The 44,802-nt window shown below is 49.1% G+C and carries 38 protein-coding genes, 1 tRNA gene and 1 pseudogene; 29 read left to right on the top strand and 11 right to left on the bottom strand.

Going from position 1 to position 44,802, the window contains the following annotated elements:
• The 10 genes and pseudogenes from QZN53_RS10210 to QZN53_RS10250 all read left to right on the top strand — a co-directional run.
• The coding region (locus tag QZN53_RS10210) for a hypothetical protein (protein ID WP_205428141.1) at nt 1–180 on the top strand (180 nt) is incomplete at its 5' end.
• Between the two features lie 81 nt (nt 181–261).
• Nucleotides 262–351 (top strand): annotated as a pseudogene (locus QZN53_RS12980) (type II toxin-antitoxin system RelE/ParE family toxin); the annotation flags it as partial.
• A gap of 9 nt (nt 352–360) precedes the next feature.
• Nucleotides 361–657 (top strand): HigA family addiction module antitoxin, encoded by a 297-nt coding sequence (locus tag QZN53_RS10215; RefSeq protein WP_163438862.1) that lies wholly within the window; start codon nt 361–363, stop codon nt 655–657.
• 35 nt (nt 658–692) lie between these two features.
• Nucleotides 693–1,421 (top strand): metallophosphoesterase family protein, encoded by a 729-nt coding sequence (locus QZN53_RS10220; RefSeq protein WP_088628395.1) that lies wholly within the window; start codon nt 693–695, stop codon nt 1,419–1,421.
• Nucleotides 1,422–1,425: 4 nt separating this feature from the next.
• Nucleotides 1,426–1,887, top strand: coding sequence for a 23S rRNA (pseudouridine(1915)-N(3))-methyltransferase RlmH (locus QZN53_RS10225; protein WP_163438863.1), 462 nt, complete (start codon nt 1,426–1,428; stop codon nt 1,885–1,887).
• A gap of 100 nt (nt 1,888–1,987) precedes the next feature.
• Nucleotides 1,988–2,060, top strand: a tRNA-Lys gene (locus tag QZN53_RS10230).
• 129 nt (nt 2,061–2,189) lie between these two features.
• Nucleotides 2,190–3,755: a peptide chain release factor 3 gene (locus tag QZN53_RS10235; RefSeq protein WP_163438864.1), complete on the top strand. Its 1,566-nt coding sequence runs from the start codon at nt 2,190–2,192 to the stop codon at nt 3,753–3,755.
• A gap of 54 nt (nt 3,756–3,809) precedes the next feature.
• Nucleotides 3,810–4,835, top strand: a complete 1,026-nt coding sequence (locus QZN53_RS10240) for a fibrobacter succinogenes major paralogous domain-containing protein (RefSeq protein WP_163438865.1) — start codon at nt 3,810–3,812, stop codon at nt 4,833–4,835.
• 304 nt (nt 4,836–5,139) lie between these two features.
• Complete coding sequence (locus tag QZN53_RS10245; protein ID WP_163438866.1) at nt 5,140–5,874, top strand: thioredoxin domain-containing protein; 735 nt, start codon at nt 5,140–5,142, stop codon at nt 5,872–5,874.
• 113 nt (nt 5,875–5,987) lie between these two features.
• Complete coding sequence (locus QZN53_RS10250; protein WP_163438867.1) at nt 5,988–9,176, top strand: carbohydrate binding domain-containing protein; 3,189 nt, start codon at nt 5,988–5,990, stop codon at nt 9,174–9,176.
• 205 nt (nt 9,177–9,381) lie between these two features.
• On the opposite strand, the gene glgB is transcribed toward QZN53_RS10250, so the two are convergent.
• A complete protein-coding gene (gene glgB, locus QZN53_RS10255; RefSeq protein WP_205428143.1) occupies nt 9,382–11,598 on the bottom strand; it encodes a 1,4-alpha-glucan branching protein GlgB in 2,217 nt (738 codons plus the stop codon).
• A gap of 87 nt (nt 11,599–11,685) precedes the next feature.
• On the opposite strand from glgB, the gene QZN53_RS10260 reads away from it, so the two are divergent.
• On the top strand, nt 11,686–12,519 hold the full coding sequence (locus tag QZN53_RS10260) for a pyridoxamine kinase (protein ID WP_163438868.1): 834 nt from the start codon (nt 11,686–11,688) through the stop codon (nt 12,517–12,519).
• 6 nt (nt 12,520–12,525) lie between these two features.
• Nucleotides 12,526–12,957 (top strand): thioesterase family protein, encoded by a 432-nt coding sequence (locus QZN53_RS10265; RefSeq protein ID WP_163438869.1) that lies wholly within the window; start codon nt 12,526–12,528, stop codon nt 12,955–12,957.
• Here QZN53_RS10265 and QZN53_RS10270 read toward each other — a convergent pair.
• A complete protein-coding gene (locus tag QZN53_RS10270; RefSeq protein WP_163438870.1) occupies nt 12,954–14,387 on the bottom strand; it encodes an aldehyde dehydrogenase family protein in 1,434 nt (477 codons plus the stop codon). The two genes, QZN53_RS10265 and QZN53_RS10270, sit on opposite strands and share 4 nt — an antisense overlap.
• Nucleotides 14,388–14,530: 143 nt before the next feature.
• On the opposite strand from QZN53_RS10270, the gene QZN53_RS10275 reads away from it, so the two are divergent.
• From QZN53_RS10275 to QZN53_RS10300, 6 genes are all read left to right on the top strand, one after another.
• Nucleotides 14,531–15,043 (top strand): gamma carbonic anhydrase family protein, encoded by a 513-nt coding sequence (locus QZN53_RS10275; RefSeq protein ID WP_163438871.1) that lies wholly within the window; start codon nt 14,531–14,533, stop codon nt 15,041–15,043.
• A gap of 65 nt (nt 15,044–15,108) precedes the next feature.
• Nucleotides 15,109–16,071, top strand: a complete 963-nt coding sequence (locus QZN53_RS10280) for a diacylglycerol kinase family protein (protein ID WP_163438872.1) — start codon at nt 15,109–15,111, stop codon at nt 16,069–16,071.
• On the top strand, nt 16,071–17,144 hold the full coding sequence (locus QZN53_RS10285; protein WP_163438873.1) for a UDP-3-O-(3-hydroxymyristoyl)glucosamine N-acyltransferase: 1,074 nt from the start codon (nt 16,071–16,073) through the stop codon (nt 17,142–17,144). Before QZN53_RS10280 ends, QZN53_RS10285 begins: the two co-directional genes overlap by 1 nt.
• Before the next feature lie 112 nt (nt 17,145–17,256).
• A complete protein-coding gene (locus tag QZN53_RS10290) occupies nt 17,257–18,144 on the top strand; it encodes a UDP-3-O-acyl-N-acetylglucosamine deacetylase (protein WP_163438874.1) in 888 nt (295 codons plus the stop codon).
• Nucleotides 18,113–18,604 carry a 3-hydroxyacyl-ACP dehydratase FabZ family protein gene (locus QZN53_RS10295; protein ID WP_233144358.1) on the top strand — a complete coding sequence of 164 codons (492 nt, stop codon included), beginning with the start codon at nt 18,113–18,115 and terminating at the stop codon, nt 18,602–18,604. Before QZN53_RS10290 ends, QZN53_RS10295 begins: the two co-directional genes overlap by 32 nt.
• A 157-nt stretch (nt 18,605–18,761) precedes the next feature.
• On the top strand, nt 18,762–19,952 hold the full coding sequence (locus QZN53_RS10300; protein WP_163438875.1) for an FISUMP domain-containing protein: 1,191 nt from the start codon (nt 18,762–18,764) through the stop codon (nt 19,950–19,952).
• A 498-nt stretch (nt 19,953–20,450) separates the two neighbouring features.
• Here the strand turns inward: QZN53_RS10300 and QZN53_RS10305 are convergent, their stop codons facing one another.
• Nucleotides 20,451–21,044 (bottom strand): L-threonylcarbamoyladenylate synthase, encoded by a 594-nt coding sequence (locus tag QZN53_RS10305; protein ID WP_072801076.1) that lies wholly within the window; start codon nt 21,042–21,044, stop codon nt 20,451–20,453.
• 125 nt (nt 21,045–21,169) lie between these two features.
• Between QZN53_RS10305 and gatB the strand changes: the two genes are divergently transcribed.
• The 5 genes from gatB to QZN53_RS10330 all read left to right on the top strand — a co-directional run bounded on the left by gatB (nt 21,170) and on the right by QZN53_RS10330 (nt 27,832).
• Nucleotides 21,170–22,624 carry an Asp-tRNA(Asn)/Glu-tRNA(Gln) amidotransferase subunit GatB gene (gene gatB / locus QZN53_RS10310; RefSeq protein ID WP_088628381.1) on the top strand — a complete coding sequence of 485 codons (1,455 nt, stop codon included), beginning with the start codon at nt 21,170–21,172 and terminating at the stop codon, nt 22,622–22,624.
• Nucleotides 22,624–22,938 carry a hypothetical protein gene (locus QZN53_RS10315; RefSeq protein ID WP_163438876.1) on the top strand — a complete coding sequence of 105 codons (315 nt, stop codon included), beginning with the start codon at nt 22,624–22,626 and terminating at the stop codon, nt 22,936–22,938. Before gatB ends, QZN53_RS10315 begins: the two co-directional genes overlap by 1 nt.
• A 226-nt stretch (nt 22,939–23,164) precedes the next feature.
• Nucleotides 23,165–24,124 (top strand): hypothetical protein, encoded by a 960-nt coding sequence (locus tag QZN53_RS10320; protein WP_163438877.1) that lies wholly within the window; start codon nt 23,165–23,167, stop codon nt 24,122–24,124.
• A 26-nt stretch (nt 24,125–24,150) separates the two neighbouring features.
• Nucleotides 24,151–24,885, top strand: a complete 735-nt coding sequence (locus QZN53_RS10325; protein WP_163438878.1) for an IMP cyclohydrolase — start codon at nt 24,151–24,153, stop codon at nt 24,883–24,885.
• 82 nt (nt 24,886–24,967) lie between these two features.
• Nucleotides 24,968–27,832: a TIGR02171 family protein gene (locus tag QZN53_RS10330; RefSeq protein WP_163438879.1), complete on the top strand. Its 2,865-nt coding sequence runs from the start codon at nt 24,968–24,970 to the stop codon at nt 27,830–27,832.
• Nucleotides 27,833–27,847: 15 nt separating this feature from the next.
• Here QZN53_RS10330 and QZN53_RS10335 read toward each other — a convergent pair whose 3' ends face one another.
• The 4 genes from QZN53_RS10335 to ruvA all read right to left on the bottom strand — a co-directional run bounded on the left by QZN53_RS10335 (nt 27,848) and on the right by ruvA (nt 32,322).
• Nucleotides 27,848–29,239, bottom strand: coding sequence for a GntR family transcriptional regulator (locus tag QZN53_RS10335; protein WP_163438880.1), 1,392 nt, complete (start codon nt 29,237–29,239; stop codon nt 27,848–27,850).
• A 124-nt stretch (nt 29,240–29,363) separates the two neighbouring features.
• Complete coding sequence (locus QZN53_RS10340; RefSeq protein ID WP_163438895.1) at nt 29,364–30,410, bottom strand: family 16 glycosylhydrolase; 1,047 nt, start codon at nt 30,408–30,410, stop codon at nt 29,364–29,366.
• Nucleotides 30,411–30,633: 223 nt separating this feature from the next.
• On the bottom strand, nt 30,634–31,677 hold the full coding sequence (gene ruvB, locus QZN53_RS10345; protein ID WP_163438881.1) for a Holliday junction branch migration DNA helicase RuvB: 1,044 nt from the start codon (nt 31,675–31,677) through the stop codon (nt 30,634–30,636).
• A 36-nt stretch (nt 31,678–31,713) separates the two neighbouring features.
• Nucleotides 31,714–32,322 carry a Holliday junction branch migration protein RuvA gene (ruvA, locus tag QZN53_RS10350; RefSeq protein WP_163438882.1) on the bottom strand — a complete coding sequence of 203 codons (609 nt, stop codon included), beginning with the start codon at nt 32,320–32,322 and terminating at the stop codon, nt 31,714–31,716.
• Between the two features lie 224 nt (nt 32,323–32,546).
• On the opposite strand from ruvA, the gene QZN53_RS10355 reads away from it, so the two are divergent.
• The 3 genes from QZN53_RS10355 (at nt 32,547) to QZN53_RS10365 (ending at nt 37,307) form a co-directional block, all read left to right on the top strand.
• Complete coding sequence (locus QZN53_RS10355) at nt 32,547–34,805, top strand: endo-1,4-beta-xylanase (RefSeq protein WP_163438883.1); 2,259 nt, start codon at nt 32,547–32,549, stop codon at nt 34,803–34,805.
• A gap of 150 nt (nt 34,806–34,955) precedes the next feature.
• Entirely contained in the window at nt 34,956–36,155 is a 1,200-nt protein-coding gene (locus QZN53_RS10360; protein ID WP_163438884.1) for an FISUMP domain-containing protein, read from the top strand.
• A gap of 18 nt (nt 36,156–36,173) precedes the next feature.
• The gene (locus QZN53_RS10365; protein WP_163438885.1) at nt 36,174–37,307 is read left to right on the top strand and encodes an FISUMP domain-containing protein; all 1,134 of its coding nucleotides are present in this window, start codon (nt 36,174–36,176) and stop codon (nt 37,305–37,307) included.
• 5 nt (nt 37,308–37,312) lie between these two features.
• Here QZN53_RS10365 and QZN53_RS10370 read toward each other — a convergent pair whose 3' ends face one another.
• The 4 genes from QZN53_RS10370 to QZN53_RS10385 are packed head-to-tail and all read right to left on the bottom strand — an operon-like array spanning nt 37,313 to nt 42,400.
• On the bottom strand, nt 37,313–38,692 hold the full coding sequence (locus tag QZN53_RS10370; protein WP_205428144.1) for an efflux RND transporter periplasmic adaptor subunit: 1,380 nt from the start codon (nt 38,690–38,692) through the stop codon (nt 37,313–37,315).
• A 52-nt stretch (nt 38,693–38,744) separates the two neighbouring features.
• Nucleotides 38,745–40,223: a TolC family protein gene (locus QZN53_RS10375; RefSeq protein WP_163438887.1), complete on the bottom strand. Its 1,479-nt coding sequence runs from the start codon at nt 40,221–40,223 to the stop codon at nt 38,745–38,747.
• A complete protein-coding gene (locus QZN53_RS10380) occupies nt 40,220–41,020 on the bottom strand; it encodes an efflux RND transporter periplasmic adaptor subunit (protein WP_163438888.1) in 801 nt (266 codons plus the stop codon). The genes QZN53_RS10375 and QZN53_RS10380 overlap by 4 nt, the downstream gene beginning before the upstream one ends.
• A gap of 6 nt (nt 41,021–41,026) precedes the next feature.
• Nucleotides 41,027–42,400, bottom strand: coding sequence for a carboxypeptidase-like regulatory domain-containing protein (locus QZN53_RS10385; RefSeq protein WP_163438889.1), 1,374 nt, complete (start codon nt 42,398–42,400; stop codon nt 41,027–41,029).
• Nucleotides 42,401–42,655: 255 nt separating this feature from the next.
• Here QZN53_RS10385 and QZN53_RS10390 point away from each other — a divergent pair, with 255 nt between their 5' ends.
• The 3 genes from QZN53_RS10390 to QZN53_RS10400 all read left to right on the top strand — a co-directional run.
• Complete coding sequence (locus QZN53_RS10390; RefSeq protein ID WP_163438890.1) at nt 42,656–42,976, top strand: DUF3467 domain-containing protein; 321 nt, start codon at nt 42,656–42,658, stop codon at nt 42,974–42,976.
• A 70-nt stretch (nt 42,977–43,046) separates the two neighbouring features.
• Nucleotides 43,047–44,249, top strand: coding sequence for an FISUMP domain-containing protein (locus QZN53_RS10395; protein ID WP_163438891.1), 1,203 nt, complete (start codon nt 43,047–43,049; stop codon nt 44,247–44,249).
• Between the two features lie 15 nt (nt 44,250–44,264).
• The coding region (locus QZN53_RS10400; protein ID WP_163438892.1) for a hypothetical protein at nt 44,265–44,802 on the top strand (538 nt) is incomplete at its 3' end.

Below are 44,802 nucleotides of genomic sequence, written 5' to 3' on the forward strand. Positions count from 1 at the left end.
AGGTGGCAGATTGATGTGCGTGCCCTTGCACGCCGCTGGTATTGTAGGGCTACGCCCGTATATGAAGAACCGCCGGCTTCGCCGGCGGGTCACTTTTTTGTCCCGTTAAAATCATTTTACCTGCAATATTGGCAAAAAACGCCTGAAAATAGCGTGTATAGGAATAGAGAACATTCATAAACGTATTCTACCTACTTGACATATACACACTAAATAGGTATATTGAATGATACAAAGTTTTGCAGACAGAGAAACAGAACTTACTCTATTCGCATAAATGACCAATGGCGTATTTGTTTTTCAATGAACGAAGGACACTTTTATAACGTTGAGATTGTTGACTATCACTAGGAGTAAACCATGAGCAAGCATATTGAAACGCCTACTATCGGAGAAATCCTGAACGAAGAGTTTTTTACGCCTATGGGTTTATCTGCCTACAAGGTCGCTCAGGCAATCAATGTTCCTGTTTCAAGAATCCAGGACATTCTTCACGACCGCAGACGAATTACGGTTGACACATCCTTGAGGCTCGCCAAGTTCTTTGGTGTTTCCGACGATTACTTCATCTCTTTGCAAGATGACATCGATATTCGCAATTTGAAAATTGAAATCGCCGAGGAACTCGAGAATATCAAGACCTTTGTGCCGGTGTAAGACATTCGTCCCTCATTTTTTACTACATTACGGCCATGCTATACGGTATTTGTTCTGATATCCATTCTAACGCGGTGGCTTTCGAGGCGGTTCTTGCCTCCATGAAGGACAACGGGGTAGAACGGAGGGTTTGTCTGGGTGATTTAGTGGGTTATGGTGCGGATCCTGACGAAAGCGTTCGTCTGGCTCGCGAAAATATGGACATTTGTATTATCGGTAACCACGACAGTGTGGCGATCAAGCACGAGTCCAGCGCCGGGTTCAACCCCTATGCCAAGCAGGCCATCGAATGGACGCAGAACCACTTGTCGGACGATTCGATTTCGTACCTGCGTTCGCTGCCGTATGTTTGCGAAGAAAACGACATTTGCTTTGTGCATGCCTCTCCGCTTTCGCCCGCGGACTGGGTGTACGTGACCGAGCTTGAAGATGCCCTCGACGCCTTTGAACATTTCAAGGGCCGCTACTGCTTTGTGGGCCATACACACAGCCCGGTGATTGTGGCGAGCCGCCCGAATGCAATCCCCAAGATTCTGGACGAATACGAATACAGGATTGAGGACACGGAACGCCTGTTGGTGAACGTGGGGAGCGTGGGCCAGCCGCGTGATCGCGATCCGCGCTCTTGCTGGTGTCTGCTGGATACCGAGACCATGTGTGTGCGTTTGATTCGTGTCGATTACGATGTGTTCGAAACGCAGGAACGCATGAAAAAGGCCGGCATGCCGAGTTTCTTGATTGACCGTCTGAGTGTAGGCCGCTAGTCCCATGAAATGGGTCTTGGCTGTTTTTGGTAAGGCAGGTTCGCCGTTCATTGCCGACGAGGTCGACAAGTATGTCAAGCGTTTACGTGGGGGAATGTTCCCGCTCGAAGTCGTGGAACTCAAAGAGTCCAAGATAGACGACCGCATGCAGGCATTGGCACAAGAAGCGACACTTTTTGACAAGAAATTCCCGAAGTCCGAATACAAGCGCGTCATTTTGTCCGAAGAGGGCAAGCTGATGGATACGGTCAAGCTTTCGGATACGCTCCGGGACCGTTTTCCGGGAAATATCGTGTTCTTGATCGGGTCGGCGTACGGCATCGACGAGAACCTGAAAAAGACTGCCGACTTGCTCCTTTCGCTTTCGCCGTTGACGTTTACCCACGACCATGCGCGTGTGCTTTTCGCCGAACAGCTTTACCGCGTTCAGATGGTGATGCAAAACCACCCCTATCATCATAGATGACCGCTCGCGCCCAAACCAAATTTTTTTTGAAAAATTGCGTTTTCACCCCTTGACAGCGGACCTTTTTAATTCTATTATTGTGCGCGTCCTAAGCGACTATGGATGATTAGCTCAGTTGGTAGAGCAGCTGACTCTTAATCAGCGGGTCGCAGGTTCGACCCCTGCATCATCCACGAAGACCTCTCCTCACGGAGAGGTTTTTCTTTTATACTGGCAAGTCAATCCTGTCTTATGCCAGAATCAGCATCTTTCGTTTGAGTAACAATATTTCTATATTTGCCGCCGTAAAAAACGGATAAATCATGAACGCAGAAATCGAAAAACGCCGCACTTTTGCTATTGTCAGCCACCCTGACGCGGGTAAGACCACCATCACCGAAAAGTTCCTGTGGTACGGAAACGTGATTCGCGAAGCGGGCCACGTGCGCGCCAAGGCAAACCGCAGCTACACGGTGAGTGACTGGATGAAGATCGAGCAGCAACGCGGTATTTCTGTTTCGAGTTCCGTGCTGAATTTCCCGTTCGAAGGTTGCATGTTCAACCTGGTCGATACCCCGGGGCACCAGGACTTCTGTGAAGATACTTACCGCGCCCTGACCGCCGTGGATGCGGCCCTCGTGCTTATCGACAGCGTGAACGGCGTGGAAAAGCAGACCATCAAGCTCATGGACGTGTGCCGCATGCGCCATACGCCGATCATCACGTTCATCAACAAGATGGACTTGGATGGCCGCCACGTGCTTGACCTGCTCGACGAAATTGAAAGCATCTTGAAAATCAAGGTCGCCCCCTTTACGCTCCCCATTGGCGTGGGTAAGCTTTTCAAGGGTGTGTATTCCATCGCTGAAAACACCTTCCACACCTTCAATAAAGAAGAAGGCCATCAGGAAATCATCCAGATGGAAGGCCCGGATGATCCGCGCCTTGTAGAAATGTGCGGCGAAAACTGGGTCGCCCAGTTCAAGGAAGAATACGAGATGGTGACCGGTGCCATGGACCCGTTCGACCACGAAAAGTTCCTGAAGGGCGAAATGTGCCCCGTGTTCTTCGGTTCTGCGGTGAATAACTTCGGCGTGCGTCAGCTGTTGAACGCTTTTGCAAAGCTTGCGCCGCCTCCGATGGTGCGCGAAACCGACAAGCGCCCGGTGAGCCCCGACGAAAACGACTTTAGCGCGTTTGTGTTCAAGATTCAAGCGAACATGGACCCCAAGCACCGTGACCGCACGGCATTCCTGCGCATTTGCTCGGGCAGCTTTACCCGTGGCGAAAAGGTTTACCACGTGCGCACAGGCCGTGAAATTCGTTTGGCTGCTCCGACGGCATTCCTCGCGAAAGACAAGGAAGTTATCGACCACGCCTGGGCGGGCGATATCGTGGGTATCAATGACCCGGGACTTTTCCGCATCGGCGATACCTTGACCGACGGCGAAAAAATCAACTTCACCGGCATTCCGGACTTTGCTCCGGAACACTTTGCCCGCGTAACGCTCCTGAACCCGCTTAAGAGCAAGCAGATGGCGAAGGGCCTTGCTGAACTTTCCGAAGAAGGTGCGACTCAGTTGTACGAACCGCTCAAATCCGCTATTCCTGTGATTGGTGTGGTGGGCGAGTTGCAGTTCGACGTGCTCAAGTTCCGCCTGCAGAGTGAATACGGCGCCGACGTGTCGCTGGACCGCGTGCCCGCTCACGGAATCCGCTGGGTTTCTGGCCCCGAAAAGGATGTCGCCAAGTTCGCCGAAGAATACGCGATGGACTGCATGATGGATAAGGAACGCAACCTGGTTTGCCTGTTCCCGAACGAATACCGTCTGAACCTCGCCATCAAGAACTACGAAAACCTGACCTTCGCCGCCACCTCGCAAGGGTAATTTTTTTAATAAATTCTAAATTAAGTAAAAGTTCCTTACAATGGGGGTTGTATTATGGCTTTGAAAAATTTTATGTCACCCTGGAGCTACGCTGTGGCGATAGGGTCCATGTTCCTTTTCGCAGCCTGCGGTGATGACAGCAGTTCCACTAAGGTTGCTGAGCCTGTCGATGATCCGTCAAGTTCGTCAATTGCGGTCGAGACTCCTGATGGAGAGGAATCTTCTTCCTCTGTCATCCAGAGCGATAATGAAGGGTCCAGCAGTAACATTGACTCGTTGAATTCATCCTCCAGCATTAGCGAAGAATCCAGCAGTTCCAAGGTCCCTGAGCCTGCCGAGGGGGCCACTAGCAGCTCGTCAGTTGAACAGAACTGCTCGGCAATTTTAAAGGGAAAGTCTGGCTGGAGTTGGGATGTTCCTAAAGAATGTCGATTTAACCCGGATATTACCTATGGCACGATGACTGACTCTCGTGACGGTCAAACCTACAAAATCATAAAGATTGGCAATCAGACATGGATGGCAGAAAATCTGAACTATGCTGATAGTACGAACACTCCGAGCTTGTTGGAACGCAGTTGGTGTTATAACAAGAAGCCCGAAAACTGTGCCGTGGGAGGACGCCTTTACACTTGGGCGGCAGCCATTGACTCGGTAAAACTTGCTACCGATGCCGATAATCCCCAGGATTGCGGTTACGGCAAGACATGCACGCTTCCGACAATAGTTCAGGGCATTTGCCCCGATGGCTGGCATCTGCCGACACAAGCAGAATGGGAAACTTTGTTTACTGAGGTGGGCGGACAATCGATGGCTAGCGATATTTTGAAATCGCTAACAGGTTGGTATTCTAATGGCAGCGGTACGGATGATGTGGGCTTTTCTGCAATCCCTGCTGGCTTCAGATACAATAATGGTCGCTTCATTGATAGTCAGTATGCCTATTTCTGGTGTGCCTCTGAGTATGATAGCCTCCAAGCCCACGACATGGACTTGGATTACTTTTACAAGAGTCCGAAACTGTTCAGTTTTGAAAAAAATTACGCCTTTTCAGTTCGTTGTCTAAAGGACGACCCATAGGCTCTACTCGCTTGCTTCCGTCGCACTAATTTGTAATAAAAAGTTTTCAAATTCATGAAGCTTCATGGCTCCTTCCATCGGGGTTTTAGGGGTGTCCCCCTAGGCGAGGGGGTGGGGAGCAACGAAGTGCGATACAGGGGGAGACTTCCCCCTTTATTGTTGTTCTAGGAAGATTCGTAATATTGAATCTTTCATCTCACATTGCACATTCGTCATTACGGCCTACTCCCTACTTTTTATATATTTCCCCTACACAGGTAAGCATAGCGCTTACCCAGGATTTTTTAACATCAAAAGGAAAAACATGAAACGTCTCCCCATTGTTGCTCTCGCAGTATGTTTCGCTGGTCTCGTTGCCTGCAATCAGGCTTCCGCCGGCGGTTCGTTCAACCAGCAGGCCAGGCTTGATAACCTTGAAAAGGATTTCAAGCAGGTCAAGGAAGAATTTGAAATCATCAAGTATGCCCTCGACAAGCGCGGCATCTCCTTGGAACAGGCCCGCGCCGAAATGGAAGCGGACAACAAGGTCTGGGACATTCCCGACGAAGACAGCCCGGTCTTTGGCAACACCAAGAACCCGAAGCTCACGATTGTTGAATTTACCGAATTCCAGTGCCCGTACTGCTCCCGCATCGCTCCGGTCATGAAGGAACTCAACGAAAAGTATCCGGACAAGATCAAGTTCGTGTACAAGCACTTCCCGCTCAGTTTCCACTCCAACGCTCGCGCTGCCGCTGCCTCTTCTATCGCTGCACACAAGCAGGGCAAGTTCTGGGAATACCGCTACGCTCTCGCTCCGCATAGCCGCGAACTCGGCGACTCCATCTATGTGGAAGTTGCAAAGCAGATCGGTTTGAACGTGGAACAGTTCAAGAAGGACATGGTGCTTGACTCTGCCATGAACGCCCGTATCGACAAGGACTTCCAGCTCGGTACCGAAGTCGGCGTGCAGGGTACTCCGAACTTCTACATCAACGGCAAGCGTCAGGACCGTTTCAGCCCCGAACTGGTTGAAAAGCTCCTCAAGGAAGCCAAGTAATCTTTTAAGCGGTTCAATCTGTAAACGCGACTTTAAGTCGCGTGCTCCCTTTTTGAACGCGAAAATTTTAATTTCAAAATCAAACTAAAACACAACCAAAAGGACACGATCATATGATGAAGCGTACATTGACTGCCGCTACCGTCGCCCTCCTCGGCTTCGGCGTAACGGCTACAATGGCTCAGCCGAAAGCACCGCGTGTAGTTCCTTACAAGTTCTTCGACGAACAGTATCGTCCGGGGGGCTTTGACTACGCATACGGCGGTAAGAGCAAAGGTATCACCATCACTAAAGACGGCGGCTACAAGTCTAAGGCTGCCTTGAACATCAAGCTTGACCCGAGCGAATATTCGGGTGCATCTGTTTGCTTGTACAACGAAACCTTCGACCTCAACAAGTTCATGCTCGACTCCAAGCTCGAATTCATGATCAAGGGTAAGAAGGGTGGCGAAGCCGTTAAGGTCGGCCTTTTGGATGAAGAAGTTTCTGACGGCAAGAAGACCCAGGTCGTTCTCCCGATGAACAAGTACATCCAGGGCGGTGCCGTGACGACGGATTGGAAGAAGGTTTCCATTCCTCTCGTGGACTTCCCGGACCGTGGTCTCTACTGGGACAACACCCGTAAGTCTGAATTCCCGGCTCGCATCGACTGGGACAAGATTGCTGAAATCCGCTTCTCTATCGACAAGAGCGGCGCATCTGATTTCGAAATCTGGGTCGACAACATCGAAATCGTGAAGGGCAACAAGAAGGCCGCTCCGAAGAAGAAGGTTGTCTACTGGGATGAAAACAACGACGTCATTGACGGCCCGAAGAACCCCGAAAAGCTCGACGGCAAGGCTAAGCCTGTCAAGAACGGTACGTTCTACGATAACCAGCTCAAGGGCTTCAGCTACAGCTACGGTGGTCTCTCTGCCCAGCGCGAAGCTGACTCCAAGACTCAGGGCAACCCGAACGTGCTCGCCCTGTACATCGATAACAACGACTGGTCTGGCGTGACCTACTCTCTTGGCGAAGGCAAGTACATTGACCTCTCCAAGGTTCGCAACAAGGGTGGTCTCTACTTCTGGATCAAGGGTAAGCTCGGTGGCGAAAAGGTCTACGTGGGTATCCTCGACAACCAGGGTAACGACATCAAGAGCCAGACCAAGATCAGCCTGAACGACTGGATCGAAGGCTCCAAGGTCAGCAAGGACTGGAAGCTCGTCAAGATTCCTCTGAAGAAGTTCGGCGACAAGGGTAAGGCTTGGGACGCTAACAAGCAGGCCGAAGTTGCTAAGGACGTGCAGTGGAACAAGATTCAGGAAGTCCGCTTCTCTGTGGGCAAGGGTGAAAACCAGGGTGAACCGGGCAAGCCGGCTCCTGTGACCATCTTCGTCGACCAGATTACCTTCACCGAAAATATCGACTGGGTTGACCCGGATATCAAGTGGGATAACTGGAAATCCAAGGCTCCGGATGTCGTGATTTCTGACTTCGAAGGCAAGTTTGGCAAGGACAAGTGGGAACCGTCTTTCGGTCCGAAGTCCAAGGCCGAAATCGAAATGCCGTACAAGACCTCCAAGCTCGACGGCAACAGCCTCTACATCAAGCACTTCGAAATGTCCGACTGGGTGGACTTCGTTCTTGACTTTACCAAGAATGGTGCCGCTCACGACGCTAAGCAGCGCGACTGGACGAACCACTGGGGTATCATGTTCGACGTTTACTCCGAACGTGCATGGCAGTCCATTACGGTTCAGATCGGTGACGCTGGCAACGAACTCTTCGTTTCCAACACCGGTGTACCTCGCGGTCGCACCACGGTGATCGTGCCGTTCCGCACGTTCTCCAAGTTCCCGTACTACCAGCCGCCTAACGCTAAGGAAAACGGCGTATTCGACCTCAAGAACGTCGTTTCTCTCGACTTCAAACCGGGTGGAGAAGGTTCTAACGGTAGCTTCGAAATCGACAACATTAAGCTCACCAACCAGAAGGAAGTCAAGGCTGCTGCTCGCCCGGCTCTCGTGAAGGTTGAAGTTAAGGGTACCGGCGACGTGATCAACCCGAACATCTCGGGCGGCCTCTTCGGTATCAACGCAGCACTTTGGGATGGCGACATGCTCGACAATCCGAAGTTCAAGGTTCAGACTGCTGAATACGCCAAGCGCATCAACCACGGCATCATCCGTTATCCGGGTGGTCTCCGTGCCGATGACGACCACTGGAAGGAAATCCTCGACAACCACGACTGGATGGTCGATACCGACGAATTCCTCGCCTGGTTGAAGAAGACCGGTTCTAACGCCATGTTCACCGTGAACTTCGGTTCCGGTACCGAACAGGAAGCCGCTGCTTGGGTGAAGCACACCAACATCGACAAGAAGGCCGGCATCGTTTACTGGGAAATCGGTAACGAAGTCTATGGTAACTGGCACCCGTACTATGAAAAGTATGGTAAGGACGGCGGTACCATTTATGGTAAGCGCGCCCGTAAGTTCATCGAAGCCATGAAGAAGGTTGACCCGACCATTAAGGTCGCAGTCCTCGGCGTGCTCGATGGCCAGTGGAACGACAACGTGCTCAAGGAAACCGGCGACATTGCCGACGGTCTCATTGTTCACCACTATCCGCAGCACTTCGGTGAAGAAAACGACTTCGCCCTCCTCTCTGCTCCGCAGGACCTCGTTCCTATCTACAGCCGTCTCCATAAGGTTGTAGACAAGTGGACCAGCCACTTCAAGAAGGACAAGAAGATCGAACTCTGGCTCACCGAATGGAACTCCGTGGACTTCAACCCGGGTCCGCAGACCATCTCTCTCGAAAACGGTCTGTTCGTTGCTGACTACCTCGCTATGCTCGCCACTGAAAATGTGGACAACGCACAGTACTGGGATATCCACAACGATATCACTCCGGAAGGCGGTGACTACGGTTACCTGACCCGTTCTGCAGAAGAATGCATGAACTGCCCGCGTCCGAGCTACTGGGCATTCCAGATGGCTTCTGACGCTCTCCGCGGCAAGCTCCTCAAGACCGAAATCTCCGGTGACAAGGAATCGCTCATCACGACCTACTACACCGAAAACGGCAAGAAGAAGAGCCTCCTCGTGATCAACAAGAGCCCGTACAGCGACTACGAACTCAAGTTGAACATCCCGGGCTTCAAGGGCAAGGCCACTGTCCAGACTCTCGACCGCAGCACCGAAAAGCTGAAGGAAGGCTGGGCAAACGATCCGTCCAAGAAGGCCAAGAAGGGTGTTGACATTAGCAAGCCGATCAAGGTCGGCAAGCGCACCGTCACCCTCATCACGGTGGAATAAGGAATATCATTCCGGCTTAACCGCCGGAATCATTCTTTGAAGAAACGCCTCGGCTCTGCCGGGGCGTTCTTTATATATCCGGCAAATATATCCGATTAATGAAGCCGGCTGTATAAACGAAAAGCCGCAGGCATTTGCCCGCGGCAATTTTTTTTTGAGATCCTTCGACTTCGCCTGCGGCTCAGCTCAGGATGACACGGTTGTGTTATCGTTCCAGGCGGAAGTACACAGCTGCAAGCGGCGGGAGTTGAATGTTGAGGCTCCACTGCCTGTTCTGCCACGGGATGTCCTGCGTCCAGACTTCGCCGAAGTTGCCCACATTGGAGCCGCCGAACATGCTAGCGTCAGTGTTGAAGATTTCCTTCCACTTGCCGCGAGTCGGAGCGCCGAGGCGGTAGTCGTTGCGGACCACCGGCGTGAAGTTGAATACGCAGAGGATTTGGTTCCCGTGATCGTCCTTACGCACGAAACTTACGATGGAATTGTCGGCATCGTCGCACCAGATCCATTCAAAGCCTGTGTAGTAGTGGTCGATTTCCCAGAACGGGGCGTTTTCCTTGTACAGGTGGTTCAGAACCTTCATCATCTGCAGGAGCTTGCCGTGGCTATCCCAGCTGATCAAGTGCCAGTCGAGGGAGCGCTTCTCGTTCCATTCGCGGAACTGGCCAAAATCGTTGCCCATGAAGTTGAGTTTTTTGCCCGGGTGCGCATACTGGAAAGCGTAGGTGAGGCGGAGGTTTGCAAACTTCTGCCAGTTGTCTCCCGGCATCTTGCCAAGCATAGAACCCTTTCCGTGAACCACTTCGTCGTGGCTGAACACCTGGATGAAGTTTTCGCTGTAGGCGTACACCATGCTGAAGGTCAGCTGGTTGTGGTGGTACTTACGGTGAATCGGTTCGTGCTGAATGTAGCTCAAGAAGTCGTTCATCCAGCCCATGTTCCACTTGTAGTGGAAGCCGAGGCCGCCCTGTTCAGGCGGACGCGTAATGCTGGGGAAGCTGGTAGATTCTTCGGCAATCAAGATTGCATGGGGCGTGAGGCGGCCCATGATGCTGTTCAAGTGCTTTAGGAATTCCAGCGTGTCATAGTTGATGTTACCGCCGTCCTTGTTCGGCACCCACTGGCCGGGTCCCTTGCCGTAGTCGAGGTAAAGCATCGATGCCACTGCGTCGACGCGGAGACCGTCGCAGTGGAATTCCTTGAGCCAGTACATGGCGTTTGCAATCAAGAAGTTCTTGACTTCGTTGCGGCCCAGGTTAAAGATGTAGGTGCCCCAGTGCGGGTGTTCGCCCTGGCGCGGGTCGGCGTGTTCGTAACAGGCGGTGCCGTCGAAACGTCCGAGGGCGTGGGCATCCTTCGGGAAGTGTGCCGGAACCCAGTCCACAATCACGCCGATTTCGTTCTGGTGGCAAAGGTCCACAAAGTGGCGGAACTGGTCTGGCGTGCCGTAGCGGCTCGTGGGGGAGTAGTATCCGGTCACCTGGTAGCCCCAAGATTCATCGAGCGGGTGTTCGGCAAGCGGCAAGAATTCCACGTGGGTGTAGCCCATTTCCTTGAGGTACGGAATCAGGGTTTCTGCAAGTTCGTCCCAGTTCAAGAATCGATCCGGATTAGCGGGGTCGCGACGCCAGGAGCCGGCGTGGACTTCGTAAATGTTCATCGGCGAACCGAAGACCTTGGTGGCCCAATGCGTGGACATGTACAGGTCGTCGCCCCATTCGTAGCCGTCGAGGTGCGTGGTGATGGAGGCGGTTGCCGGGCGGACTTCGCTGAGCTTTGCAAGTGGGTCCACCTTCACGTGCAGGTTGCCGTCGGCACCGTGAATTTCATAGCGGTAGAGTTCGCCTTCGCCAATGTTCGGAATAAAGATTTCCCAAATGCCGGTGGAGCCGAGCATGCGCATTTGGTGGCGGCGACCGTCCCAGCTGTTAAAGCTACCGACCACGGAAACGGCGTGGGCGTTCGGAGCCCAGACGGCAAAGTGTACGCCCTTAAAGCCCTGGTGTTCAACAAGGTTTGCGCCCAGCTTGCGATAAAGCTCGTAGTGCGTGCCGCTCGAAATCAAGTGGCGGTCAAAGTCGCTAAGTACGGGGAGGAATGCATACGGGTCGGTCAGCGTGTATTCGTTGCCGTCATCCTGCTTAATAATCAAGTTATAGAAGAACGGTTCGTATTCCTTGTCGAGAATGGCTTCGAAAAATCCTGTGTTGCCAAGCTTCATGAAGTCGAACTCGAACTCGCCGTCGCAAGATTCACCACGAATAAAACTTGCCTGCGGCTGGTAAGCGCGAATCACCGTCTTCACGCCGCGGTCCGTATTCAGCGGATGCAAACCCAAGATGGAAAAAGGATCCTTTGTATTAAAATCCCAAATGGCACGCATGTCTTCCGAAGTCAAGCTCGTGAAGTCATTCCATTCCATATCATACTCCTGTAAAACACCTAGTTGTAATGTCGTAAATATAACTTAATCAAAAAAAATGGGGCTTTGCAATTCTATATTTGGGGCATGTACAGGCGAGTCCTTACGATTCAAGATATTTCGTGCTTTGGACAGTGCTCCCTCACGGTGGCACTGCCGATTATTTCTGCGTGCGGTGTAGAGACGGCGGTGTTGCCGTCGGCGATTCTTTCGACCCATACGGGCGGCTTTACGGGCTGGACTTTCCAGGATCTGACTAAAGAAATGTTGCCGATTAGCGAGCATTGGCGCGTGGCTGATATTCGTTTCGATGCTTTCTATACCGGTTATCTGGGTTCTATTGAGCAAATCAACATGGTTCAGCACATTATGGACACCAACGGTGTCGATGGAGCGATTCGGGTAGTCGACCCAGCCATGGCCGACAACGGGGCGCTTTACCCCGGCTTTAACATGGAATTTGTCGCTGCCATGAAGGATTTGTGCGCCCATGCCGATGTTTTGCTCCCGAACATGACCGAAGCTTGCATGCTCACGGATACGGAGTACAGCGAAAATATTGACCGCGAAACGGTCGAACTGCTTTGCAAAAAACTCTGCGAACTGGGCACCAAGTCGGTAGTGCTGACCGGTGTCGGATTCCGTCCGGGTTACACGGGCGTGATGCTTTACGACGGTAAGGAATTCAACTACTACGAACACAAGAAGATTACCAAGGGCTTTAACGGCACCGGTGACTGCTATGCCTCGGCTTTTGTAGGAGCCATGCTCCGTGGCCGCTCCATGGTCGATGCGGCCCGAATTGCGGCCGACTTTGTGCTGGAATGCATCGAAAAGACTTATGAAGACAAGTCTCACTGGTATGGAGTCAAGTTTGAACTTGCGCTCCCGAGCTTGATTAAAAATTTAGCAGACGAGTAGGTTCTTATGGCAATTGCGATGGAAGAAACGGTTGACCCGATGCAGTTTACGCAGGTGTTCAAGGTAACGCCTGAAATGATTGACGACAACCACCATTTCAACAACGTGTGGTCGGTCAAGTGGATCCAGGATATCGCGATTGCCCATTCCGATTCCGTGGGCGGTACGGCCCTGATGCGTGACCTGGGTGCAGGTTGGATGATTCATGTGCAGCACGTGGAATACAAGAATCAGGCTTTCCTCGGTGACGAAATCCGCGGAACCACGTGGGTCGCTGCCTATGGTAAAGTCGCCAGCTTACGCAAATGCCGCTTTGAACGCGTTTCTGACGGCAAGGTGATTTTTGAATCGGAAACCCAGTGGGTGCTTGTCGACCTGAATCGTGGTCGCCCCATTGCCATTACCGACGAAATGAAGCGCCTGTACGTCGGGCACTAAAGAATCTTTTTCGCCAAATTCTGGATGAACGCGCGCCAGCCCTTGTCGCCTTTCTTGTGGTACGGCGGGTAAAGGAATGTCATGGTGTCGAGGGCACTCTGCCGCATCACGTTGCGTTCGTGGCTGAATGTCTTGAATCCGTAAATCCCGTGGTAATTGCCGGTACCGCTCATGCCGACACCGCCAAACGGAACCGACTGATTTGCAATCTGCAAAATGCAATGGTTCACGCATGTTGAGCCCGAGGTGGTGCGGGCGATGATTTCGTTGATTTTCACTTCGGACTTTCCGAAGATGTAGAGTGCCAGCGGCTTAGGACGCGCTTGAACGAAGGCAATTGCCTCTTCTAGCGAATCGTAGGCGATAATTGGGAGAATCGGTCCGAAAATTTCAGATTCCATGATGCGCATGTCGGGCGTGACGTCGGTCAGCACGGTCGCGGGCGTGTAACGGTTTTCAATGTCTTCGGGGCTGAAATGTGCGCCCAAGACAGCCTTTGCGCCCTTGGCGATAGCGTCTTGGATCAGCCCTTGATGGCGCTCCACAGTTCGACTTTCTACGATGTGCACGAAAATTTCGGAGTTGCGGCGTGCCTCATCGGTTTCGCCGTACATCTTCTTTATGTTGTCTGCAATGGCTTCGGCGAGTGGTTGCATTAAGCGGCGCGGGCAAAGCATGTAGTCGGGAGCGATGCAGGTTTGGCCTGCGTTCAGGCACTTGCCCCATGCGATTTTCTTTGCGGCATCCTTGATGTTCACGTCATCTAGAACGATTGCCGGCGATTTTCCGCCGAGTTCAAGCGTCACGCCAGCATGAATCTTGGCCGCTTCTTCTGCCACATGGGCACCCACGTTCGGGCTACCCGTAAAGAACACATGGTCGAAGGGGAGAGCGAGCAGCTGGTCGCCAATTTCGGCACCGGCGCCCTGCACGACAGCGACTTCGTTCTGCGGGAAAACTTCTTTAATAATCGATTCCAAAACTTCGGCAACATGCGGAGTCTTGTGGCTCGGCTTTGCAATCACCACATTGCCCGCGGCGATGGCCGCTACAACCGGCGAAATAAACAGCAAGAACGGGTAATTCCACGGTGCCATAATCAGCACGCGGCCCTTGGGTTCAAAATGGCTCACGCTTGAATTCAGCGGGAACAGAAAACTCCAGCTACCATCTTTGTCTTCGATCCAATCGGGCAGGTGATTCACGGTGTGGTCGATTTCTTGTAGGGCAGGGTAGACTTCGGTGAGCCAGGCTTCCGTTTTCGGCTTGTGGAAATCGGTCCATACGGCATCATAAAATTCCTGCTGTCGAGCCACAATGACCTTGCGGAGTTTAACCAACTTGGCGATTCGCTCCTTCACGCTTGATTGTGCAATTTTCCAGCGGTTTTCACCCTGCGCATCAAATATGTTTTGTAAGAAATCTGACATGTGGAACAATATAATTTTTACTCATACGTCTTAGGCCTAAAGTCGCTAGATTTATACCATTGTAGCGTACACCCTCCGCCCAAACCTCATACCCCATAGCCCATACCCCATACCACTGCCTACTTTTTTTATAAATTGTAATTATGTCTTCTTTAATTGAATTCAAGGGTAAAAAGCCCGTTCTCGGCGAACGCGTGTTTATCGCGGAAGGCGCCAAAGTCATTGGCGATGTAGAAATTGGCGACGATTCGTCTGTTTTTTACAATACGGTTATCCGTGCAGACCTCGCCGAAATTCGCATTGGCAAGCGTACCAATATTCAAGACAATGTAACCATACACCTTTCGACTGGAGTCGGCGTGCATGTGGGCGACGACGTGACCGTGGGCCATAATGCCATTTTGCATGCTTGCGATGTTGACGACCACGTGTTGATTGGCATGGGTGCAATCCTCATGGACGGCGTACACATCAAGTCGAACAGCGTGGTGGCTGCCGGTGCCGTGGTGACGCAAAACAAGGAATTCCCGGAACGCAGCTTGATTGTGGGTGCTCCGGCCCATGTGGTGCGTGAACTGACCGAAGACGAAATCCGCAAATTCCACGAAAATGCGGAACATTATTTGGTCATTAAAGAAGAGTTGAGAAACTCTTAACGCTTTTTTGCTACAAAAAACTTTGCTTTAGACTTGATTCTTTATATAATTATATTTTAGCTGTGATGTATAAGTTTGTCTTTCTCATTAATCCGATTAGTGGCGGCGGCCAGGGCAAGGTGATTCATCAGTATTTGCCCGAAATCATGTCTTCCTTGAATTATACGGAAGACCAATGGAAGGCCGAATTTACCAATATCGATGGGTTAGACAATCAGATCAGGGATGCTCTTGCCAATACAGAAAAACTGGTGGCCGTCGGTGGCGATGGCACCGTGTCTTCTGTCCTTTCGGTCATGGTCTCTTCGGAATACGCGAAGTCCGTGAAAATCGGCCTGATTCCGCTGGGTACTGGCAACGACCTTGCGCGCGTGCTGAACCTTTACAAGCCCTATGTAGACAAGGGACTCTTGTTCCTGGTGCGTCGCTTGCTGCAAGCCAAGGCGCGCCCCTTCGATATTTGGAAGGTGAACGGGAAACTTGCCTTTGCGAACTATTTTTCGGGCGGTATCGATGCCCGAATCGCTCACGATTTTAACCGCGCCCGCGCCAACGGCGAATTCAATTCGAATTCCGTGCTGGTGAACAAACTGCATTACGTGAAGAGTTTCTTTGCGGACCGCTCTTACCAGCTTAAAAAGGGTAAGCTTTCGTTTGTAGATGCCGAGGGCCGCAGCTGGCAAAAAATTCTGGACGGCCATCGCACCGTGATTGTGGGCAACATTCCGAGCTTTGCGAGCGGAGCTAATCCCTTCTACAAGTCCGACATGGCAGACGGCCTGCTCGAAATCGTATGCGTGCCGAACATGTTCAGGTTCTTGCTGGCCATTGCGGTCGGAAACTTGCCTGTAATCGGGAATTTAGTCAAGAAGTATTTTATCAAGACCCGCAAGGCCAAGTCCCTTAAGCTGGAATTTGCCGAAGACGAATTCTTGCAGCTCGACGGCGAAGACCTGAGCGGTAAACTCGGCGGCCATGTAGACATTGACTTTGCCTGCAAGGTGCAGATTATGGCGCTGGGGGAATAATGTTCTCCGTTCGCGCCTCAGACATTGTCGATTACCTGCAAAACATATCCCAAATTGAATGTCGCGTCTTGCGCGAGTCGTCAGAGGTTACTTTGACGGGCTTTGCAGCGCTTACGCAGGCTCGAGAAAACGATGTGAGTTTCTGGGTCGGCAGGGTCGAGAGCGTGACGCATGCGAACGGTCCTTCGAACGATGATTTGAAAAAGACGGCTGCCGGCCTCCTATTCGTGCCTTCTGCTGCGGCGCAATCGGGCGAGGTTTCGTTTGCCGAGATTTTCCCGAATGCCAAGAATATTGTCGCCGTCAAAGAACCTTACCATGCCATGGTCAAGTTCTCGGAGCATTTCGAGGGCAACGGATTCACCGACAACATGGAATCGGGCGTGCATTTTGACCGCGACTACATGGGCGTAGGCTATGGTGAAGCTGGCCCCTGGATTCACCCGTCGGCGGTTGTCGAAGGCTTTGTTGACGAAGGCTGCTTTGTCGGGCCCGGCTGCGTCGTAATGCGCGGTGCAAGCGTCGGGCGAGGCTGCCGTCTGGAATCGAACGTGACCATTTACCCGAATGTAATCGTGGGCGAGGGCTGCATTTTTCAAGCGGGCGTCGTAGTCGGTAGCCGCGGCTTCGGATTCTATGAGCACGAAGGTGAACGTCGCATGGTGCCGCATTTTGCGGGTGTCCGTATCGGAAACCGCTGTAGCTTTGGTGCAAACACAGTCGTGGCGGCCGGATTCATTTCTCCGACGACTATTGGCGACAATTGCCATCTGGATTCCATGGTGCAAATCGCGCACAACTGCGTTCTTGGAAATAACATTTACATGGCCTCGCAAACGGCTCTCGGCGGCACGACGATTCTCGAAGATGGCGTGCAGTTCGCGGGCGGCGCAAAGGCGGCGGGGCACTTGACCGTGGGCAAGAATGCGATTGTGACGGCGAAAGCGGGCGTGACCAAGAGCGTGCCTGCGGGCAAGACAGTCGCTGGATTCCCGGCGATTGATATCGACATCTGGCGTCGTCAAATGGTCGAGCTCCGCGTCATGGCGAAGAAGAGTAAAAATGTGAAATGAGAAATTTGGAATGTGAGATTATTCATTTCTCATTTGTCTTTACACATTTCACATTGCATCTGTGTCATCCTAATCGAAAGCTAGGGTCTCTTATTTTATATTTGTGGCCGTAATGAGTGGCATTTTGAATTTTACATCCCCCAGCTTAAGCTTTGGTTCGACTTCTGTTTCTGTCGAGCCGCTGGAAAAGGACCCGCAGAAGGTTCCCTTTGTGGCTTGGTATGTGGGCGAAAAGCTTTTTTACCGCAGCGATGCGTGTCATTGTTTTGAAGAACTTGAATTTTTTGCGAAGCGTACCGCTGGCTACAAGTTGAGTGAATCTGGCTTGGAACTTTTGTCGCCGGAGCATTTGGCACCCGTGTTCCTGATGTGGCCGCACCGGCGCTTTAACGTACGACTTTCTGATGCGGCCAAGCCCGAAGTCCCGATGATGGATGGTTCGTCGATTCCGTTCTTCTGCGAAATGCGAAAATTCTGCGGAGCGCCCGAAGAGCTGGTCTTTTTCGATGCTCCTGTGCATGCCGAGTGGGACTTGCCGTGTGGACACGTCCGTATCACTCCCGCGGAAACTTTCGAAGTCGAATACGTTCTCGATCGCAATACCGCCCGCGACGGTTACGACCTCAAGTCGGCGGCCTCCGTCTCCATTTATTCGCCCGAAAACTTGTACCAAATTTTCATGGCACGCACCTTCATTCATCAGGTGGAACTGGAGCGCGCCCGTGCGGCAGGGCTCCTTGCCGGTGTCGATGAATCTTGCGGACTCCTGCTCGCAGCGGGGGATTGCGCGGCTCAAAACAGCGCCTGTTCGCCAAAATTCCGCATCGCAAACGAACCTGCGATGCATAAAATACTAGATTTGATTGGAGACCTGAGTTTTATCTGTCCGGCCCTTCCGAGGGTCAGAATCGAAATCACCAACGGTGGGCATGTGTCCCACCACCAAATCATGGAGAAAATCATTCCTTATGTCAATGCTGGAATCTTTACCCAAGTCTAACGTCGATGGAATCCTCTACGATGCCGAAGTCGTCCACAGCGTGCTTCCGCAGAAGGCCCCGTTTGCCTTTGTCGATGAAATCCTCTCCCTCGATGCTGAAAACATGGAAATCGTTGCCAAGTGGCACTTGACCGGTGAAGAAGGTTTTCTCAAGGGACATTTCCCGGGCAATCCGGTGCTCCCCGGCGTGATTCAGATTGAATCCATGGCCCAGGCCGCCACGCTCCTCACCATGATCGGTCGCGAAGCCGAAACCACAGGCAAGCGCCCGGCATTCATGGGGGTCGAAAACTGCCGTTTCCGCGCTCCGGTGATCCCGAAGGCCGAAATCGTTCTGAAGGCCAAGCTCATCATGGCCCGCCACGGCATTTACAAGTACAGCGGCGAACTCCTGACCGTCGATGCCGAAGGCAAGGAAACGCTCTGCACCAAGGCCGACTTCAGCGCCGCCATGGTCTAAGTTTTTATGCCCGAGTCATGCTGACGAAGGTCAGCATCAGCTTTTCATACCAGAGAAAAATAGACTTTATTGTCACGTTGATTGGGAATCACTAACGTGATTCCTTTTTTATAATTTAAATTTGGCAAAAAACGATTGAGGTTCCTGGAGGTCTTCTGTGAAATATTTTGCTGCGTTGTTGCTTTCTGCTGTTTTGTTCGTTGCCTGCGGCGATGAATCTAGTAGCTCCGCTCCCGATCCTATCGGTGAAATCTCGTCGAGTAGCAATGAGGAGCTCGGTTCCAGTTCCTCGGTGGCGGAGAAGAATTCTTCTAGCTCTGTAAGTGGCAAGAATAGTAGTTCGAGTGTGGTTGAGTCGAGTAGTAGTGATTCTGTTAAAACTTGTACGCCTGATCAAGAAGGTTTGGAACAATGGTATTTTTTTACTAAGGAAACTTATGTTTGTCAGAATGGTGTATGGGTTCTCCAATCGTCAAGTGAAGAATTTTTTTCTGGAACTCCGTGTGAAAAAGATGAAGAAGGGTATACTGTGTTTATCTCACAGGAACAGGTAAAATATATTTGTCAAAATGAAATTTGGATACCGATGTCTTCTAGCTCTGTTGTGCAACAATCCAGTAGTAGCAAATATTATGATATGAGCAGACAGTTTAATGCCAAACTCAGCTATGGAGAATTTACTGATCCGCGAGATAATCATGTATACAAGACAATTCGGCTATATGACGATGTTACTGATACACTCACGTTCTTTGCGGAGAATCTGAATTTTGGTAAGATGATTTCTGGTGGAGATCAACAAGGTGATTCAACTAAATATTGTTACGATGATGATCCTTGGTATTGTGAAAATGGGTGGGGAGGGCTTTATACCTGGGCCACCGCTATGGCTTTCCAAGCGGCTTGTGATTCTTCTCAAACGGGAAGTGAAAAATGCCTGAATACGACGGATGAGTCTAGGAATACTCTTGTACCAAATAATTCGGAGTACGTTGTACATCAGGGAATTTGCCCAGATGGCTGGCACATTATGAATCAGGGGGAGTGGGTGGCTGCCATTAATGGACATGGGGCGATGAGTGGTAGTCAGTATCTTAGTTCGGAGGTCTGGAATGGAATTATGGAAAATCCGAGAGGCTTTTCTCTTTTGCCTGTAGGTTTGTATGATTCTGTGAATCGCAGGTTTAGTGGAATTATGGAGCTGGGATATTATTGGATTCCTAGAGAATATTACGACGAACCTGCTTTATTGGGAACTATGGTACATTTTATACATAATCATATGAACATGTCTGCAGGATCAGAAAAGAGTGATGCTCTTTCTATCCGTTGCGTAAAGGATTACTAATCCTTTTTTCCGGCAGGGAAAGGAGATCCCACCTTGGTGGCCATGCGCACTAAGCACTAAAAGTGCTAAGTGCTGTCCGCCCGGCCTTCGCCGGGAAGACAGAAGAAGAGTAACTGCTGAGGATAGCGGAGGCGAGTGCCTGACCGCAAAGCGAACATTCCGGAACGGCCATGTGAGCGTGTGGTGCAGGCAGAGACGAAGCGTTCCTTTTTCATGCATCAAAGGAGATCCCGCACCGAGTGCGGGAAGACATCTAGAGTGGCATGCCCAAAGGCGGAGGAAAGTAAGTCGGCGAGCGAACATTAGAGGCCGAAGGCCGAATCCATGTGAGCGAAGCGAGCTTATACTCATAGAGCATAACTCAACTAAGGCAACAAGTTGCCAAGTTTCGTTTACTTTCTGGAGCCGTGGGCTTTGCTGCTGGGGCGTTGCGGGGTGTCCCCGCTAGAGAGGGTGGAGAGCAACGAAGTGCGAACCAGGGGGAGGCTTCCCCCTTTTTTACGGATCTAGCAAATCGCCGCGGATGACTTCGACCTGATCCCCAATCAAACTGATGATGTTGGTCGGATTGATTTCGATGGGGCCGCAGTCGACCATCATGTCAACGGAATGCTCGAAAGTCTTCCAGATATCGTCCGGCTCGTACATGTCTTCTTCGGTGAGCTTGGCTGCCGTGCTCAGAATCGGCTTGTCAAAATGCTGGAAAAGTTCCTTGAAGAACGGGTGCGTCGGCATCCTCACGCCAATTTCGGGGCGCTTGACGTCCAGGCGGCGGGCGATGTGCGGGTCGGCGGGCAAAATAAACGTGTACGGCCCGGGCACGCGCGGCTTCATGATGTTGAATGCAAAGTTGTCTACACGGGCGTAATCGGTCGCCTTGCGAATATCCGGAATGATGAGCGCCATGAAGAATTTCTTCATCGGCTTCTTGAGGGCGTAAAGCTTGTGGATTGCCTTGGGCGATTCGGCGTTGCAGCCAATCGCGTAACCAGATTCAGTGGGGTAGAGAACAAGACCGTCGTCTTCGAGGGCGGCTGCGGCAAGCTTCACGATTCTCGCTTGCGGATTTACTGGGTGAACTTCAAAACGCATGGCGATAAAATAGTAAAAACATAGGAAATTGCAATAGCTGATTTTAAGGGCTAAAAACTCAAAATTCCTGCTGTTTAGCCTGTCTTTTTTCTATTTTGTATGCCGTAAAATAATACGGAGTTTTTATGTCCAATTATTGTCCTGTTATCGGTCTTGAAATCCATTGTCAGCTCGCGACTAAAACCAAGATGTTCTGCGGCTGCGAAATCGAAGTGAATACGACCCCGAACAAGCACGTTTGTCCCGTTTGCCTCGGTATGCCGGGTGCCATGCCCGTGCCGAACAAGAAGGCGGTGGAATACGCCATTCGCTTAGGCCTTGCGCTGAACTGCGAAATCGACCTGAACGCGATGTGGACCCGCAAGAACTACTTCTACCCGGACCTGCCGAAGGGCTACCAGATTACCCAGACGGGCGGACTTCCGGTGTACGACCACCCGATCTGCAAGAACGGCTGGCTCGAAATCGTCAAGGAAGACGGCACCAAGAAGCGCGTGGGCATTACCCGTATCCACATGGAAGAAGACGCCGGTAAGCTCATTCACGACATGAGTCCGACTGATTCCCATTTTGACGCGAACCGCTGCGGCACTCCGCTCTGCGAAATCGTGACCGAACCGGATATCCGTAGCCCGGAAGAAGCCGTGCTCGTTTTGAAGAAAATCAAGCAGACGCTGGAATACACCCGCGTTTCGAACGCCAACATGGAAAACGGCAACATGCGCTGCGACGGCAACATTTCTCTCCGCGCCAGCGAAGACGCTCCGTTCGGTATCCGCGCCGAAATCAAGAACTTGAACAGCTTTACGAACCTCGAAAAGGCTCTCTACTGCGAAATGAACCTGCAGGCCTCGACGCTCGATGCCGGCAAGGAAGTGGAACAGTGCACCAAGCGTTACGACCCCAACGCGGACAAGACCATCGTCATCCGCAGCAAGGAAGACGCCCACGACTACAAGTACTTCCCGGAACCGGACATGGTCCGCCTCGTGACCGACCCGGCCTTTGTGGAAGAAATCCGCCGCACGCTTCCGGAACTGCCGGATGCCCGCCGCAAGCGCTTCATGGACGACTTCGGTGTTTCCGAATACGACGCCATGGTGCTGACCGAAGACCGCGACGTGAGCGAATGGTACGACACCGCCGCGAAGAACTGCAAGAACGGCAAGGTGCTCGCCAACTGGGTGATTACCGAACTCCTCGCTAAGGTGAAGGAACTCGAAGGCGGCCTCTCTGCCCTCAAGATCAAGCCTGAAGACCTCTGCAAGCTCGTGAACCTGATTGCCGACAACACCATCAACGGAAAGATTGCTAAGACGGTCTTCGCCGAGATGTTTGAAACCGGCAAGGATCCCGAAGCTATCGTGAAGGAAAAGGGCCTGGTGCAGGTGACCGACACCGGTGCCATCGAAGAAGTGGTCCGCGCCGTCTGTGCCGAAAACGCAGCCCAGTTCGCCGAATTCAAGGCTGGCAAGGTTGCTCTGAAGGGCTTCCTCGTGGGTATGACCATGCGCAAGTCCGGTGGCAAGGCCAACCCGGGCCTCGTGAACCAGATCCTCGACAAGCTCGCGAAGGAATAATGACTAAGTTCGTTCTTGTTGTGGTTATAGCGCTCCTGTCCGCAGGGGCGTCTTTTGCCGCAGACAAGCTCGACAAGTATGACAGCGCCTACGTCAGTACGCTGAACATGACCGACGAAGAAATCGCGGAAACCTACGGCGTCGACTCGACCAAGTTGAACCAGGGGCCGACCCTCCAGGAACTCAACGAAGAGAATCCGAGTTATATCAAGCGCGAATACAACCACCGCCAGCAAGTGATCGTTGGCAGCGTGGTGATGCTCTGCGTCGCCGTCGCCATGGTGCTCATGAACAACTACAACCCGAAGCGTTAATTAGGTGTGCTTCTGCACCTAATTTCTTTGTATTATACAGTGTGTATAATATAGATATTAATATGTAATGATTTACTATTAAATCTTTGATTTTTACGTAAAAAGTGAATTTTTGTATAATAAAAACATTGATTTTTGAAAAAATCTAGCGTATATTATAGGTATAAAGTTACACCTCATTTGATCAAATTTTTTTGAAAAAATGAAAAACAGAAGGAGCTAGATTATGAATAAGATTTTCACTACTGCTGCATTCTCGCTTATGTTTATTGCTTGCTCGGATGATTCGTCTTTGACGGGATCGGTTCAATCTTCGATTCTTCAGAATCAGGTGAGGAATCTGAGTGCACAATGCGTTTACGGTCTTCATGCTCAGGAATCTGAAAATGATGCAGCCGATTTGAATGAGAATTTGTCTGTAGTCGAAGACGGAATTTCGGATTTGGATAAGAATATATCTATGATTTACCCCGCCAATAGCGAAGGATATGCTCTTGTTACCATTGAAAATATTGTCTTGGGTTGCAGTTCCTATATCGTGGATGTTGATGTGGTTGCAGAGGGGGACACTCTCTTTGTCGATCCGAAAATTGAGCACGACGAAATGCAGCTTGATTGTGTCTGTCCGAGAAAGGTGACGTTTGAGGTAAAATTTGATTCGACTTTTGAAAACGTGAAATACACGAAGTATGATGGTTATCGTGTCATTCCTTTGCAGAAGGTTGTGCCTGAAAATCCGTCTAACGAAGTTGAGCCGGATTCTGCTGAACAGCTTGTTTCTGAAGCCGATTCTACCGCAGAAGAACAGGGTTTATCTCGTGAAGTAAGGATGTTCTTCAAGGGCTGCTACGAAAACCTTTCCATGAAAACGATCTTGCTGAAAGAGAGTACGGAAGATTCACCGTTGGCCTATCTGTATAACGAGGACGGCAAATACCGGTTGATGATTCCGAAAATGGCTGGCTATTGCGGGTTTGACAAGGTGATGATGGACGTGGGGCGTTTTGGCGATACGCTACGAATCGATGTCACGGCGATGCTTCCAACTGCGTGCAAGTGCGTTAACGACATTTGGTTCGATATAGAGGCGAGGGACGCGGACATCAAGTACTTTGCGCACACTCCTTACCTACAAAAAGAGACTGTGTACGAGGTGGTTTCCGGCCCTGCTCCGCAATATGAATAACTAATTGTTTTTCTATATTTCGGGCCATGAAATACACAGACGAAGCAAAACTGAATTTTAAGGCCCTCTCCAATAACCCGTATCCTGGTCGTGGCATTGTGCTCGGCGAAAGCGCCGACGGCAAGTCCTACGTGCAGGTCTACTGGATTATGGGCCGCAGCGTGAACAGCCGTAACCGCGTTTTCGAAATGGAAGCCAAGACCGGCTTCATGAAGACGAAGGCCTTTGACGAATCCAAGCTCACTGACCCGCACCTGATTATCTACTACCCGGCCCGCCACACGGCCGACGTGCAGATCATCACCAACGGTGACCAGACCGATACGATTTATAACGCCATCAAGCTCGGCGGCACCTTCGAAAGCGCTCTCGCTACGCGCCAGTATGAAGATGACGCTCCGAACTTCACGCCGCGCATCTCGGGCATCCATTACAAGAACGCCCAGCCTGCTGTGTACAAGCTCTCCATTCTCAAGAGCCGCAACAACAGCGAAGAAGCCGGCTGCGAACGCATGACGTTTGAATACGAAAAGGCTCTGCCGGGTCTCGGCCACTTCATCAGCACCTACGAAACCGACGGCAGCCCGATTCCGTCTTTCAACGGCTTCCCGAAGCTGATGCCGATTTTCGACAATGCCGAAGACACGCTCAAGAAGTACTGGGCCGCCCTGAACAAGGACAACAAGGTCTCCTTGATGGTCAAGTGGATTGACAAGAAGACTTTCAAGGCAAAGACATTGATTGTCAATAAAAACAAGTAATTGATCTGTTTTAAAAGGCGGCTTCTTTATCGGAAGCCGTCCTTTTATATTTAAGGGGTGTATTTGTGGGGTATAGAGCTTTATGAGAAGGACGTTTTTCTTACTGCTGTTTTTACAGCTAGTCCTAATTGCTTGTACCAATTCAGAATCGGCGGCCTCGGATGAAGAGGTTCCTGAAGAAATTTACCCCGTTATCCCCGAACCCAGTGACAGCCTTTTGCAAGACAGTCTCTTGAGGGACAGTCTGATTAAAGACAGCCTGCTAAAAGATAGCCTTGCCCGCATAGACAGCCTCGCTCGAATTGATAGTCTGTTTAAGGCACGCGAATTGATCTTGATTCATGCGAACGATTTGACCGTCGAATTGGGCACGAATTTGCCCGATGTGCGCGTGAATGAACGCCCGGCCATGAAGGTGAAGTTCAATTACGATTTTTATGTGTCCAGGCATGAAATCACCTGTAGCGAATTTAACGCCCTCATGAAACCGGCGGCGGGCCTTGTGCTGGAATGCACCTCCGAGAAACTTCCGGCAGTGAATTTGACCTTCTACGATGCGGTTCTTTTTGCCAATGAACGCAGCAAAAAAGAAGGCCTTGATACCGCTTATACTTATTTGGCAAAGTCATTTGATTCCGAAAAGCACTGTGTCAATCTAGAGGGTTTTGCATACCATCCCGAGATTGAATCGTACCATTTGCCGACAGAAGCGGAATGGATGCTTGCCGCGAAATCGAACTGGAACGCCAAAAAAGCCTGGACCGCCGACAATTCCGAATACAAATTGCATCCGGTTTGCTCTATGGCAGGCGAAGACGAACTATGCGACATGATGGGCAATGCCCTCGAATGGGTGAACGACTGGTTTGGAAATTTCCGTGATACTTTGGTGATGAATTATGTCGGTTCGCCCGATGGGGGAGCGCTTGCGCAGCGAGTCGTTAAAGGCGGCAGTTTCCGCAATAAGGCAACATCAATTTCAATGCATTCCCGTGGCGATGTCTATTCGGTTACCTCTTCGACTCGTGGTGATTATGTCGGGTTCCGCCTTGTTTTCGGCAAGATTCCAGATGCCTTATGGATGGGGAGTTCAGGCCGCGCCGCTTCAAGCAGAATTACTCCGCTTGCAAATTCGTCGTCGGTATATGCCCATACCAATACTTATAAGGCTAAACTTGCTTTTAGAAACGATGTCTCCGGAAATATCGCCTTCATCGATTATTCTAACGGAACATTGTCGGTTGTCGAAATCATCGATTCAATCGATGCGTACCACCCCGATATTTCGCCTGACGGAAGCCATGTTGCCTTCTCGACGATGTATGAAGGGCTTGACGGCAAGTCTGCTGTTTATGTGCGCGATTTGAATGAAGAAGGGTCTAACTTGGTTAAGCTCGATGTCGAAAGTGCCGCCATTCCGCGCTGGCGTGTGCTTGAATCCGGCGACACTGCCATTGTGTATGTCACCAGTGCAGGGAACAATAAAGACGAAGCGGCTTTCCGCTCCACTTCGACTTGGCAGGTGGTTTTTGCAAACGGTAAATTCGGTACCCCGCAAAAATTGTTCGATGGAGCATTCCACGGGGGAATCAGTGCCGACGACCGTTTGGCGGTTTCTGGCGCGCGGCTTTTGCGTGCTCGCGTAAATGACCATGATACGGTGTGGTACAATGGCGAACAGGCTTGCAATGTTTCGCTTTCAAAAGATGGCTCCAACCGCACCTTGTTCCTGGATTTTGGCAGTTCTACGGGGCGCAAGTTTGCCGGCGGAAGGTATGCGACTCATGAACGGCTTTTCGTGACAGATTCTTTAGGGAATTTGATTCAGTCTTTCCGCGCTCCGGCTGGCCATACGTTTGACCATACGGAATGGGCGGGGAACATGAATCTGGCTGTTGCATCTCTAGTGAATGCGAATGGTTCTCACCGTAAAATCGTATTGCTTGATTTGCAAGACAGCAGCTTTACGGAGCTTGCCGAGGGCGATGAACTTTGGCATCCGAATATGTGGGCCTATTCGGAACCCCTTATTACAGGAGGTTCTTCAATCAAGGTTGATAGCGCAGGCGTCTATTTTACGCCGCAGGGGAGTACCGCATCCATTATTCTGCGCTATAAAATGGAACTCTTGTGGAAATTCAAGGATACGGCAAACGTTGCCATTTTCGGGTCTTCGAGACCGTTAGATGCGATTGCTCCACTCGGTCTAGATACCTCTTTCTTTGCGCTGAATCTAGCGAATGTCCCGAACATGATGGCGACATCCGATTATCTATTGACGAATTATGTGTTCCCGCATTTCAAGAAGTTGAAGTATATCGTTGTCGCCTTGGATATTGACTTGTGGTATCATTCCGAAGATGGACCGTATAATTTCTTCTCTCTGGAATATGCAAATTACCCCGGCTTTGTTTATGATAAAAACCATGATTTCTGGAAAGATAGCGTGCCCGAAGAATTGGCCCGCCTGACAGAAGAATCTTTGGGTCTAGAGGCTTATCAGGAACGCTTTATAGCGCCTCGCGGCTACAATTACGAACCACCCGGCAATTGGGAAACCGTTCCCTCTGTCGATAACGATAGCACGTGGATGAGGGAACTGTCGGAGAATTATTACGCCAGTTTTAAGCATTTGGTAAATATATTGAAAATGGCCGAAGAAAGGGATATCTTTGTCGTGGGCATTATTTTCCCGCAGAGTCCGGCTTTTAAAGAAACAGGCTCTTTTGGCCGCTATGGAATCCGTAGAAGCGAAGCCCCGGCTTTGATCGAAGAAATTAAAGACTTGGAGCAGAAATACCCTCATTTCCGTTTATGGGATGAAAATAAAATGGGGGATCATGACTATACCGACGAAATGGCGTTCAACGAGGACCATTTGAGTTATCTCGGGGCGATTCAACTGACGACGCGTCTTGACTCGCTGCTGAAGAAATTGGATAAATAAGAGAAAGTCGGCGCTTTATTTTTCCACCACGTTCCCAAGGATGTGGTGGATTTTTTTGATGCCGTCAAAAGCCGAGGGGCTACTGATGTAGTAGAACATTTGTTCTACAAGCGCGTCGGTGTTGAAGTCGTAAGACGGAATGCGCAACAGGTAGCTTTCCATGGAATTGTCGAAGGCGATGTAATTCGGTCCGATATTTGGCATGGGAATTTCCATGTTGTTTTCTTCGACCATTTCCATGAAGATGCCGGCGACTTCGTCGTTCACGCAAATCCAGGGCATGTTGTTGCCGTTTGCCGCCTGGAAGGCGAGCGCGCGTTCGGCAAGTGCCTTGAGTTTTTCTTTTTCAAGGGTGCGCGCCATGATTTCCACAGAGAGCTTTTCGACTTTCTTGCGGGCAATCTGCTTGTAATCCCAAGGGCTTGCGAATTCGGCGTCCACATAGGGGTGCACTACCAGGCCCGATTCTTCGAGACCGGTCAAGCGGTCCTTGGACCAAGAACTGTTGTGATACGGCGAGAAATAGCCGACTTCTGTGACGCCGAGGCCGAGCAGGTAGCGGCCGATTTCTTTACCGGGTTGCTTTCCGAAGGTGGAATTGAAGAATACCCAGTTGTCCTTGCGCATAAAGCTGCGCGGTACTGCGTCGATGGGATGTTCCCACCATACGGCAACGGGAAATTTGGCGTCGGCGAAGAATGTCAGAAGCGGCCTGAAGTTTTGCACCAGGAGTGTCGAAAGAATCGCGCCCACGGCGTTCGGGTGTTCCGAAAGCTTGCAAGGTTTGCCGCTTCGGTCAATGAGCTTGCCCGAGGCGTCGTTGATGCCGAACAGCGTGAGCTTGTAATGGTTTTTACCGGCAGTCTTGTAAATCAGTCGCAAGAAGTCCAGTTCGCGTTCACTTTCGGCAGTAAAGCCGCCCCAACTGTTGCATCGCGTCACGAAAATGAGCTCACTCAACGGTGCTTCGTCGCGCTTTTGCTGCTTGCGGTAAAACAGGTACTGGCGGCCTTCTTTTTTCAGGATTCCGCGGGCAACTTTTTCTTCAAGGAACTTGCGGAGAGTGCCCTGCGAAACGTTGTAGCGGGCTGAAAGTTCCTTCGAAAGGGGGAGCGGTTGCGACGGCTTGATAAATCCTTGCGCAAAGTCTCGCTCGAATGCCTTGGCGAGCTTTTCAGAGACCGTCTCGTGGACATAAGGAACCCTGTTCTTGAGTGGGGTTGTCCCCCAGAAACAGCCCTTGCCCTGGATTTTGCAAATCTTTCCAGCAGATTCCAACTCCGTAAGCGCCGCCTGCACCGTGCCAGACGAAGCCCCGAACCCCTTGATCATCGAACGTACGGAAGGCAGCCTGTCCCCGTCGTTCAAGTTCATATCGATCAAAGCTTTGATAATCCGCTGTTTCATGCTTTAAATATTAATAAAAATGTGAGCCACAAGCGACTCAAGGCTATTCATCTCTATAAACAAATAACCTGCGCAGGGGAGGTTCCTGCGCAGGTCGGGGTTGTTTGGGGTTGGATGAATGGCTTTAGAAATTGAAGTCAACCTGATAGTTGGCCTTGTTGTTCGGGTTCACGCGAGCACCCTTGGCGTTGACCGTACCGCGAACTTCCTTGTTCTGGAGCTTGACGCGGTTCTGGAGAATGCCGGTTTCCTGTTCGCTGCTGGAGCTGAACGGGTTGAACTGGCTGCTGGAACTCGGCGTAACGCTGGAGGAAGATGCTACGCTAGAAGACGATGCCACGCTCGAGGAACTCGGGGTAATGCTGCTCGAAGAAACGGGCTGCTGTTCGTCGTCTTTCGGAACCTGGCCGTTGAAGCTTTCCTGACCCTTGCGAGTGAGGGCGAGAATCAACATGCCGTCTCTGGAATAAATGTTCTTGTCGGTGAGGTCGACGCGGTTGCCGTCGAAGGTCCAGTCGCCCTTGCCCCAGCGGGAGCCGTCAAATGTGTCGAAATTGTCCGTCCAGTCGAGCGTAAAGTCGCTACCGCCCTGGCCCTGGCCCGGAGTGTACTTATAAACCTTGACCCAGTTGATGAACTGGAAAAGCGGGAGCTTGGATTCGTCGAACTGGCCGACCCATTCAGCGCTTTCAGAAGACCAGAGGTTGAAGCGGAGACCCTGAGTTCCCTTCAGGTCAGAAACCTGACCGCCTTCGGTTTTACGGACTTCTACGCCATCTACAGTCCAACGAACGTAGTTGGGTGTCCATTCGAGGCCGTAGGTATGGAATGCTTGGTCGGCAGCCGGATTCACGGCATGATGCTTTTCGCTGGTTTTCTGTGCGCCAGCCTTGCCGGTAATGATGTTAGATTGGAAACTGCCCGGGTTTTTACCCAAAACTTCGATATCAACTTCCACCCAGGGGCGTCCGTCTGCAATTTCAGAACCGTTCTGGTAAAGGAACATGGAACTGACGGTGCCGGATGCTGCAGCCATCTTCATACGGGCTTCAAACTTGCCATATTCAACTTCTTTCAGAGTGTAGAGTTCTGCGCCAGAATATGCTTTGTTTTGTGCCATGGTTGCTACCGCCGCGATTGCGAGAACGGAAAGAGTCGTTTTAAGATGCATCATGCCTCCAATTAACACATCCTCATCACCAATAATGAATTTATAAAGAAAATGCAGACGTTACAACGCCTGCAGATGTCAAAACATTACAAGTGTATCGACTGAACTATGTAAAAAGGGAGAAGTCTCTCCCTGATTACAACCCCTGCTGCGCAGGGTCTTCCATCACCCTCACGCCTAGGGACTCCGCCCCTAAAACCCCGGAATGCGAAAAAAAATTTGCTTAAAGATCCAGCGACTCTTGAGCGCTGGCTTCTGCAAGTGCTTTCGGAATGCTGCGATGAAGCATCTCGTAGGCGGTGCGCGTGGCTGTACGGCCACGCGGCGTTCTCGCGAGGAGCCCCTTGCGAATCAAGTACGGTTCATAGACTTCTTCGAGGGTGTCCGGCTCCTCGCCGAGCGCAGCCCCGATGGTGCCCAGCCCCACGGGGCCACCGCCGAACTTGTCCATGATCATCGACAGAATCTTCCTGTCCATGTGGTCCAGACCTTCGCCGTCGATTCCAAGCATTTCAAGCGTCTTTGAAGCCGACATCAAGTCGATGACGCCGGTGCCTCGCACCTGGGCGACATCGCGGCAGCGCCTCAGTACGCGGTTAGCGATACGCGGCGTACCGCGGCACCGACCGCTCAAGAGTTTGGCCGCATCTTCTTCGAGCCCCACGTTCAAAATCTTCGCGCTGCGCATCAAAATGCTCTTGATGTCGTCTTCGTCGTAAAGTTCCAGGCGGTACTGCAAGCCGAATCGATCGCGCAACGGGCTTGTAAGCAAACCGCTGCGAGTCGTTGCGCCCACCAGCGTAAAATGCTTGAGCGGCAAGTTCACGCTACGAGCCGCCGGCCCGGAATCCAGCATAATATCGAGTCTGAAATCTTCCATAGCGGGGTAGAGGTATTCCTCCACCACGCGGTTCAAACGGTGAATTTCATCGATAAACAGGATATCGTTCTCTTGCAGGCTCGTCAAAAGCCCCGCCAAGTCGCTAGCCTTTTCGAGTACAGGACCGCTCGTAATATGGATGTTCACGCCCATTTCTTTGGCGATGATTCCGGCCAAAGTCGTCTTGCCAAGACCCGGAGGACCGCAGAAAAGACAATGATCCAGCGAATCGCCGCGATGTCTCGCGGCTTCAATTGCAATCGAAAGGCTTTCTTTGATGTTCTTTTGGCCGGTAAATTCAGCAAGACTAGGCGGGCGGAGCGTGCGTTCTACATCGCTTTCGTCGCCCGTTCTGCGTTCCGGAGAAATAATACGCTGGTCGTCCATTTTCGATTGTCATGCCCGGCGAGGCCGGGCATCTCCTTAAAGATATTTGAGAGCCTCGGGGATAAGTGTTGCGGCATCTGCCGAATCACCCAAGATTTCAGCAGCCTTCATCACGGCCTTTTCTGCCGCCGGATCCTTCACGCCAAGCGTATGCAAGGCAAGAACCGCTTCCATCTTCGGACCCGTGAGAGCGCCCATTCCGGTAATTCCGGAGCCTTCCACGTCGCCCAAGGCCTGCAGCATTGCCCCTGCCTTATCCTTCAGCGAAAGCACCATCTGCTCGCAAGTCTTTTTGCCGAGTCCCTTGATCTTGCCCAAGGCGCTCTTGTTGTCGCTTGCGACCATGTTCAAGAGGTCAGCAGGGGAGCTGCCGCTCAGAATACGCTGGGCAAGTTTAGGACCCACACCGTTCACCTCGAGCAGCATGATAAAGGTGTCTTTCTCGGTTTTGTCGGCAAAACCGAACAGCGTCATGGAATCTTCGCGCACCACCAGGTTCGTGTAGAGTGTGACCTCGCTTTCTACCTCGGGCAGTTTGCCCGCCGTATAGGCCGAAATATTCACGCCGTAACCCACGCCGTTCACGTCTACAACCACAAAAGTGGGGGACTTTTCAATCAAAATTCCGCGAATTCGTTCAATCATTGTTTATAATGCCTCAAAACCGCTTTAAATCATAAACATCTGTTCACTGCACAAATATATACTATTTTAGCCGGTTTTGTCAAGTCTATCCTTATTTTTTTACAAATTTATGCAGTTGTTGATAGTTTGTCCATGAAACAATCTTTTAATTTGATGCTTTTCTCCGTATTATAGGTAGTTTTATTATTGAGTGCTGTAACCTAAAAAAAACGGGGTCGCAATGAGTGGAATATCAAAAATCTTTAAGACATTTTGCTGATGTAGGCCTTGCCGATGGAGCGGCCAAATTTTTAGGCAATACCACGACCTTTGGCGAAATCCCCGACGACTATGGAACCTACTGGAACCAGATTACTGCCGAGAACGGGTGCGTTTGGGGCTATGTCGAAAAAACACGTGGTGAATACGATTGGACCGGTTGCGACCTCGCCTATAATTGGGCAAAAAAGAATCATGCGCATTTTACGTTTCACACCCTGTTGTGGGGTTCGCAAAACCCGCAGTGGTTAAGGGAACTCGATGTTGACGAAACTAAAAAAGCTTGGACAGATTGGATCGACGCTGTTAAGGAACGTTACCCCGATCTCGAAATGATTGAAGTGGTCAACGAAGCCGTCAAAAGCGGCAACAACTATCATTCCAGTTTTTCCAGCAACAAACTGATTGAGGCGCTTGGCGGCGATAGCGGCAACTACGAATTTGTAGTGACCGCTTTCAAGATGGCACGAGAACGCTGGCCAGAAGCCATTCTGATTTATAACGATTACAATACTATCCAATGGCAAAAAGTAGAGGGTATCGACCTTCTCAAGAAAATAAAGGCCCAGGAGGCGCCAGTTGACGCTTACGGAATGCAGTTCCACGAAACAACCGCACAAGGGACAGGCTATTATTGCCTAAATACATCCTTACTCAAACGCTCCCTTTACGAAGCACATGAACAGACAGGACTCCCCATATATATTACTCAATACGATGTCGGTTCCACGGACGATGAATTTCAAAAAAAATGCTACCAAGAACATCTCCCAATCCTAATGGAAACGGATTATGTTGCAGGCATAACGCTTTGGGGATACATTTATGGCAAAACTTGGCTTTCTTGTAACGGTTTGGAACAAGGTTGTTCCGGCCTCATCAAAGACGACATCGAACGAGCGGCATTGACTTGGCTCAAGGAATATTTCAAGAATCCGGATGCCCGTTACGGCCGTGGCCTTGCCGATGGAGCGACCAAATATCTTGGCAACATGATTGCTGACAAGCAAGAAATCCCCGAGGATTTTCAAACCTACTGGAATCAGGTTTCGCCCGAAAACGCATGCACATGGAGAGTTGTTGAAAAAGAGCGCGGCAACTTCGACTGGTCGGAATGCGACCGCGTCGATCATTGGGCGCAAACAAATAAAGCGAAGTTCACATTCCGCAACTTGCTCTGGGAACCGCGCACCCCCAACTGGCTATATAGCTTAGATACTGCGGAAACCAAGAAAGCAATCGAAGCATGGTTTGACGAAGTCGCCAAGCATTACCCCACACTCGACATGATCGAGGTGGTAAAAGGAGCTTCTCGCAACAGTCAAGGCCGCTATCTTTCAGGATTCGGTAGCAACATCGGTCTCAAAATTATCGAAGCCCTTGGCGGAGACAACGACGACTACAAATTTGTGGCCACGGCCTTCAAAATGGCCCGCAAACGCTGGCCGTACGCCAAATTAATCTACAACGACATCGATTATTACGGGTTGAAAAACAACCTGGGCGCAGACCTTATCCAAAAAATCCAGAAGCAAGGCGCGCCCGTCGATGCCTACGGAATTGTAGCTTCATCGCTCGTTCAAGGATCCGGTCCTGTCCAATGCGTCAATGCTGAACGCATCCAAAGCGGCATTCAGGAAATTTACGACAAAATAAAACTTCCATTGTTTATTACAGAATATAGCGTCGGTACGGACAACGACAGCCTTCAAAAAGCATGCTACTCCGAACATATTCCGCTCTTTATGGAATCGGAATACATTGCAGGCGTAAACCTTTGGGGCTACCTTTACGAAGTCGGAGCAAGTGTATGGGTCGACGAATCGAATCCCGGACTTATCAAGGATGGGGTAGACCGCCCTGCAATGACTTGGCTCAAGGAATATTTCAGCGAGCACTTCTACGACGCCAAGAACATGTGGTACGATAAAGGCATCCCGATACATCCGCTGGATTCGTTGGATTCAGCTGCTTTTGAACAGACGATTGCCATTGGCGATAAAAATAACGGAAAAATTAGCGGCAAGCTCCATTTTGAGCAAAATACGCTCCAGAATTACGACGTGCTTGATTTGCACGGTGTGCGCCTAGGCAGACTTTCGGCCTACGGTTTCGATGCCGCCAAGGAAATCCTCAAGACTTCCAACGAAGTGAAAAACTCCGGCGTGTACTTCCTGCGCAATCGTACCACCGGCAAGATTCAAAGCGTCCGCGTTGCAAGATAATGGCGCAAAAAATACGTTTATAGCCCCAAAAATGCATTTTTGAACAATGTAAACAAAAAGTAATGTTTGAAAAGTAACAAATAATTTATAAAAAATTTCTAGTTAGACAGTCATAAAAAATATAAATTTGCACAAACTAATGGGAATAAAATGAAAAAGAAATTCTTTTGTTGTGAATTGATTGGCTTGGCCGGAATGTTGTTTTTTGTAGCATGCAGCAATTCGGCAACCGAAACGACTGTATATCATAACGACGATATCGCCGTCCTGGAATCTGGCAAAAAACTAAAAAAACAAACATGCGATTCATTGAACATGGGCGAATTGCTCTATGTTATTGATTCTACAGACATGTATCTCTGTGATGGAAAGAAATGGGTTTCCTTGAAAGGTGCTGCCGGTAAGCAGGGCGAAAAAGGAAAAGACGGCGAAAAGGGCGATACCGGTTCTAAGGGTGATGATGGCGAAAGTCTTATGGGAAATCCTGGAATTCAAGGTCCGAAGGGTGATGATGGTGTCGCGGGGACTAGCTGTAAGATAATCAGTGATGAAGATGGCGTCGTCGTTATCAAGTGCGGTGAAGATGAAGACGCTGATTCTACAAAGATTTATAAATCTATATGTGGTTATACGCCGTTTGATCCGGAAAAGGCAGCTTGCTTTAATGGTGAGCTTTATTCTTGTAATGGCAAACCGTACAATCCTAAAAATTATTTGTGCGACGCCAGAGATAATCAGATGTACAAGGTCGTGACAATTGGCTCGTTTATGTGGATGGCTGAAAACTTGAACTATGATTATAATATCGAAACTGCCAAGAGCTATTGCTATGATGATGAACCCGCGAATTGCGAGAAGTATGGTCGCTTGTATACATGGGCTGCAGCAATGGATAGTGCAGCCAAGTTTAGTGACGATTGCAAAGGTTGCGGTGATAATGGAAGTGATGCTGCGCTAGTATCTGCGTCTACATGGACAGCCCGAGGAGTTTGTCCCGAAGGATGGTTTATGCCTTTGAATACCAATTGGTCTGATTTGGTTGAAGCATCTGGAATAGATGAATCTCTCATAGGAAATGCTCTTAAATCAAAAAATGGTTGGAGTGCGGACGGAAATGGTTCCGATTATTTAGGAATGACCATCTTGCCGGCAGGATATAGAGACATTGATGGTAAATATTTATCAAAGGGTGATTCTGCGATTTTATGGTCTGCTACGAATTATACTAATGGTTATAGCGCTTTGAGAACTCTTTTGGAAACATCGTCTTCAAAAATGGCGTGGAAAAGTCGTTCTGATATTGATCGTAAAGGAAATGCTTTTTCCGTACGTTGTTTCAAGGCCCTCTAGAATTAATGTGAGTGTTTTATGTATCAAAAGAATCGTATTTACTTGGGCTTGATTGTATCTGCTTTGTTATTTGCAGCTTGTGCTGATGACGAAAGCAGTTATTTCGATGTTTATGATGATGTCAATCAGGTTCTTGATTCTGGAAAAAAATTAAGTTCGGTAAGTTGCGATTCAACATCTATCGGCAAAAAAATATTCGTCATTGATTCCGCAGCCACCTTTTTTTGTGATGGTCGCGATTGGATTTTGCTGAAAGGTAGCGACGGCGATCAGGGTCCTGTTGGTTCGGAAGGAAAAAAGGGCGCAACAGGTGATAAAGGCGTTGCTGGCGACTCTGCTCAATTCACAGGGGATACTGGCCCTGATGGAGAGAAAGGAGAAAGAGGTGATTCCTCGAATGTCAATTGCGGAATTGCTAGAGACTCCGCAGGTGTAGTTGTATTTAAATGTTCCGATGGAAAGGAATCAAAAATATATACGGCATTATGTGGTGATTCCGCCTATGATCCTATGGATTATTTTTGCCTTAATGGATCGCTTTACAGCAATGCAGAGTATTTCTTGGATGCCCGAGACAATCAAGTGTACCGCTATGCCGTTTTGGGTCGGGGGGATTCAGCCAGAACATGGATGTTGGAAAATTTGAATTATGAACTGAATGACGGCGAACAGAGTTGGTGTTATAAGAATTCGTCATTAAATTGCAAAAAGTATGGACGCCTTTATACATGGGCTGCCGTACTCAACAAACCTGAAGAAGAATGTGGGTATGGTCAAAAATGCAATGTGGCTAACCCGTTCAAAGGAATTTGTCCTGAAGGCTGGCATGTTTCTACGAAAGAAGAATGGAAAATGCTATTCAAGTTAGAAAAGGAAGAAAAGACTGCCGGACAAATGTTACGTGCCACTACGGGGTGGAAACGAGGCTGGACAGGAACGGATGAACTTGGATTTAGTGTTTATCCGGGTGGCATTTACGAAGAATCTAATTTTTATGGAGAAGGTTCTAGAACCCTATTTTGGACATCGAATTTTATTGATAAATTCTCTGCGCAATCTTATGGCATGACATTTGACAACAAAGATGTTACCTATGATGCAGTGGACAAGGACTTAGGACTAGCCCTCCGTTGTGTAAAGGACGCTTTTTAATTGTCTTACCACCAGAGTTTTAGGCGTAAGTAGTCAATCGCCTGGTGGCTCAAAATCCACCAAAGTGTCTTTTTGCCGGCGTAAATCTTGGCAATACCTGTCATACCAGGGCGGAACCACCCTGGTATTTTTTCGTTGAATTCCCCACGAACAGGGAAGGTGTTTTCTTGATCCTTAACTGTTGCGGTGGGATTGATTCTCTCTGAACGGAATCCAAAGGTTTGTTCAGGACGGCTCTTTACGGCGAGAAGTCCGTCACTACCGATGCTAATATTTTCAATTTCAACTTCGTTGACATCCACTTCTACGTAGATGTTTTCAATAAGTGCCATCTGAATAAGTTCGGAACCTTGCTTTACAGGTGCACCAAGTTTTTTTTGCAAATCGCCTTCGATAATAATGGCGCTATCAACGGTTGCAAGAATTTCAGATTTAGAAAGCTTGTAACGTACGGTTTTCAGCTTTGCTTGGGTTTGCGATAACCTAGCTTGATGAATTCGCATGTCTGCGAGTTGGTGTTCAGCCTGTGCTTTTTGAATCTCGCTACGGTTGTTCTGTTCCTCGGCCAAAAGGTTTGCTTCTTCAAGTCTTAACTCTTTTTGGTCTAGTCTCAAGAGCATTTGTTCCTTGTATACAATGTCACCTGGTTTTACAGATACACTGTCTATATAACCGTCGAAGGGGGCTGTTAGGTAGATAATTTTATCTGTTTTTAGAATGGCTGGTGAATTGACTTTATATTGGAGTGGCACCAGCGTAGCAAATAAGATGAATCCGATAGCGAGAATCCCGAAGAATTTTGCCCAAGTGTGCTCAAAACCGAGTAATTTACTGAGCTGCTTTCGTGTGTTTCTTGCAAATCGTGCACCGAACCAGTTGCTTTTCTGATAGAGTTCCTTGAGTCGGGTTCCAGTAAGAGATGCAACAAGGTGTATTTCTGTGGCGTCAATGTCGCTGAAAGGCTGTTTGGATCTTTCGCAGGTGACAACTCCGATGGTTTCATCGCCACTACGGACAGGGACGGATAGCAGATAGTCGGCGTTGTAAGTTTTGCGGTAACGCTCGTGTGCACGGACCGAAAGGTTACTGTTGTCTGGAGACGGTAGCAAGATGGCTGCATCCTGCTCGTAAGCTTCTTCCATGGCAGCTTCAAGGTCCTGGATGATCTGCATCTTTTTTTCGAAGCGATCTGTATGGCTGATCGATTTTATTTGGATATAGTCATGTTTGAGCCAACCCAGGCAGACCCTTTCGGCATGAAGCTTATCGGCAAGTTCACCCGTAAGGGCGAGCCCGGCGGTTTTGAACTTGTCTGCTTCGTTCACCTTGCGGGCCATGTCAAGGACAGATGTGAGCTGAACAATCTTCTTGTTAGAAGAATTCAATGCTCCTTGAAGAGCCTTGATGAGTTTATCGGAATCTATGGGAGTATTTGGGTTACTCACTTAACAGGTCCTCCCGCAATAACAATTTTCCGTCGTGCCAGTATTCCAGTTTGTTTTGCAGCAATAGTTTGCCTTTAGACTTGGATTCCCTGACCTTGGTCACGTGCAATGTCCGGATAGTTTCGAGGTGGCGCTTTTGGGCTTCACGCAGATCTTCTTCTATGTCAAAAATCTGGTGGTAGTTACTTTTTCCCATCTGCATTTTCTTGAATTCTTCTTCCAGTTCTTTTTCATGGAACTCGACAGAGGTTACCCCGAATAGGTACTGGTCGCGGATTTCGGCAGTTCTTCTCCTCAAAATACGGTATTCTTCAAATAATTTGTCAAGTACGAGCGAAAGGCGGACCGTTGAAGATCGAACATTTGCTTTTTCGGCTGCGATTTGATGTCGTTCCTTGATATTTGCAAAAAGAGGGACTGCAAACTCAAATCCGCCAGCAAGTACAGTTTGCCTGCGGCGGTTGTCCTTGAAGTTGTGTACCGCCATACGCGCGTTATCATCTCGGCTACGAATTCCATAGCTGCCAATGAGGTCGAATGTTGGCAAAAAGTTGGATTTGTGGCCCTTTAAAACGGTTTCTCGTAGTTCTAGGTCCGCTTTCTGGTATAGGTATAACGGATGCATCAGCTTAATGGAATCCAGCAAGGCAAGAGAATCAATCGTAACCGATGTATCAATTTCAAGGTTAGGGTGTATGGCAATGGGGCGTGTGTCTTGCATGTATTCCGAAGAAGACAGTGTCAACAAAAGTGCAAGTCTTGCACTGCGGAGCTTGTCTAGGGCTTCTAATCTTGCGCTTTCTCGGTCAGAATATTCTGCGACAGCCTTTTGGTAGTCAAGTGGCGATAGCAATCCTAGTGCGAGTCTTTTGCTTGCATCTTCGACAATTTCCTTGGCAACATTGGCGGACTTGGTTGCAAAGAAAAGAATTTGGTCGGAATAGTAATAATTCCAGTATGAATCGCAAAAATTTTCAATGATATCGGCAAGCGAATTGCGATACTTTTGGTATGCAGCCTCCTGTTGCAGTTGAGCTTGGCGCAAGTTGTTGAGTGGCGCGGAATAAATAGGACCATCCTTGAGGACATGCTGCCTCAGTTCACCGCCGAAATACAACTCAGATGTATAATCGCTATGCGTGTAGGTTGCCTGGTTGAACCCGATATCGTATTCTGTTCCCGTGGGCAGGCTGCCTTGCACACCAATTTTGTATTCGTCCTTCGTTTCGGTGAACAGGGCGCTGGGCCTGTCGGCGCGTTCCTTGTGCATTCGCCCGACAAGCGTCGGCTCAAAATCACCATAAGCGCCAGAGGCGTTTTCCCTTCGGCTAATCCATTCGTATTTCGCTTCTTGTACATCGGAATTGTGAGCAATAACCACATTGAGGGCATCCTCAAAGGAGAGGTACAGCGAATCCTGAGCCTGGATAACGACCGTAGACAGGAGTAAAATGGCGAGGAATCTTCTCATTTCAGCAGAATTTTCCCCGTGACGCCAGGTTTAACAGCCTGGTCTTTGTTGTCGAAGATTATCTTGATTGTTCGCAACATGCTGGACTTATCTACCAGAGGCGAGATAAATTCAATTTCCCCTTTCTTGGCAATAGCAGAGTTGCCCCCGTTCAGTTGCAACTTTACCTGTTGACCAACCTTGAGATTGGTTGTTCTGTTGGCAAGAATATATGTCGTGAATCGACAAGTACGTACATCCGCAATTTCAAGAACAGGAGTGAGGGCTTCTACGCTTTCACTCTTATTTTTTGAAATAGATACGATTTCCCCGTCAAAAGGGGCGATAAGGAATTGTTTGTCCAACTGGGCGCGGGCCAGGTTATATTCAAGTGTATCCTTACTCTTGTTTACCTTGGCGTTTTCCCATTCCGCTTTTGCAACATTATAGTTGAGTTCCTTTTCCCAGACTTGTTCTGCACTTACAGATGTACTGGTTTCAAAGAGTTTTTTTATGGCTTTGTAATCCTTTTCATAGGTGTCCATTTTGGCCTTGGCCGATACGACTCCCGAAACATCTTCGGCTGTCACTTTGGTGACTTGCACACGAAGTTCGTCTTCTGTCTTTACAAGGTTCATCAGCGTGTCGCCCTTGTGGACGATCATGCCTTCTTTGACCCAGATACTGTCAATTTTACCAGGAATCGTAAATCCAATTTTAGCCTGTTCAATTGGCTCGGTGATTCCATCAAAAGCACCCGCTATTGCTTGGTTTATCCAGATGGAAATGACAACTGCCGCTTTGATGTTTTTGTTCATGGTGCGTTAGTCTTCTTCGTCGTCGCTGGTGGCGGTTTTCGGCACAACAAGTTCTGTACGGAGGGTGAATGCGTCCATATAGGTTCCATCTTCGGCGTAGATGGTAATGTTCATTCCCACGGAGTCGCCACGGTCCCTTTCGATAAGAATGTCTTCTAGCATCTGAACAAACAGAGTGTCTTTGTTGATCCACGAATTGGCGTTCGCATAATATCCGTTCGCATAGATAGTGCAATCAACACCGCTAGTGTATTTCCATTGGATTCGGTCGGTGTTTTTGGCTAATTTTTTTGAGAATTTCACCCAGATTGTGTCTTGGGTTCCGAAAGATGCCTTGAATTGCTCGTTGCTGGGCCATGTGTTACTTGTGACTGCATATATGCCGCGCCCAGTCTTAAAAGCTGAATTACCGTCGAGGTTGATTTCGATACGTTCGTTGGAGCTCTTGCCGTAGGCGACAATTTTTACCGTAATTTGGGCGGCAGGGGGGAAGGCGGTATTGTGGTCCAGGAACAAGGTGTCCTTGTTGATTCTGGCTTCAACAAACAATTCGCTTGTATCGGCGGTGACTGTCACAGAGAGGTTCTTAGAGCTGATTTTTTCATTTAAAACGTAGTAGGGGACTTCCAACTGGGATACGTTTTCAAGTCCTTTCAGGTTTTTGTCTAGAACATTCGATGATTTAATCTTTGGATCAGGAGTAATTAGGGTGTCGCGAGTCAGGTAGATGCGTCCCAAATCGGTCGTTGTCTTGGTTTTTAGCCGGGGAAGTTCAATATCTGTGGCTGTGTAGCGCATCCCGTTGTAGGTAAAAGCCTCTATGGTCAGAATAAGGCCCGTGTCTGCGGGTAGTCCCTTAAACGTAAATTTCCCAAGTGAATCAGTTTGGGATTCAAAACTCTTGGGGGCCAAGTTCACATAGGCTGTGTCTTGGTGGATTAAGAGTAATTTTGTATTGTCTACGGGAATTCTTTTTTCTGTTGCATCTTCGGTAATATAGAATTCGCCCGAAAGTGTTGCGCTTAAAGGACTTAGGCGTACAATCAGGGCTGTTCCGGCGACAACCCCTTCCATACGAGAGGATTCTCCCGATGATCCGATGTTAATGATTTTCGGGGCGTAGTGTAAAGTGTCTTTCCCCTTGATTTTAGTATAGTTGAACGTGAAGTTCAATGTCCCGTAAGGGAGGTCCTTGATGTAGAAGTTCCCGTCTGAATCCGTAAGCGCGCTCCGGATGTCCCCGTCTGAATCTTGATAGGTGATTTCGGCTTTGTTTAATCCTTGGCCGTTTTCGGAGTCAATGACTGTGCCCGAGAATGTCCATTTGGAGTATTCGCTATCTGTTGAGTCAGAAACAGAACAAGCTGTAGCAAAAAACATGGATAAAAAGGCGGAAATGGCCAATTGGATTTTTTTATGCATTTTTCTTTATCCGGTTAAAGAGGTGGAGAAAAGATAGAAAATATGGATTATTGGGCGGATGAAACTAATCTTTTTTAATGTTATTTTGTTTTACTTTGTAAAAACAAATTTTCATACATGTAATAGAAGGTAATATGTTCTTTACTTTATAGGAAATTATGCATTAGTTTGTTATATTTCATATATATATGTGCCTAAATTAAGGAGTTTAAAATGGCCGAAAATGTTGAAAAAAAGGATAATCAATCTGCTGTTGTCTGGAATGATGCGAACATGAAAAATTTGTATGCCAATGCAACCAATGTTATCGCTGGTCGTGAAGAGGTGATTATGCTTCTTGGTGTGAATAATGCTTGGCAAATGGGGCAAGAAAAAGTCAATGTGGATATTGCCGAACGTGTGATGATGACCCCGTTTACCGCAAAGCGCCTTGCAATTATGCTTTCTGCCACTTTGCGAGCTTACGAAGCCAAATATGGTGAAATTGATATTGGATTGCCAACTACCTCTAATAACGAGGCTAAAAAAGCCTAATCTTTTTTAAAGGCCGGGTGCTGGTTTGCCCGGCTTTAAATTTTTTTTTAGATAGAAAGGGATGTCTTTCATGAAGAAACAATGGTCAAGTGTTGCCTCTATTGCACTTGTTTTTGCAGTTTTCTCTGCATGCAGTAACGGAAATTCATCTAGTTCGGCAGAGAATGATGATGTCGCGGAAATAGAAAGCGATAGCAGTGAAATTTCCTCGGAGAGTACGGACCCTTCAAGTAGTTCAAAAAAACAGGAAGATTCTTCTGACTCTGAATCGGAGGAATCGTCTTCTAGTGACGAAGACGACGATTCAAGTTCGTCTTCTTCGAGTAAGGATGTCTCGTCTTCCAGTAAAAATGTCTATTCTTCATCTAGTTATACTCCTGAAAATATAGAGGATTTCGATTTAGTCACTTGCAAGACAGAAGGCCTTATTTCGTATTACCTAAAGAATAAAGGCGAAGTCGTTGAACGAGTGTGTCATGATGGTTTATGGGTTGAGGTTGAATCAAGTTCTTCTGTTGCTCCTACTTCTTCAAATGGCGGAACCCCGTCGACATGTACTGTGGAACATTATGATATGGATGAACAATTTAATCCAGATGTGAAGTACAAGGAATTTACTGATTCTCGTGACGGGAAAAAATACAAGACTGTACAAATTGAAAAATCGGTTTCTTTTGAAATATTTGCAGAAAATTTGAATTATGGAGTGCAAGTCCAGGGGCTTAATTCTGAATTTGATGATGATAAAACTGAAAAATACTGCCTTGAAGATGACTCATGGTATTGCGACAATGGTTTTGGTGGGTTGTATACCTGGAGCGAGGCTATGGGCTTGCCCAAAGCCTGTGATACGGTTTCGGTGGGCTCCACAACGGAATGCCCGAATCCGTTGGCAGAAGGTATGAATTCTAATGCAGATTGGGCCGTTGTTCAGGTGCAAGGAATATGCCCCAATGGTTGGCACATTATGAATGAACTAGAATGGACAACATTAGCCGGAGGAACATATGTGGGTGACTTGATATCCAGAATGTTCGGCAATGGGGATGATTATGGTTTCTCTGCTTTGCTTGGTGGCGTTCTCAATTCGACCGGTAAAATTGAATATGAGCTGGCTCCCAAGTATGGATTTATGTGGCTTCCGCAAGAGTCTGGTTCTATAACAGCGCATTCAATCGCGTTTACGAGATCCTTATGGGATTCTAGCTTCAAATCATTGTATAAAACAAATGGCTTGTCCATTCGTTGCGTAAAAAACTACAAGGCTAATTAAACAGGTGGGATAAAGATGTCAAATTATAAGAAGAACAATAAGAAAAACAAGTCTATTCAAAAGAACTACAAAATTGAATCGCTCGAACCCCGCTTCTTGATGGATGCTGCTTCGGATGAATCTTTGCAACAATGGACACAAGAACTTGAACGCATTGTTGTTCCTGATTATTGGAATGATGAAGGAGATAATGCTAAGCAGTTTGAAAAGTTTGTAAAAAATAAAAATGTTAATGAACAGATAAGTGGTCTCTATAAGAATGACGATGGAACCCTTCAGAGGGCTTCCGTGTATGATTTTCTTGAATTTGATAAAGAAAATGAGAATTTTATAAAATTGGATGGTGCGACCATTGGCTCGTTACTTGATTCTGTAAAGGCAGATTTGACTGAGAAAATGGAGGAGATTGCCAAAACAAAGAAAATTACTGCGTCGGAATTAAAGGATAAAATTAGTTCTGATAAAAAGGTGGATTTTCTTTATGATAATACAGGCTACTATGATGCAACGATAAATTATAATAATGTCACATTAAATAATAATAAACTTGAAT

The sequence above is a fragment of the uncultured Fibrobacter sp. genome, assembly GCF_900316465.1.
GTDB lineage: Bacteria > Fibrobacterota > Fibrobacteria > Fibrobacterales > Fibrobacteraceae > Fibrobacter.

Excerpts from the sequence above, each read along its gene's own strand:
- QZN53_RS10270 (WP_163438870.1), bottom strand. The coding sequence starts at position 14,387 with ATGTCAGATTTCTTACAAAACATATTTGATGCGCAGGGTGAAAACCGC.
- QZN53_RS10245 (WP_163438866.1), top strand. The coding sequence starts at position 5,140 with ATGAAACGTCTCCCCATTGTTGCTCTCGCAGTATGTTTCGCTGGTCTC.
- QZN53_RS10395 (WP_163438891.1), top strand. The coding sequence starts at position 43,047 with ATGAAGAAACAATGGTCAAGTGTTGCCTCTATTGCACTTGTTTTTGCA.
- QZN53_RS10220 (WP_088628395.1), top strand. The coding sequence starts at position 693 with ATGCTATACGGTATTTGTTCTGATATCCATTCTAACGCGGTGGCTTTC.
- glgB (WP_205428143.1), bottom strand. The coding sequence starts at position 11,598 with ATGGAATGGAATGACTTCACGAGCTTGACTTCGGAAGACATGCGTGCC.
- QZN53_RS10325 (WP_163438878.1), top strand. The coding sequence starts at position 24,151 with ATGAAATACACAGACGAAGCAAAACTGAATTTTAAGGCCCTCTCCAAT.
- QZN53_RS10280 (WP_163438872.1), top strand. The coding sequence starts at position 15,109 with ATGTATAAGTTTGTCTTTCTCATTAATCCGATTAGTGGCGGCGGCCAG.
- QZN53_RS10215 (WP_163438862.1), top strand. The coding sequence starts at position 361 with ATGAGCAAGCATATTGAAACGCCTACTATCGGAGAAATCCTGAACGAA.
- QZN53_RS10380 (WP_163438888.1), bottom strand. The coding sequence starts at position 41,020 with ATGAACAAAAACATCAAAGCGGCAGTTGTCATTTCCATCTGGATAAAC.
- QZN53_RS10285 (WP_163438873.1), top strand. The coding sequence starts at position 16,071 with ATGTTCTCCGTTCGCGCCTCAGACATTGTCGATTACCTGCAAAACATA.
- ruvA (WP_163438882.1), bottom strand. The coding sequence starts at position 32,322 with ATGATTGAACGAATTCGCGGAATTTTGATTGAAAAGTCCCCCACTTTT.
- QZN53_RS10250 (WP_163438867.1), top strand. The coding sequence starts at position 5,988 with ATGATGAAGCGTACATTGACTGCCGCTACCGTCGCCCTCCTCGGCTTC.
- QZN53_RS10290 (WP_163438874.1), top strand. The coding sequence starts at position 17,257 with ATGAGTGGCATTTTGAATTTTACATCCCCCAGCTTAAGCTTTGGTTCG.
- QZN53_RS10330 (WP_163438879.1), top strand. The coding sequence starts at position 24,968 with ATGAGAAGGACGTTTTTCTTACTGCTGTTTTTACAGCTAGTCCTAATT.
- QZN53_RS10360 (WP_163438884.1), top strand. The coding sequence starts at position 34,956 with ATGAAAAAGAAATTCTTTTGTTGTGAATTGATTGGCTTGGCCGGAATG.
- QZN53_RS10340 (WP_163438895.1), bottom strand. The coding sequence starts at position 30,410 with ATGCATCTTAAAACGACTCTTTCCGTTCTCGCAATCGCGGCGGTAGCA.
- QZN53_RS10295 (WP_233144358.1), top strand. The coding sequence starts at position 18,113 with ATGTCAATGCTGGAATCTTTACCCAAGTCTAACGTCGATGGAATCCTC.
- QZN53_RS10225 (WP_163438863.1), top strand. The coding sequence starts at position 1,426 with ATGAAATGGGTCTTGGCTGTTTTTGGTAAGGCAGGTTCGCCGTTCATT.
- QZN53_RS10240 (WP_163438865.1), top strand. The coding sequence starts at position 3,810 with ATGGCTTTGAAAAATTTTATGTCACCCTGGAGCTACGCTGTGGCGATA.
- QZN53_RS10305 (WP_072801076.1), bottom strand. The coding sequence starts at position 21,044 with ATGCGTTTTGAAGTTCACCCAGTAAATCCGCAAGCGAGAATCGTGAAG.
- QZN53_RS10235 (WP_163438864.1), top strand. The coding sequence starts at position 2,190 with ATGAACGCAGAAATCGAAAAACGCCGCACTTTTGCTATTGTCAGCCAC.
- QZN53_RS10260 (WP_163438868.1), top strand. The coding sequence starts at position 11,686 with ATGTACAGGCGAGTCCTTACGATTCAAGATATTTCGTGCTTTGGACAG.
- ruvB (WP_163438881.1), bottom strand. The coding sequence starts at position 31,677 with ATGGACGACCAGCGTATTATTTCTCCGGAACGCAGAACGGGCGACGAA.
- QZN53_RS10315 (WP_163438876.1), top strand. The coding sequence starts at position 22,624 with ATGACTAAGTTCGTTCTTGTTGTGGTTATAGCGCTCCTGTCCGCAGGG.
- QZN53_RS10275 (WP_163438871.1), top strand. The coding sequence starts at position 14,531 with ATGTCTTCTTTAATTGAATTCAAGGGTAAAAAGCCCGTTCTCGGCGAA.
- QZN53_RS10385 (WP_163438889.1), bottom strand. The coding sequence starts at position 42,400 with ATGTTTTTTGCTACAGCTTGTTCTGTTTCTGACTCAACAGATAGCGAA.
- gatB (WP_088628381.1), top strand. The coding sequence starts at position 21,170 with ATGTCCAATTATTGTCCTGTTATCGGTCTTGAAATCCATTGTCAGCTC.
- QZN53_RS10320 (WP_163438877.1), top strand. The coding sequence starts at position 23,165 with ATGAATAAGATTTTCACTACTGCTGCATTCTCGCTTATGTTTATTGCT.
- QZN53_RS10390 (WP_163438890.1), top strand. The coding sequence starts at position 42,656 with ATGGCCGAAAATGTTGAAAAAAAGGATAATCAATCTGCTGTTGTCTGG.
- QZN53_RS10265 (WP_163438869.1), top strand. The coding sequence starts at position 12,526 with ATGGCAATTGCGATGGAAGAAACGGTTGACCCGATGCAGTTTACGCAG.
- QZN53_RS10365 (WP_163438885.1), top strand. The coding sequence starts at position 36,174 with ATGTATCAAAAGAATCGTATTTACTTGGGCTTGATTGTATCTGCTTTG.
- QZN53_RS10375 (WP_163438887.1), bottom strand. The coding sequence starts at position 40,223 with ATGAGAAGATTCCTCGCCATTTTACTCCTGTCTACGGTCGTTATCCAG.
- QZN53_RS10335 (WP_163438880.1), bottom strand. The coding sequence starts at position 29,239 with ATGAAACAGCGGATTATCAAAGCTTTGATCGATATGAACTTGAACGAC.